This is a genomic window from Rheinheimera sp. 4Y26 (assembly GCF_025245835.1).
Lineage (GTDB): Bacteria > Pseudomonadota > Gammaproteobacteria > Enterobacterales > Alteromonadaceae > Pararheinheimera.
The window spans coordinates 115343-173013 of sequence record NZ_JAOBWS010000010.1; the positions used below are offsets into that span (position 1 = coordinate 115343).

Below are 57671 nucleotides of genomic sequence, written 5' to 3' on the forward strand. Positions count from 1 at the left end.
GTCTTTGTTATTTTATCCGCCCCTGTTGTAACTGAATCCCCCCTGTCGCAACTGAAGTACCGCTATCGTAAAACCGTTGCGTTATTTTGTTCCTTTATCAGCCGCAACAGCCCGAATACTGCGGGATCTGCGCTGTTATTGCCCCCTGCAATGCTGTTACTTTACCCCCAGGTTTGATAAGCTGCGTGCTATTTACGGCTAAGCTACGGGATCTGCTTATGTTAAAGGTACTCAGTGTGTTTGGAACCCGGCCGGAAGCTATTAAAATGGCGCCGCTGGTTAACTTATTAAAACAGGATCCGGCCATCGACAGCCGTGTTTGTGTCACAGGTCAACACCGTGAAATGTTAGATCAGGTGCTGAAATTGTTTCATATCGTACCTGAGTATGATTTGGCCATTATGAAGGCCGGCCAGGATTTGTATGACGTATCCACCAGTATTCTGTTAAATATCAAACCTGTACTGCGTGATTTTAAGCCTGATATTGTTCTGGTTCATGGCGATACCAGCACGACTTTTGCTGCAGCACTGGCCTGTTATTATGAAAAAACCGCTGTGGGACATGTTGAGGCCGGGCTTCGAACCGGCAATATTTACAGCCCATGGCCGGAAGAAGCTAACCGACGTTTAACCGGTGCTATTACCACTTTGCACTTTGCGCCAACTGCTACCTCAGAGCAAAATTTGTTGGCGGAAAATGTTGATCCGGCCAAAGTGTTTGTCACAGGTAATACAGTGATAGACGCGCTGCATCAGGTGGTTGCCAAGATTGACGCCGACCAGCAATTATCCGCCGATTTTGCCAGCAAATTCCCTTACGGTCAGGACGGTCGCAGACTGATTTTAGTCACAGGCCATCGCCGTGAAAGTTTTGGGGCTGGTTTTGAAAACATTTGTGCTGCACTTAAAGCCATTGCTGAACAGTTTCCGGATGCTGACATTGTGTATCCGGTGCATTTAAATCCGAATGTGCGTGAGCCTGTGTTCCGTCTGCTCAGCAATGCCTCTAACGTGCATTTAATTGAGCCGCAGGATTATTTGCCTTTTGTCTACCTGATGAGCCGCAGTTACCTGGTACTGACCGACTCAGGTGGTATTCAGGAAGAAGCGCCTTCTTTGGGCAAACCTGTGCTGGTGATGCGCGATACCACAGAGCGGCCTGAAGCTGTAGCTGCAGGTACTGTGAAGCTGGTGGGTACTGATAAAGATAAAATTGTCAGTGAAGTCAGTAAATTGATGACCGATAGTCACTATTATCAGACCATGAGTTTTGCCCACAACCCCTATGGTGACGGTCAGGCCTGCAGCCGTATTGTGGATGCGATAAAAGCTTATTTTGCAAAATAACAGATAAACGGAACAGGCCACAAAGGCAGCAGCACTTTGTGGCTTTTGACGTTGTGGCGCCAGCCTGAACTCAACAGCCTGAGCAGACAACAACAAGGACAGCACAGTATATGATGAATACATTCGAACAACGCCAGCAAGAATTACTGGCAGCACCCAAAACCTGGCTGGTGACAGGCTGCGCCGGTTTTATTGGCTCTAACTTATTAGAAACCTTATTAAAGCTGAACCAGAAAGTGGTGGGGCTGGATAATTTTGCCACTGGTCACAGGCACAATCTGCAACAGGTGCAGCAGTTAGTCACGCCAGAGCAGTGGCAGGCCTTTCGTTTTATTGAAGGGGATATCCGCGAGCTCAGTGATTGCCAGAAGGCGGTTGCCGGTGTCGATTATGTGTTACATCAGGCTGCTTTAGGCTCAGTGCCGCGCTCTATTAATGATCCTATTGCCACCAACAACACCAATATCAGCGGTTTTTTAAATATGCTGCAGGCGGCCAAAGAAGCCGGCGTGCAGGGTTTTGTCTATGCGGCTTCGAGCTCCACTTATGGTGATCATCCGGCTTTGCCCAAAGTGGAAGCCAATATTGGTAATCCGCTGTCACCTTATGCGGTTACTAAATATGTCAATGAGCTCTACGCCGACGTATTTTCCCGCTGTTACGGTTTTCACAGCATAGGGCTTCGTTATTTTAATGTGTTTGGCCCAAGACAAGACCCTAATGGTGCTTATGCTGCTGTGATCCCCAAATGGACAGCTGCAATGCTGGCGGGCGACGATGTAGTGATCAACGGTGATGGTGAAACCAGTCGTGATTTTTGCTTTGTCGCCAATGCGGTACAGGCCAATATTCTGGCTGCCACCACCGCACTTGGCAAAAGTGAAGTCTTTAATGTGGCTGTGGGTGACAGAACCACATTAAACGATTTATTTCACGCCATTCAGCAAAGGCTCAGCGCCAATGGTGCCCACTACCAGAAAGAACCACAGTACCGCGATTTTCGCGCTGGTGATGTGCGCCATTCACAGGCCGATGTCAGCAAAGCGGAGCGGTTATTGGGTTATGTACCAAGCCATACGCTCAGTGCAGGTCTGGCGGTTGCTATGCCCTGGTATATCCAGCACAACAGCAAATAAGGCGCAGCTTCGGTTCTGTGCAGCTTACAAAAAGGCATATTGAATGAAAGTCACAGTTTTTGGCATTGGTTATGTCGGGTTAGTGCAGGCAGCTGTGCTGGCCGAAGCCGGGCATAAAGTTTGTTGTGTGGATGTGAATCCTAAAAGGGTTGCAGATTTACAAGCCGGAATTATTCCTATTTTTGAACCTGGTTTATCTTCGCTGGTACAGCAGGGTGTGGCACAGGGCCTGCTGGAATTCACCACAGACGCTGCCACAGGTGTGCACTTTGGTGAATTACAGTTTATTGCGGTGGGAACACCGCCGGATGAAGACGGTTCGGCCGATTTAAAGTACGTGTTAAAAGTGGCGACCAGCATTGCCGAGCATATGACCAGCCCTAAAGTTGTGATTAATAAGTCCACGGTGCCGGTTGGCACCGGCGATAAAGTTAAAGCTGTGATTGCTCAAACTCTGGCGCAGCGTCAGGCTGATATTGATTTTGCCGTAGTCTCAAACCCGGAGTTTTTAAAAGAAGGCGCGGCGGTGGCAGATTGTCAGCGCCCGGATCGTATTATTCTGGGCACCGACAACCCTTGGGCAGAACAGCAATTACGCGAGTTGTATGCGCCTTTTAACCGCAATCATGACAAAATTATTGTGATGGATGTGCGAAGCGCCGAGCTCACCAAATACGCCGCCAACTGCATGCTGGCCACCAAAATCAGTTTTATGAATGAAATGGCCAATTTAGCTGAGCTGTTGGGGGCTGATATTGAGCAGGTGCGCCACGGCATCGGCTCTGATCCACGCATTGGTTACCACTTTATTTACCCCGGCTGTGGTTATGGCGGCTCTTGTTTCCCTAAAGATGTGCAGGCGCTTATCCGCACTGCGGAACAAACCGGTTATAACACCAGTCTGCTCAAGTCGGTCGAAGCGGTGAATAACGCGCAAAAACACAAGTTATTTGCCAAACTGGCACAGCATTTTGCTGGCGAACTGGCCGGTAAAACCATCGCTATCTGGGGTTTGAGTTTTAAACCCAATACCGACGATATGCGCGAAGCGCCAAGCCGGGCCCTGATGGAAGCCTTATGGGCGGCCGGTGCCAGGGTACAGGCCTTTGACCCCGAAGCCATGGAAGAAACCCAGCGGATTTATGGCATCAGAGCAGATTTACAGCTGGTGGGCACCAAAGAAGCCGCTTTGCATCAGGCTGATGTATTGGTGATTTGTACTGAGTGGAAAACCTTCAGATCACCCGATTTTGACCTCTTAAAACAAAGCCTGCGTCAGCCAGTGATTGTGGATGGCCGTAATCTGTTTGACCCGGCCAAAATGCAGCAACTTGGTTTTGCTTATTATGCAATAGGGCGGGGCGACAGTGTGCGTAAGTACTAACGCCGCAGCAGTTTATACAAGGGTTCCTGATATAAAAATGGTTTTCGTAAGCGAGGGTAAATGAAGGTTATTGTGACGGGAGGCGCGGGCTTTATTGGTTCTGCACTGGTCAAAGCTATTTTGCAGGATACGACCTGGCAGGTGCTGATCATTGATAAACTGACTTATGCCGCCACCCCGCCGGATCTATCTGAGCTGAATCCCGATGGGCGATGCAGCTTTGCCCGGCTAGATATATGTTGTGCAGAGGCTTTGTCTGAGCTTATCCACAATTATGCACCTGACGCTCTCTTTCATCTTGCTGCTGAGACTCACGTCGACAGGTCTATTTCAGGGCCGGCGGATTTTATTCAGTCCAATATTTATGGCACTTATCAGTTACTTGAAGTGGCAAAACAGTATTGGCTGGGTTTATCTGATGCCAAAAAACACACTTTCAGATTTTTGCATGTGTCGACAGATGAAGTGTATGGCGACATTGCCGCGGATGCGCCGGCGGCAACCGAGCTGCATCCTTATGCGCCGAGCAGTCCCTATTCCGCTTCAAAAGCCGCAGCGGATCACCTTGTGATGTCCTGGCACCGCACTTATGGCTTGCCGGTCATTATTACTCACAGCTCTAATAATTTTGGTCCGGGTCAATATCCGGAAAAGCTGATCCCAAGGATGATTTCCAATGCACTCATGCTCGAGCCTTTACCGCTGTATGGCAATGGTCAGCAAATCAGGGATTGGCTTTATGTTGAGGACCATGTGCAGGCGCTGATCCTGGTGATCCAGCAAGGGCAGGTTGGTAGCAGGTACAATATTGCCGGAGATAACCAATTAAAAAATTTAGATTTAGTTCTGATGCTGACAGAACTGCTTGATGAGTTGGCGTTTGAAAAAAGAGGTACAGTGCAGAGTTACCGTCATTTGATTCAGTTTGTTCAGGACAGGCCCGGTCACGATATCCGTTATGCGCTGGACGCGTCAAAGATCAGGCATGAACTGGGCTGGCGCCCCGCGGCGGATTTTAAACAGCGCCTGCGTGAAACTGTTTTATCGCATCTTGCTGGCGCAGAAGAGAGCCAGGATGGTTAAAACGGGAAATGCAAAGTTTGAATTGTGTTTAGTAACAGTTGATTACATGGAAAAACCTCGCTGTTGAGCAATCAGACATAGTAGAATATCCGGCTCGCGTTTTAGTGCCTATATGAGCCTTGATGTGTAACCTTATGTTTTGTATTGGTTTTGCGCGAATTTTATAAGAAAGATGGAGTAACATAGTGACAAATTTTTTTAGAAAGCTTACCGCCTTTTTAGCTGTTGGATGTCTTTCATTTGCCCTGCAAGCGGCTACCCCGTCTCCTGCAATGATGGCTCAGTTTAATAAGTTGCCAAAATCGGAGCAGGCCCGGATTGCAAAACAATACGGCCTTAAAGTCAGCGATCTGAAAAAATCAAAATCAGAAAACTCGTCAGATACTGAAGAGAAAAAAGAGTCGGAGACCTTTTCAGAAAAAAACAAAAACTCAGCAAAAGAAGAATTTCCGGCTGAAATGAAAAGCAAGGAGCCGGTGCGGTTTGGCTTAAGCTTTTTTGAAAATATTGATACAGAGCTCGACACAAAATCAGGTACTCCGGTGCCGAGTAACTATCGTATTGGCCCGGATGACGAGCTCAGAGTGCAGGTTTTTGGCGCTAAACCAATGGATGAAGAGCTTCAGGTTGCCAGAGACGGTACTGTATCTATCAGTGAGATTGGTGTGGTTTCGGTTGCCGGCCTGACTTTTGCCGAAGCAAAACAATCAATTACCCAACGTATTCAGGCCGCCAACGTCGGCGCTGAAGTGAACGTCAGTATGGGACAGTTGCGCACCATCAGCGTTATTGTGGCCGGCGAAGCTAAAAGGCCCGGCTCATACACTGTTCCGGCCTTATCTTCAGTGGTTGATGTATTAGTGCAGGCTGGTGGTATCAGCGACATTGGTGCGCTGCGTGGCATTCAGTTACAGCGCAAAGATGGCACAAAAATAGCCGTAGATTTATACCGCTTATTGCTTGGCGGTGATTCAAATGTTGATCAAGCTTTACAAAATGGCGATGTGGTCTTTATTGCGCCTTATGCCGCTTTAGCGGAAGCTGCCGGCGAAGTATTACGCCCGGCTCTGTATGAAATTGGCACCAACGAAACTGTTGGTGATCTGGTCAGAATGGCAGGCGGTGGTAAAGCGCAGGCATTTTTAAATGGCGTCACGCTTGAGCGCATTGAAAAAAATGCGGTGCGCACCATGATCAATCTCGACCTTTCATCGGCCAGTGATTTACAACAACCAATCCGTAATGGCGATGTGGTTCGTTTTGGTAAAGTGTCGTCAAATATTCAGAACAAAATCGAAATTATTGGTGCTGTGGCAAGGCCTGGTGTTTACGCCCACCGCGAATCTATGCATGTCAGCGATATCTTGTCATCAATCTGGGCTGATTTAACTATTGATACCGATTTAGACTACGCCCTGGTGGTGAGTCGTTCCGGTAGCAACAATAAAATATCAATTCAGCAATTTAACCTTGGTAAAGCCATAGAGTTTCCAAAAAGTACTGATGATCTGCTGTTACAGGGTCAGGACTCTATTTACGTATTTAGTTATAACGCGCCGAGACTTCGGGATGAAGTGGATACCTTATTGTTTGAGCGTTATCAGGAAGCATTAACCTTATCCGGTGAGATGACGACGTTAAATAAAGAATTAACGCCTGAACTGAGCGAGCAGTCTGAGGAGCAGGTCCGCTCTTTGATTTCCAAAGCCGGTTTTACCAGCCTGGCTTTTAGCCTGGTGTTGAATGAAGAAGAAACAGCACTCGCTGAAAAGCGTCAGCTGGTTGAAACCGAAGACTCTAAGCGTCAGCGTGAATTAATGCAGCGTTTGCCCGAAAGTCACCACAAGCTTGTGGCGAGGCTGATGCGCGAGTTTCTTGACGACGTACATAAAAAGCCTGAGATACGGCAACTCTCTGCAGGTCTGACACGCGAAGAGTTGTTATTTAACCTGCTGAATGAATTAAAAACCCGCAGTTCTGGGGTATCAAATCATGCCGTTGTGTATGTGTCTGGTGAAGTGAAATATCCGGGTCAATATCCGAAACCAGAGCAGGGCTCAGTTGAAGACTTAATTGCTGCAGCAGGTGGTTTGTTGCCTGGCGCCTTCCTTGAACGGGCCGAGTTAACCAGAGCCACTATTAACGAAAGTGGTGCTGTTCAGGTTGAACACATGGATATCAAGCTGTTTGACGAATTGTCGCAAAAGACGCAAACGCTGTTACAAAGCCGCGACAGGTTAAATGTGTTCCGTCTGACTGACTGGGATCAGGAACAGCGGGTCACTATTGCTGGCCAGGTCCGGTTCCCGGGCGAATATTCAGTGCGCAGCGGCGAAACTCTGGCTGATGTGTTAAAACGCGCCGGTGGCCTGACACAAAACGCTTTTCCTCAGGGCGCTGTGATGATCAGGGAACAGGTGAAAGCTCAGGAAGTTGAGCAAATTACCAAACTGACACAACAATTACGCCGCGACATTGCAGCCCGCACTTTATCAGCGGAGTCAGCGACCCTGAGTACTCAGGATGCCTTGTCGATGCTGAGTGAAATTGAAAAAGTGAAACCGGTTGGGCGACTGGTTGTTGATGTAAAAGCTGTGGCTGAAGGCAGTCAGGATGATGATTTTGTTCTGGAAAACGGCGATTACCTGATGATCCCAACCCGCAAAACCACAGTGTCCATTGTGGGTGAAGTACAACATCCTTCCAGCCACAGATACAGAGCTGGCCTGACACTGGACGATTATATGCGTTTGGCGGGCGGTTCGAGAAAACGGGCTGATGAAGACCGTGTTTATATTATCCGTGCCGATGGTTCAGTACTGGTGCCGCAAAAACAAAGCTGGTTTGCTTTAAGCAGCGAGGAAATTCAGCCAGGCGATACCATTGTGGTGCCACTTGATACTGAATTTAAAGACAATATTAGTTTATGGGCTCAGCTCACCCAAATTTTCTATCAAAGTGCAGTTGCTTTAGCCGCAATTAATTCGTTTTAGTACATAGGATGATAATTTGGTTGCGTTTGATGTTTCATTTGTAACGCGACACAGCAATGGCTTTGCCCGGATCTTCCAGGCAAAGCTGTTTATTTAAGTTAGATATATGAATTCGCTAACAAAGTTTATGTTTCAAAGGTATTTGAAATTCTGTTGATCTAGGAGTTATTCGTGATTCAAACCGAAAGTAGACAAAAGACTGAAATGCAGATTGGTTTTCTCGACATTGTTGCTGAGCTTACTCGCTATAAAGTCCTGGTACTGCTCTTTATGGTCATGGTCTCGATACTCTCAGTCTGGATTTCTCTAAAAATGCCGAATGTGTATCAGACGGTTGGGATTTTCGCCCCTGCGACAGACAAAAAATCCGGTTTGGGTGGATTGGGTAGCCAAATCGGTGGTTTAGCGTCGTTAGCTGGTATTAGTTTATCTGCTGGTGGAGCCGTTGATAAAACAGACCTGGCAATTGAGTTGCTGCGTTCAAAAGATTTTATCTCCCGTTTTATTCAAAAGCATGATTTAAAAATATTGGTCATGGCGGGAGATGGTTGGGACATAAACACCAACGAGATTCGGATTGATCAAAAAAAATACGATACAGAAAATAAGATATGGCTTAGAACTCCAAAAGCGCCCAGATTGCCAGAGCCTAGCTTGCTTGAGGCTGCAGAAGAATTTAGCAAACTAATGGACGTGTCTAAAGATAAAACCACCTCTATGGTTAAAATCACCCTTGAATATTATTCGCCCGTTTTAGCCAAAAAGTGGCTGGATTTGCTGGTTGAAGAGGTTAACGAAGAAATCAGGCAACGCGATGTTTTAGAAGCAAAAGCAAGTATTGATTATCTGAATAATCAGCTTGCCACAATTAACATCGCAGACATAAGAGAGTCAGTGATTCAAATTATACAAGATCAAACAAAAACTTTGATGTTAACTAATATCCGAAAAGAGTATGCGTTAAAAACCGTAGACCCGGCATTTATTCCGGAAGAAAAGTCCAAACCCCGCAGAGCAATTATCGTGATTATGTCCGTATTTTCTGCATTTTTACTGTTGATGTTTGTTGCTTACTTAAAGATCTCTTTGTCATTTGTGAGTAGAAACAATAGAGATGAATAATCGCGTTGTGCAAAGCATAAATTACTCGTTAATGTATCAGGATGAAAAAGGAGCCCGATTTCTCCCGCTTTTTATTTCAATACTTGTTGCAACATGCTTTGTACTGATTGATTGGCCAAGTGTATTTGGTGGAGACTTTGAAGATAGGCAAGTATTTTTTTACATTTTCTTAGGCAAGACTGACTACGATATTCCTCTGAGCTTTGAGACGTTTTTCTTTTATTTGTTTAATGAACAGTTATGGGATAAAGGTGTTCGCTATCTGAATGTCGAAGTTGGATTAACAGTGCAGGAGATATTTCATGTTGTATCGTTCTTTACTGTTTTTTCATATGCTTATTTTATTGCTATTCGTGTTGGGTTGTTTGGTGTTCTTTTCCTTATAAATCCGTTGGTCGTTGATTTAGCATATTCACAACTCAGACTTGCTGCCGCGATGTCTTTTATATTGGCGGCATATAACATTAGGAATACTCTGGTAAGAGTATTCCTTTTGTCCAGTGCGTTTTTTATACACACTGCAACTTTTCTCTTTGTATTTATTGCACTTGCTTGCGCACATCTGCTTAAAAAATCTTATAAGGACAACTACAGTAGATATCTCACGCTCTTTTTACTCACACTGGTAGGTTTTTCAGTGGCGACAGTTGTCGGCCCCTTGCGTGCAGTGATACTCGAATTCATCGGTGACAGGAGGGTTGACTACGACATTGCAGCGTCAACGATGCTCTATGCATCGATGTGGATATTATTGTTATGTATTAGTATTTTCCAAAATAAAGAATTTATTAATAATCTGACAAATGCCATCGCCATCGTATTTTTATCTGTTTTTGTGTTCTGTACGGTATTTTCTGTGTATGGAGTCAGGTTTTTAGCTGCCGGCTTTCCGTTTATTATTGTCATGTTACTGAGATTATCGCCTGTGGAGCGTCCTTTCGTTATCATGATGTTTTCCGGTTACGCCATGGTTCAGTGGTTTCTTTGGTTCAGGTAACTCGTGGTGCCGAATTTAACAATTAATTTAATGTAAGGGATGATATGAATACGAGTTTTTCAGTTGATAAAATTGCCATTATTGGCCTTGGGTATGTTGGTTTACCTCTTGCTGTAGAGTTTGGTAAAGTTTTACCAACGGTTGGCTTTGATATTAATGCCCATCGTATTGCCGAATTGCGTTCAGGTAACGATCATACGCTGGAAGTCTCGCCAGAAGAGTTATCTCAGGCTTCACTGCTTACTTTTGAGTCTGATATTGAACAAATCAAAAGCGCAAATTTTTATATTGTGACAGTGCCGACACCTATTGATGAACACCGGCAACCTGATCTTACCCCTTTGATCAAAGCCTCTGAAACATTGGGTCGGGTGGTTAAAAAGAATGACATCGTCGTTTTTGAATCCACTGTGTACCCTGGTGCGACTGAAGAAGTGTGTGTTCCGGTGATTGAGCGTATTTCAGGTCTGAAATTTAATCAGGACTTTTTTGCCGGATATAGTCCTGAGCGCATCAACCCAGGTGATAAAGAGCACAGAGTTACCACCATTAAAAAAGTAACCTCTGGCTCCACACCCGAAGTTGCTCAGTTTGTGAATCAGGTGTATGGCCGCATTATTACTGCAGGCACTTATCTGGCCAGTAGTATCAAAGTGGCAGAAGCTGCCAAGGTTATCGAAAATACCCAACGTGACTTAAATATTGCGTTAATTAACGAACTGGCGGTTATTTTTAACCGCCTTGGTATTGATACTGAAGAAGTGTTGTTGGCCGCTGGTACCAAATGGAACTTCCTGCCATTTCGCCCGGGTTTAGTGGGCGGGCACTGTATCGGTGTTGATCCCTATTATCTGACGCATAAAGCGCAGGCTGTTGGTTACCATCCGGAAGTGATTCTGGCTGGCAGACGCATTAACGATGGCATGGCTAAATACGTGGTGTCTCAGCTGGTCAAAGCGATGATCCGCCGTAATATTCAGGTGTCAGCGTCCCGCGTGCTGGTGCTGGGTCTGACCTTTAAAGAGAATTGCCCGGACATCCGCAATACTAAAGTTGTCGACATTATTGCTGAACTGAAAGAGTACGGCATGGTGCCCGACGTGTTTGACCCATGGGTAGATGCACAAGAAGCAAAAGCTGAATACGGATTAGAGCTGGTAAAACAACCGGCACAGCATAGTTATGATGCTGTGATTGTTGCCGTGGCACATGGGCAGTTTAAGCAATTGGGTTCTGAAGGCATCAGGAGTTTTGGCAAAGCTGAGCATCTTGTTTATGACCTGAAGTATTTGCTGCCCAAAGAAGGCAGTGATTTAAGGTTATAGTTTTATCCCGTTTTGCCTTTACCACACATTTTGTGCAGCCCTGAATTCAGGGCTGCTCTTTTATTTGTAGCGCTCATGATTGGTAACTAACTTGTCTGTCAGATCCAACATTATTTTAAATACGGTCAGTCAAATTTATATGGCGCTGTTATCAGTTGCCACTTTGCCGTTTTATATCGATATGTTGGGCAGTCAGGCCTATGGTTTGGTTGCATTTTTTATGCAGCTACAAACGATGATTGGCTTGCTCGACATTGGCATCTCAGCCACAGTTTCACGCAACACTGCGTTATTTGGTGCAGGTAAATTAGCCAGAAACGACTATTTTGCCATGCTGCGCAGTATTGAATTTTCTTTTGTGGTTGTTGCGCTTTGTATCCTTGGCGGTGTTTTTTCTGCACCTGTACTGGCGCAGTCCTGGCTGAATCTCGGTGATTTTTCTGTTGTGGTTGCCCGGGATACGATACAGCTGATTTTTGTGGTAATTGCGCTGCGCTGGATGCAAACCTATTACCGGGCCATAGTGCTTGGTGCCGAGCAGCTGGTGTGGCTCGGCTGGTTTAATATTCTGGTCTCTTCGGTGCGGATCTTTGGGGTATTACCTTATTTGTATCTGGTCTCGGGTGATGTGCTGGACTTTTTCCTTTATCAAATCGTCGTCAACTTCATCGAACTGATGTTGCTGTTTTTCCGCACAAACAAAATAGCGGGATTCCGGCAAGGCGAACGTTTTGGAAAAATCAATAAAACTGCCTTGTCTGATGCAATAGCCAGTTCATTGGTTGTTGGCCTCACCTCATTATTGTGGGCGGTTATCACACAGGCCGATAAATTTCTCGCATCGGGCATACTCACCATAGCCGACTACACGGCTTATAGTCTGGTGATTAGCATCTCTTCGATTTTGTTGTTACTTTCCGGTACCTGTATTTATGCAATCGGACCTGCCATGGCGCGGTTGCTGGCTCAGGATAAAAAGTCAGAAGCTGTGGCTGTTTTCCGCAATATTTCGCTGGTGGTGTCCCTGATGCTCGGCGCTGCATCAGTTGTGGTGATTGGCTGGAGTGAGGCGTTATTATTTGCCTGGACGGGCAATGTGCCGTTATCGCAAAAGGCCGCCGAATTTTTGCCTTTATATATGCTGGCAACGTTATTTTTCGCCTTAGGGAATTTGTCCTATGCCATTAATTACGCAATTGGCAATTTTCAACTCAGATTAAAGTACTCAATCATCAGTCTGTTGTTGTACCTGCCAGCACTTGCCCTGTTGTTATGGCTGTTTGGTGAACAAGGTTTGGTTTATGGCTGGTTGATGGTAAACCTGTTATTTTTTGTTGTTCCTCAGTTCTTTCTCTACCGCCAGCTGGATGACAGTTTGTATATAACTTCGATGCTCCAGGATGTCTGTATACCTGTGATGGCGGCAATGTCGGTGTTGTTGCTGATGTTTATTGTTGATCTTCGTCCGTTAAACCGACTGGAAATCTTCGCAGTTTTAACGCTGATTGGCTTATTGTCTCTGGTTGTGGCTGTGCTGCTGTCCAGAGCAAGATTGTTATTGTTGCCACAGCTGCGACAGTTGCTCAGAAAATGACATTTTTAGTCAGACTACATCATGTTTAACATGGATACCGCATCAAAACCACATCGCGCCATTGCCGTTATTGCATCATTTTTGTTTGCTGTGTTTTTTTCTATGGTGGACTGGGAATGGGTTCATGGCAGCTTTTTTGTTGACAGGGAAGTGTATTTTTCTATTTTCAGAAATGCGCCTGACTTTGAGATTTCGTTTAGTTTTTTCCAACTTGTCGCATTTATCGTCAATGAGCAACTATGGAGTCAGTTAATTCGTGGTTTACATGAAAATGTTGGGTTGTCGCTGACAACAGTGTTTGGTGTGATCAGTTTTTTATTAGTGTTTAGTTATGCCTATTTTGTATCGTCGCGGGTTGGACCATTAGCCATATTATTGCTGATCAACCCTCTGTTAGTTGATTTAGCGTTTTCGCAATTAAGAATGTCGCTGGCGATGGTATTTCTGTTAATTGCATTTAATTGTAACCGCTGGTTATACAGATTACCTTTTCTGCTGATTGGTTGTTTTATTCATACCGCATCATTTTTATTTGTCATCATGGCACTTTGTGTATTTGTCTCAGTCTCATTGGCAGAAAAATACCGGTTAAACCGGTTTAATTGTTATTTTTTGTTGGTGTTCACAGGTTTTTGTATTGCGCTGGTGGTAGGTCCATTACGCACCTTCATACTCGAACAGTTGGGTGACAGAAGAATTGTATATGATGCGCCGGCTACAACCTGGACTTATGCTTCGGTGTGGGTGGCTATTCTGGCTGCAGCAGCTTTGCAGTTGAGCACTTTTTTCCGCAACCATGTGAATGCTATCGCATTGGTATTTTTGTCGGTGTACACATTTTGTACATTATTTTCAGTGTATGGATTACGATTTTTAGCAGCTTCATTACCATTTTTTGTAGTAGCATTGTGCCGTTTTGGTTCTTTTGAACGTGCTTTTGTTGTTTTAATCTTCGCTGCCTACACAATAGTGCAGTGGGTTTATTGGATCCGATAGATGAATATTATGTTTTTAGTAAGCTCACTACAGTTTGGTGGGGCTGAAAGAGTGGCCACCGTATTATGTAATGAGTTTTCAAAACAGCATCAGGTGTCGCTGGTGGCCACTTATGGTGGGTTGGAACCCTGTGTATTTGAGTTGGATTCATCTATTAAATTACATTACCTGGCCCGCGAATATCCTTGTTTTAAAGGAAAAAGTTCAGGCTCTTTTGCCCGACTGCTGAAGTTACATCATCTTTTTAAAACAGAAAAACCTGATGTAGTGATCAGTTTTCTGCCCAATGTGAATGTGATGGCGGTGATTGCTAATACCGGTATCGGGCTGCCGTTGATCATCTGCGAGCGAAGTGATCCGGAGCATTTTCCAATGTCAGGTTTTTGGAAAATGATGTGTAAATACACATATCGTTATGCCGATATGCTAACGGTGCAAACCCAATCCGTTGCCGATAAAGTGGGCCTGTTATTCCACCTGCCTGATTTGGTCCGTGTAGTGCCAAACCCAATTCCTGCTTCTTTGGCAGCGCAGCCCCCCGGCGTATCTTCTGAACCTAAACACATTTTATGTGTGGGCCGGCTGATGCCGGGTAAACAGTTTGAACACATTATTGAGGCTTTTGCTTCATTGCAACCAGAGCTGCCCGACTGGGAGCTGCATATTGTCGGTGATGGTCCGCAGATGCCTTTACTGCGTCAGTTGGTGAGTCGTTTGGCGCTGAATCAAAAAGTCAGATTTTTTGGCAGTGTGGAAAATCCTTATCCGCAAATTGCCCAATGTGATGTTTTTGCCATGGCGTCGGCTTTTGAGGGGTTTCCAAATGCCTTGCTCGAAGCGCTGGCGCTGGGTCGTCCTACTGTGGTTTACGATTGCCCGAGTGGACCTGCCGATATGACAGAGCAGGGCGCTGTTGCAAAGCTGGTACCGCTGAATCAGAAAGCGCAGTTCACAGCGGCGCTCAGAGCGCTTGCGCTCGATGAAGAAATGCGTGTGCAACTTGGCAAGCAAGCCCGTGCCTCTGTGATGGCGCGTTATGACTTGCCTGTTGTGACAGAACTTTGGTTTGAGCTGATTAAACAAGCGCAGCAGCACAGAAATAAATTACCCCAGGCCGGGCTGTCGTTTTAAAAAAGGATTGATTGTTATGTGTGGTTTTGCCGGATTTTTTGCCCGGGTTCAAGGTGATTTTAATAGCGCTGAGGTGCTCACAGCGATGGGCAATGCCATCCGGCACCGCGGCCCTGATGATGCAGGAATATGGCAGCATCCGCATTTGCATCTGGGGTTCAGCCACAGACGGCTGTCAATTCTGGATTTATCGGCGGCAGGCCATCAGCCCATGCGTTCGGCAACAGGGCGTTATACCATTATTTTTAATGGCGAGATTTATAACCACCTGAGTTTAAGGCAGGAGGTAGAAACACAGGGCGCCAGATTGTGGGTTGGCCATTCAGACACTGAAACTCTGCTGGCCTGTATGGACAGATATGGTTTTACGGCCACTATTGCCAAACTCAAAGGCATGTTTGCGCTAGCCGTTTGGGATGAGCAGGAACAGCAATTATTGTTTGCCCGCGACCGGTTGGGTGAAAAACCCTTGTATCTGGGCTGGTGCGGTGACTATCTGCTATTTGGCTCAGAACTCAAAGCGTTACGTGCACATCCGGCTTTTGACAGTACCATCGACCGCCATGCCCTGGCGCAGTACATGCGCTACAGCTACGTGCCAACACCACGCTCCATTTACGCCGCTATTGAAAAATTACCGCCAGGTTATATTGCCTCGGTGTCATTAAACCGACCCGGTTCTATTGATAAAACCCAATATTGGTCGTTGCCGGCTGCTGTTGCGGCTGAGCCACAAGCAGAAACCAGTGTTGAGGGTTTACATCAAAAATTGCGCGAAGCGGTGCAATCACAAATGATTTCGGATGTGCCGCTCGGGGCATTTTTGTCCGGTGGCGTTGATTCCTCCCTTATTGTCGGACTGATGCAATCTATGAGCAGCCAGCCGGTGAAAACCTTTACTATTGGTTTTGACGTGCAGGAATTTAATGAAGCCGGATATGCAGCAGATGTTGCGCGTCATTTAGGCACTGAACATCATGAACTGATGGTGAGTGGTGCTGACAGTCTGGCGGTGGTGCCAAGGCTCAGTCAGATGTACGACGAACCCTTTGCCGATTCGTCACAAATACCGACCTACCTGGTGTCGGCACTGGCCCGCCAGCATGTAACAGTGACGCTGTCCGGTGATGGTGGTGACGAACTCTTTGCCGGCTACAGCCGGTATCCTCATGTGGCGGCCAAATGGCAACAACAGCAAAAATTGCCTGCTGCGCTTTGTTATAGTCTGGCTGCTTTGGGCCAAACACTGTTGCCGCAGCAGCTGAACCTGCTGTCATCCCGCCTTGGCTGGCAGAGCGCAGGTAACAATGCGCTGATGAAAGTCTCCAAAGGCCTGGCGGGCCTGGCTGCTGAAAACTTCGCTGATTATTACCAGTTATTTTTAACTCATCTGACGCAGCAACAAAGCCAGCAACTGGTGCTTGCGGCAGAGCCCGGAGTGAACAGCGCAAACACAGGGTACTCGGCTGAGAACCCCATCACTCAGATGATGTATCTGGATACCGCAGGTTATATGACGGACGATATTCTGGTGAAGGTTGACCGTGCTTCGATGGCGGCGTCGCTGGAAAGCAGGGTGCCGATGCTGGATGTTGATGTGATTGAATATGCGTTTCGGATGCCGCTATCGCAAAAATATCAGCAGGGCACAGGTAAAATTTGTCTGCGACAGATTTTGGATCAGTACGTGCCACGCAGTTTGATCGAACGTCCGAAAAAAGGTTTTGGCGTGCCTCTGGCACGCTGGCTGCGGCATGAACTGCGCGACTGGGCAGATACATTACTGGATGCAAAAATGCTGCAACAGCAGGGTTACCTGAATGTGGCTATGGTCAGCCGGATGTGGCGTGAGCATCTGGATGGCACCGCTGACTGGCACTTTCAGTTATGGAACATCCTGATGTTTCAGGACTGGCTGGCATCACAAGATACCACTAATTCGTAAGAGCCGCGGGTGACTGGGCTTTGTGACTTGTGTACAATTGCCCGGTTTTTGAAATTTGTTCCTGAGATGACTGCAAAATAAATTGGCTATTGATCTGAAAAAGAAAATTGAGCTTTGTCACATTATCACCGACCTTGATGTGGGTGGTGCCGAGTTTATGCTCAAACGTTTGCTGGAGCAGGAACCTGAGTATAAAGAACGGGTTGTTGTGATTTCGCTGATGGATCATGGCAAGATCGGGCAGCAACTGATGCAGGCCGGTTTTACTGTGTATGCGCTGAATATGAAAGGCAAACTGGCTTTTCCGCTGGCCTTGTTGCGTTTGACCCGTTTGTTACGTCAATTACAACCGCTTTTGGTGCAAACCTGGATGTATCACGCCGATTTGCTCGGCGGCCTTGCGGCATATTTTGCCGGTATTAAAACCATCGTCTGGGGCATTCACTGCACAAAATTGCCGATAGGCCGGCCGCTGACCTGGGCTGTGATGAAAGCCTGTGCATTATTGTCGTATAAAATCCCATCCCATATTGTGTGTGTGGCTGATGCCGCCAGACAAATGCATATTAACTACGGTTATAAGCCTGCGCTGATGTCGGTGATCCCCAATGGTTTTGCCATTAACCCTTTGCTTGAGCGCCCTTTGGGCCATCAAGCTCTGCTGCAATTGGCACAATCAGCTGCACCTTTGGTGGTGGGCGCTGTGGGGCGTTTTCATCCGGATAAAGGTCAGGACATTTTATTAAATGCGGCGGCTTTGGTGGTCGAAAAAAGGCCGGATATTGTGTTTGTATTAGCCGGACGCCAATGTGATCACAATAACCCGGCGTTACAACAGCAGATTGCGGCCAAAGGATTGGAAAAACAGGTCATTCTGCTGGGAGAACGCGACGATGTACCGCAGTTATTGACTGAATTTGATATTTTTTGCCTGCCATCGCGCAGTGAAGCTTTTCCGGTCGCTCTGGGCGAAGCCATGCTGGCGGCACTTCCCTGTGTTGCCACTGATGTGGGCGATTGCCGCTGGCTGACCGGCGACATATTCCCGCTGATCCCGCAGGGCGATGCGGCTGTTCTGGCGCAAGCCATTCTTGAGATGGCAGATAAGCCTGCTGCAGAGCGTCATCAGCTTGGTTTAAAAGCCCGGCAGCGGGTGATTGAGCTGTTTTCAATTGACAGCGTGTCAAAGCGTTACCGCCAGTTGTACCGGCAGTTAAATCCGCAATTTTCAGAGCAGTCAGGGCTTGAATAAATTGTCCGGTGCCGAAAAGGGAGCTTATCACGGCACGTCTCCCGGAAAAAAATTAGTGATTGTCACCACAGTGCCGGACACACTGGAGCTGATTCTGGAGTCGCAACCACAATTTCTGAATGGTTTTTATCAGGTGGTTGTGGTGAGTTCAGCGCCGCAAAGGCTTGCGGCTTTTGCGCAAAAAGAAGGTGTCGATTTTGACGTGGTGCCCATGAACCGCGGTATTTCGCCGTTTGAGGACATCAATTCCATTGTTCAGATGTACAGGGTGCTCAGAAAACACCGGCCGGATCTGGTGCATTCTTATACACCCAAAGCAGGTATGGTGAGCGCCATCGCCGGCTTTTTTGCCCGGGTGCCGGTGCGTGTGCACACCTTTACCGGTTTGATTTTCCCATACTGCAGTGGCGTGAAAAAGTTCATTCTTAAGCAGATTGACCGGGTGATCTGCTGTTTGAATACACATATAGTGCCCGAAGGCGAAGGTGTAAAACAAACCCTGGCGCCTTTGTGTCATAAGCCGCTGAAAGTGATTGGTTATGGCAATATTGCCGGTGTTAATTTAATGCACTTTAACCCGTCAGAGCCTGAGGTTGTGGCCAGGGCGGCCGCGTTAAAATCAGAACTTGGGCTCTGCGGAAAAACCGTGTTTTGTTTTGTCGGCCGGCTTAATAACGACAAAGGTATTAAAGAACTTTGTGATGCCTTTCTGACTTTAGATCCGCAGAAAAATGCGTTGTTAATTGTCGGTGGACTGGATGACGAAAATCCGGTGGATGTACAAACCCTGCAAAAACTGCAATTGTCGCCGGCAATTTGCCTGCTGGGGTTTCAGCCGGATGTGCGGGTGGCCTTATTGGCGGCCGATGTATTTGTACTGCCAAGCTACCGTGAAGGTTTTCCCAATGTGGTGTTACAGGCCGGTGCTATGGCTAAACCGGCTTTGGTCACCGATGTGCATGGTTCCAATGAAATTGTGCAGCAAGGCGTGAATGGCTGGATAGTTCCTGTACGCGACAGTCAGGCGTTGTCGGCACAAATGCAGATGATCGGCGGCATGACACAAAGCGAGCTTGCTGAAGTCGGGCGTCAGGCCCTTGCTTTGGTTCATGACCGTTTTGAGCGGAGTTTTTATCAGCGTCAGTTATTGGCGTTTTATCAGGACATTCTCAGTTGAAAAGGCTATTTGATATTGTTGTGGCGCTGACGGCTTTGCTGCTGTTATCGCCGTTGTTTTTACTGTTGTTTGTGCTGGTGCGGCTGAAATTAGGCGCGCCGGTGTTATTTCGTCAGGCCAGACCCGGCTTAAATGGCAACATTTTTCACATGGTGAAGTTTCGCACTATGACCAACGCTGTGGATAGTCAGGGTGTGGCTTTAAGTGATGCCGAACGTTTAACGCCTTTTGGCGCTTTGCTGCGTTCAACCAGCCTGGACGAATTACCTGAATTATGGAACGTGCTCAAAGGGGATATGAGTCTGGTTGGGCCAAGGCCTTTGTTACCTGAATATCTGAGCCTGTATACACCAGAGCAGGCGAAACGTCATCTGGTGCGCCCCGGCATTACCGGTTGGGCGCAAATTAATGGCCGTAATGCCATTAGCTGGGAGCAAAAATTTGAGTTGGATGTTTGGTATGTGCAACATCAAAGTTTTTGGCTCGACTGCAAAATACTGCTGCTGACTGTACTGAAAGTGTTTAAACGTGACGGCATCAGCAGCGAAGGTGTCGTCACCACTGAGAAATTTACCGGAAGTGCCAAACAATGAAGACGCTGGCAATTTTAGGGGCCAGTGGTCACGGCCGTGTTGTTGCTGATGCTGCGCTGCAAAGTGGGCAATGGCAGCAAGTGTGTTTTTATGATGACGCTTACCCAGGGTTGCAAACAAATGGTCGTTTTGCCGTCGTTGGCAATTCCGCTGATTTATTAACATCGGGTTATGCTGCTGTCGTGGCCATTGGGGATAACAAACGCAGGTTAGAAAAGCACCTGTGGCTGAAACAGCAAGGGGTTTTGCTGGCAACCGTTTGTCATCCCGCTGCTGTGGTGGCGTCAGATGTCAGTATTGCCGACGGCAGCGTGGTGCTGGCCGGTGCTGTGATTAATCCGGGCGCTGTGCTGGGTGAGGCTTGTATTGTCAACAGCAGGGCTGTGGTGGAGCATGATTGCCAGTTAGCGGACGCCGTGCATTTAAGTCCTGGTGCTTGTCTGGGTGGTGGATGTAAAATTGAAACAGGCGTATGGGTTGGTATTGGCGCCGCAGTGCGTCATTTAATGACACTGGGCGAATTTTCTATTGTGGGTGCCGGCTCAGCTGTTGTGAAACCTGTGCTGGCACGTCAGGTTGTCGCCGGTGTACCGGCACAATTGCTCAAAATGAACGAATAATGGTGTGATATGTTAAATACAGCTTTTTCGGCTTGGCCGTCTTTTACTCAGGAAGAAGCAGATGCTGTGTCCAGAGTGATTTTGTCTAATAAAGTGAATTACTGGACAGGCCAGGAATGTCGTGAATTTGAGCGTGAGTTTGCCGATTGGTGTGGCACTGAATATGCCGTCAGTTTACATAATGGCACTGTGGCACTGGATGTTGCCCTCAAAGCGCTGGGGGTAGGCCAGGGCGATGAAGTTATCGTCACACCCAGAACTTTTTTAGCCTCTGTGTCTTGTGTGGTGAATGCCGGTGCTGTGCCGGTGTTTGCCGATGTTGATTTAAACAGTCAGAACATCACAGCAGAAAGTATTAAAGCGGTGCTAACCCCCAAAACCAAAGCGGTGATTGTGGTGCATCTGGCAGGCATGCCAGCCGATATGGACCCCATTATGGCGCTTGCGGCTGAGCGTGGTTTTTTTGTTATTGAAGATTGTGCCCAGGCCCATGGCGCCCGATATAAAGGCCGCTCTGTCGGTTCTATTGGTCATATCGGTGCCTGGTCTTTCTGTCAGGACAAAATCATGACCACAGGCGGTGAAGGTGGCATGGTGACTACCCATGACAAAAACCTCTGGGCAAGCATGTGGTCTTTTAAAGACCACGGTAAAAGTTTCAGCTCTGTGTATGAAAAACAACATCCGCCGGGATTTCGTTGGGTGCACGACTCCTTTGGTACCAACTGGCGCATGCTGGAAGTACAGGCCGTGATTGGCCGTATTCAGCTAAAAAGAATGGCGGACTGGACGGCAAAACGCCGTGCCAATGCTGCTTTATTAGATGAGGCGGTGGCCGATATTCAATTGTTACGCCGTGTTCAGGTGCCGGCAGATTGCGAACATGCTGAATATAAACATTATTTTTTTGTCAGACCTGAATTTTTAGCACCAGGCTGGAGCAGAGATCGTATTATCGAAGAAATTACCCGGCGTGGTGTGCCCTGTTATCAGGGCAGTTGTAGTGAAGTGTATCTGGAGAAGGCTTTTGACAATACCGGCTGGCGTCCGGCCGAACCTTTGCCAAATGCGCGGCAGCTGGGTGAAACCAGCCTGATGATGTTGGTGCATCCAACTTTAACCAGCGCCGAAATGGAAAAAAGCTGCAAAGTATTACGTGAAGTTGCGTTGCTTGCTACCGTGTAACATTGATTGAGAATCTAAATTGGCCTTTTTGATATCCGTCGTGATACCACTTTACAATAAGCAAAACTCGGCAGCTCGGGCTATCAGCTCTGTGTTAAGGCAGACTGATCAGAATTTTGAGTTGATTGTGGTTGACGACGGTTCGACTGATGACAGTTTGCGGGTGGCTCGTGGTTTTTCCGATCCCCGGCTGGTGTTGCTGACCCAACAGAACGAAGGTGTGGCTTCGGCGCGTAACAGAGGTGTGAAGGCTGCAACCGGCGATTATGTGTGTTTTCTCGACGCAGACGATGAATATGCAGCAGATTTTCTGCTGCAAATCCGCAAACTGATTTTGTTGAACCCGGCAGCGGCATTATTTGCCTGTCGTTATAAAGAGGTTGATGAATGTGGTCAGCCATTTTTGGGCCGTTGTGATCTGCCGGACGATTTCTGCGGCCAGGTGGACGACTTTTTTTCGCATTACCAGCGTAGCCGCTCGTTAATCTGTTCTTCCAACATCTGTGCCCGTCGTGAGCTCATAAATCAGGTTGGTGGTTTTCCTGATGGCGAGCGGATAGGGGAAGACATCTATTTATGGTTAAGGCTGGCGTTGCTGGGTCCTGTGATGTTCAGTGGCAAGATCCTGTCCACTGTGTACCGCAATGCCGAAAACCGCACCATCAGTTCCGGCCTTCGGATGATCCCATTCCATACCCGCTATTTTCTGATGCACGACAGCTGGCAACAGGGTCAGGATAAAGCTGTGGTTGAACAGGTGCTTAATTTTATTTATCACAATGGCCTGATCAACGTTTGTGGTGCCTTAATGGTGAATAATAAAAACGTGGCCGAGGAATTTGTCCGGTTAATTTATCCAAAGCGAAAGTGGCTGGCGCTCCTGATCACCTGCCTTCGGCTGTTGCCGGCGACAGTGTTTTTGTTTGGCAAAAAAATACGTAATTTCGTCACAATAAGATCGATTGATGTCCGATAAATCCACGCCTTTTATCAGCATTTATATCCCGACCAAAAATCGTTTTACCTTGTTACAACGTGCAGTGCAGAGTTGTCTTGCCCAGAGTTATCAGTCCTTTGAAATCATTGTGGTGGATGATGGTTCTGCACCTGAGGTGCAGTTGCAGTTGCAGCAGTTTGCACAGCAAACGCCAAAAATGAAGTTGTTGTGCAATGCTGTGTCTGTGGGGGCTGGTGCAGCACGTAATCAGGCGATTGCCATTGCTAAAGGTGAGTTTATTACCGGCCTTGATGATGATGACGAGTTTACCGCTGAACGGCTGCAGGAATTTGTGCAGAACTGGACAGACGCCGACAGTTTTTTAAGCACGGGTTATCAGTTTTATACCGGGCCGGGCCAGATGCTGCGTAGTGCCAGAAAAGCCATGACTATCACAGCGGACGACTTACTGATGGTGAATCTGGTTGGTAACCAAGTCTTTACTAAAACCCGCTATTTACGGGATATCGGTGGTTTTGATCCACAGCTGGTCGCCTGTCAGGATTACGATGTCTGGATCCGGCTGACACAAAGTTTTGGCGCAGGCCGGCGTCTGGCCAATTTCAGTTATATAGTGCATCAGGAGCACGAGCTGGAGCGAATTTCCAATCCAGAGCGCAGATTAACCGGCCATCAGCAACTGATTGATAAACATCGTTTGTTATGGACAGCATCCCAGCTGCGCAGTCAGCAGTTTTATCGTCAGTTACAAAGCGGGCAGCCGCTGAGTTTTGCCTTAGTGCCGCTGGCGCTTTGGCGCAACCTGAAGGTGCTGCTTAAAGTTGCTTTAGTGCAGTGGTATCAGAAAAAACGTTTTTTCAGCCGGTAGCGGGTCGGCTGCGGCCTATTTCAGCCCTGGTAAGCTCTGCCCTGTATAGCTCTGCCCTGTAAAGCTCAGCCCTGGAAAGTCCGGCGCAACACCCGCAGTTGTTTTTTCAGCTGTTGTTGCAGCCTGTGCAAACTGCGGCTGAAAAAACCAAGAGGTTCGTTGTAGGGCAGCTGATCCAGCTCAGGCCAGGCATGACAAATCACAGCGCGGTGCAGCTTGTTTTGTTGTTGTTCGGGCAGCGGCAGAGTCAGCATGGCGTCAACTGCATGGCGGTGATTCAGCGGATACATAAAAATAATGCCATTTTGATTGCCGTATTTATGCACTGAAGCATAAGCACCCACCCGGTTTTCCAGATAAAACAGCCCCAGTTGTTGCCACAGCGGTAAGTCCGGTAACTGCTGAAGATAGTCCCGGGCAGCCTTCGCAAAAGCGGGATGTTCTGGTACACCGGACAGGCGGTGTAACAATGCCGCTGTGAGGGGCTCTGTTAATCCTTGTTCCGGCCAATAAAAAGCCCGGCATAATTCACCGCCAATACCGGTCAGGGCAAAATGACGGCCTTGTTCAATATCTATCAAAGCGCGGTAACGCAAGGCGCTGCCACCAATACAATAGCCGGTTCTGGCAAGCCACTCATCTTCGTTTTGGCCGCTGTTTGCTGCAACTGGTGGCAGCACAAACTGATGTTGTAAGCCCAAAGTGCCGGCCAAATGGCTGGCAACCTGTTGATCCAGGCCGGCGCGGGTTTTGTGTTCTTTGCGTGTCCAGAATCGTAATTCGCTGAGCCATGGTTTGGCACAGGCCAGCATCAACCGGGTTTCGTAGCCGGCACTCAGGCCAATTTTAGTGGGGGCATTGCCGACACAGGCTCTGATATGTGCTTGCACTACCGCACAGATTGTTTTGGCTTTTTGCTGAAGAGCGTCCTGCTCTGCTGAGCCTGAGGTAAAGGGTTGTGGCCAATGGCGTTTTACTGAAAAATCAGACAACAGCAGTTTATGGTTAGCTAACAGCCGCAAACATTTTTTTTGCGGTAACAGGGCAAAAAGATAAAAGTGTTCACTGTGCCTCACATCCATGGCAGCCATCAGACTCGTATCAAGCTGCTCCTGCCATGGCGAGGGCAATAAAGCGGCGGATGACATAATCAGCTGTGCTTGCGGGCAATAAATACAAGGCTGGGACGCCATGGCATCGGTGTAAAACTGGCCACCTTCGAGCAAACTCAGGCACAGCCAGCGGCCACCGAGCTGGAATAACCAGGCCTCAAAGGCGGCTGTGGTGTCGATGCTCAGCTGCTGTGGTTGTGAGGGGCTTAGCATTTCGCCCTGTAATGTCACAGGCCAGCCGAGTAAAAAGCCAAGTGATTCGCCCTGAGGCGATAATAGCGGGATCACCGGCAAATCATCGGCGCTCGCCAGATAATAGTCAGCAAATACCGACACCTGATAACCTGCAGGCAGGTAAGCCGGATTTTTCGCCAACATAAACTGGTGTGACAGCACTTGCATTACCAAAGCCCCATGTTAAAAAAGAACCGCAGGATTGAGCATGATACCTGCGCCGGATGCCGCCAGAGTCAGCAGCACATAGGGTGCTGCCTGGCGCCACAGATTGCCGCCCTTCGGCGCTGCGCCACGCTGTCTAAAATAATGCTGGGCATAACAAGACAGCACAAACTGCACCGCAGACAACACCAGCGCCACCCAATAAAGGTTGGCCAGTGCGGCGGTCAGGCTCACCAGACTGACCATCACCAGCGACGCCCACAGATTCCAGTAAAACTCCACGTCTGAGCGGCCCATGCTCTGGCAATAGGTGCTGAGCACCATGCCGCTGGGTTTGATCATGCCATAGAGGGCAAAAATACAAAGTAATACAGCAGCTTGTTGGTAGGTTTCGCCAAACAACCACAGCACCAGCGGTGAACTTAAAAGGGCAAGGCCGGCATAGACCACAGTGTTGAGCTGAAGGTTCAGGCGCAGCGACTGTTGAAATAATTCAGTGGCGTCCGTTCTACGGGCAAATCTTGGCAACAGCACACGCTGGATCACCGGATTGAGCAGTCTTGGCGGCTGCTGAATAATATCTTTGGCCAGTGAATATAAACCAAGAGCTTCAAGGCCAAGTAGCTTGCCGATAATCAGTTGATCCACTCTGTTACGCAGGAATCCGATAACCTGAGCGCCGGACTGAAACAAGCCAAAACGCAGTGCCGCACGCCAGAGCGGGAAATCCAGCGTGCATCGCCAGTCAATTGGAGTTTTGGTGGCCATCCACAGCAATAACAGCCTGAATAAGGCGCCTGTCAGCTGACCATAAACCAGTGCATCCAACGCAGGAGGAAAGCTCAGCAACAAATACAGCGTGAGCGCAAAGGCCGCAGTTTTGCTCAGGATGTCGATTTGTGCCAGTTTTGCCAGTTGGCCTTCCCGCAGCATCTCTGCGTGGTACTGCGTGGATGCGCCGAGTAATAACAGCTGTGGCGCCAGTAATGTCAGCAGTGACGTAAGCACTGAACTTTGATAAAGCCAGCCTGCGAGCGGGGCGCTGAGTAAACAGAGTGTTGTGGCAACAGCGCCCAGCGTGATGCTGAGCAAATGCAGGTTGGTCCGGTCATTGGGTTGCAGGTTCTGGTATTGCACCGCAAAGGTGGAAAGCCCAAGATCCTGCAAATAACCAAGCAATAACAACATGATACTTAATAGCGCAAAAATGCCGAGACTGGCCTGATCCAATTGTCTGGCCAACAGCACCATCAACAAAATCTGACTTAAGGTGCCAACCAGGCTGGCGGCAAAACTCCAGAGGGCATCCTGCTTAATTGACGCCATGTTGAGCATCCGTGAAATAAGCGGCCAGACCATCGTAAATCTGCTGCTGGTCAAATTCCTGTTCTATGCTTGCTCTGGCATTTTTTCGAAGCTCCCCCAGCGCATAATGGCCCTGAATAAGCCGTTGCAGCTCTGTGGCTATGGCCGCTGCATCGCGCTCCGCTACCAATAAACCGGACTTGCCATGGCAAATCAGTTCCGGAATGCCGCTGTGATAAGTGGATAAACAAATCACGCCACTGGCCATTGCTTCCATCAGGGACACCGGAATACCTTCCATATCACCATTGCCGGCCGTGACGCTTGGTAATAAAAACACGTCGCTCTGAGCCAGGGCCTCAGCAACTCTGGCAGGTGGCTGAACACCACAGAGCTGAATGTCCTGCTCAAGCCCAAGGTTGTGAATTTGTGCTGTCAGAGCCGGACGCAGCGGGCCATCACCGATAATTCGGTATTGCACAGCCACACCTGCACTCTTTAATAAAGCAATAGCGGAGATGGCAAATTCCAGTCCTTTTTTTTCGGTAAAGCGGGCAACCGATAACAGCTGTAAAGGCTGTTGTAATGCTCTTTCCGGCGATGGAAACAAAAATTTTTGTGTGTCAACGCCGGTGCGTAGCAGTTTTATTTTGTCTTTAGGACAGCCGAGTTCTGCTAAACGCTGACACCAGAGCTTGCTGATAGCAAACACCGCAGGGCAAACTAAAAACAGCTCCTGATAACAAGACTGATATTTGCTGAGCACTTTTTGTTCTGACAAATCAAAACCATGGAAAACCGGCACAATCTTGCCCGCCAGCAGACCCGCCTGCTGCAGCTGCTGCGCCAGGCTGGCTGTGGTGCCAAAATGGCAAATCAGATAGTCCGCTGCATAGATTTGCTGGTGCGCTGCGATGATGGCGGCCAGATAACTGCGTGGTGTTGCGCTGCCGGATGGCGTACATAACACACGCCACACTGACTTTTTACCAAGTCCGGTTGCAATAAGCCTTGCTCTTTGCAGCACTCTGCCGGTTTTGGTCGCCGGGGTTTGTGGCAGCAGGTAAGTACATCTTTGACTGAGCTGATAGCGTTTTTCTGTTTCTGCGCTCAGCGGGCGGGGATCCTGGCTGAGCGCAATAATTTTCACATCAAAACCACGGTCGATAAGACCAGTGAGCTGATCAAGGACAAAGGTTTCTGAATAACATGGAAATTTATCTAAAAAGTAAATCAGCGAGGGTTTCACTGTGCCGTCTCCGCGCTGTTCACAAGATCGGCTCTATCCACACTGTTGGCACTGGCTGTACCACAGGCAAGCCGGATCGCCGTGGCGGCACGTTGTTTTTCCTGTTGCACTGCGGCATCCGAGCGGACTTTTAACGCCGGCAGGTCATCAAGGGCGGCAAAAATGTGCTGCAAAGCTTCACCGCTGCACAGTTGCTGCAAACTAAGCGCCTGCTGCGGTAACTGCATTTGGGCAAAAATACCCGCTGATTTGTGTTCATAGTTAATGGCAAATGCCGGCGTGCCAAAGTTCATCGAGATAATAGCGCTATGTAAGCGGGTGCCTATGGTGAGCTGGCACTGCGAAAATAACCAACCCAGTTCAATGTCATTTAACTCGCGCATTTCCACTTCAGCAGCTTCTGGCCTGCTCAGTTGCTGTTTGAGTTTTAACGCCAGCATCCGATCATCGTTTTTGTAACCATCAATACCGGTGCAGGTCGACAATAACAACAGCTGATAACCGGCGTCGATAAGCGTCTCCATCAGTTGGAGCATGGCTTGTTCAAACTGCGCCTGGCTGCAGTTGAGTTTTTTATCAAAAGGATAAAGGGTACGGATAGTCAGCGCTATACGCCGCCCGCCGGCGGGCAATTGCCAGTTGGCCGGCACAGGCCATGCCGAAGGTTCAACCAGCCAGGCGGTATCAGCGCCCATCAACAGCTGTTTCACCGGTATTGTGGCATGAGTTAATAAATCCGCGCTGATGGGTTCTCGCAGCATCAGCGCTTCTGCTCTTGCAAAAACAACAGCGGCAATATGGCAAAAGGTGGCGTTGTTAAAAGGGCCCACGCTGTGGCCTAACAAATATAAAGGCCGTCTGGCGAGCAAAGTGCAAAGTGCATAATCAAACTGGCTGGCGCCGTACAGGTCAACAAAGTTTGAGCCGCCGACCTGAATCACCAGATCAAATTGCCGGACAAAAGCAATTTCCTGACGCATCAGTTCTGGCAACGGCAGTCTTAACCAGAGCGCCAGTGCAGGGTGTTCAACATGAAATGCCAGATAGCGGCTCAGGTATCGTGCTTTGATAAAAGCTTTCAGGCGCCCGCTCAGACCTGCTTTTGGCTGCTGATATAAGCCGGTTAACCTGTCCTGCTGGTAGGGTTGCCCTGATAAATAAGAAGAACTGACGGGAAAACGGCTTATCCAGCTAAAGTGTGCTGAAGGGAAAAGCTGTTGCAGGCTTTGATATAGTCCTCTGGAAATGGCACAGTCGCCCCGGTTGGCACAGGCATGGTTACCCATCAACAGTATTTTCACGCGAAAAAAACCACCATGATTTAAAACAGTTTGCGAGTGTAGAGCTTATGGCGCAAGGGAACAAGAGCAAGCGGCAGCTTAGTTGCTTTTGACAAATCTTTTAGTGGATAATGCAAGTCCTCGTTTTGGAAAAGGAAGATGTTGTGCGTTGCTATTCGACACGTCGCTCAGGTTTTACGCTGATTGAATTATTAATTGTGATGGTTATTCTGGGGTTGCTGGCTTCCTTGGTGGCACCAACCATGTTTTCCAAAGTTGAATCATCAAAACGAAATACCGCAACGGCGCAAATGGAAATGTTAGCGACTTCGCTCGACGCATTTCGCCTTGATGTAGGTAAATACCCGGACAATCTGAATGAGTTATTAAATTCTGACCGCAAAGGTTGGGATGGTCCTTATCTGCCAAAAGATGTGCCGATGGACCCATGGGGCAATCCTTACGTTTACCGGTTTCCGGGCCAAAGCCATGCTTATGACTTATTAAGCTTAGGTGCTGACGGTGTAGATGGCGGTGAAGAAGATAACGCCGATGTCTCTTACCGATAACCCTGTGGGCGCCGGTTTTCAGGGCATAGCCGGTTATATTTTTCAGCTGGGTCTGGTTAATCAGGGCCAGCTTGAGCGTGCACTTGACTACAAACGCCAGTTAGGTGGCCGTATTGAGCAAATACTGGTCAACCTTGGTGTTATTCAACACGATGATTTAGTTGAGGTTTACGCCGGTTATCTGCAGTTACCCAAGTTTGAAGCCATCACCGAAGAAAATTCCCTGCCGTTGTCTGTGCTGGAGCAGCTTGATATCAATCAGGCTGTTACTGCCGGTGCTTTGCCTTTCAGGCTGGAGCAACAACAGTTGCATCTGGCGGTGCTGGATCCTTTTAAGCTGGATCTTTACGACCTGTGGAAAGCCGAAGGTTACGAAGTGGTACTGCACGTTTGCAAACAAAGCCACTTTGATGCACTTCGTGTGCAGTTAACCGTTGCCCAAACCTCTGAAAAACATCAATCGCACGATGGTGGCTCTGAGCTGGAGCGCCTGCGTGAACTGGCCTTTGGTGCGCCTACTGTTAACCTGGTGAACAACCTGATCGTCCGTGGTATTAAACTGCGTGCATCGGATATGCACATTGAGCCATTAAATGGCCGTTACCGCGTGCGTTACCGGGTGGATGGCATTTTGCATCAGGCGGAAACTATTCCGCTTGATTTGCAGTTGGGTGTTATTTCGCGCATTAAAATTCTTGCCGGCATGGACATTGCTGAACGTCGCAAGCCGCAGGATGGCAAAATAGAAACCTCAGTCGCCGGCAAAGAGCTGGATATCCGGGTGTCGTCCTTGCCGCTGGGTGAGGGTGAAAGTATGGTGATGCGTTTCCTGCTGAAAGAATCAGTGAATTTTGGCCTGGAAACCATCGGCTACGAGCAGGACCTGATTGATCTGATTGAAAAGGATCTGCAAAGAACAACTGGGGTTGTGCTGATGACAGGCCCGACTGGCTCGGGTAAAACCACCAGTCTGTATTCTTTTTTAGCCAGGCTGAATGAACCTTCGGTCAAAATTATTACGCTGGAAGATCCGATAGAATACCGGTTAGACGGTGTTAACCAGGTGCAGATCCATACCGAAATTGGTCTGGACTTTGCCCGTGGCCTGCGCAGTATAGTGCGTCAGGATCCGGACATTATCATGGTGGGTGAAATCCGTGACCATGAAACCGCCCGTATTGCCATGCAATCATCACTGACCGGTCACCTTGTGTTCAGTACTGTGCACACCAACGATGCGCCAACCACCTTTACCCGTCTGATTGATTTAGGGGTAGAAGAGTTTTTATTAAATGCCTCGCTGATATCGGTGATGGCACAGCGCTTAGTCAGAACCATCTGTCCATATTGCAAAACCTGTGATGAAAATTCGGCTTTATTACATCAGCATAAAGAGATGATGGCATTGGCAGAACGTCTGAACGTCACCCCGGCCTTTTCTGTAGGTGCAGGTTGTGATCGCTGTGGTGGTACCGGTTTTCTCGGTCGGGTGGCGATTTTGGAATATCTGCCAAACGATCATGAAATTCAGTCTTTTGCCAAAGATCAGGATTTCCTGGCAAAGGTTCGGGATTACCGCAACAGAAGGGGATTCAGAACTTTGCAGCAGGATGGTCTGTTAAAAGTGCTGAAGGGTGTCACCACACTGGATGAAGTCATGCGGGTTGCAGGTTAATGAACAACTGGGAGTTCGAAGCTGTTGACCCTGCAGGTGCCAAAGTTAAAGGCAGGGTAAGAGCTGATTCTGAACAAGCGGCATTGTTGCAGGTACAACAACGTAACCTGTCTCCGTTAAAAGTCCGGGTTGTCAAACTGGAATCTGATTTATTCAGCCGCATCTCTGCCGGTGAAATAGAGCAGATGACCACCGAACTTGCACTATTGCTTCGTAATGGGGTGCAGCTGGACCGTGCTCTGGAAATGATGTCCGCAGTGAACCCTAATCAGGCGCTGGCGGCATTATTAACCAATATGACCGAGGAAGTGCGTGGCGGCGGTAGTCTTTATGGTGCTTTTGCCCGTTTCCCGCGTTATTTTGACTCGCTGTTTTGTGAAATGGTGCGCATTGGTGAAGAAACCGGCAAACTGGCGGAAACGCTGGAGCGGGTCGCCGCCAGTCAAAAATTCCAGAATGAACTCAAAGGCAAGGTAAATCAGGCGATGATTTACCCGGCTTTTATTCTGGTGGTTTGTATTGTGGCGCTTTTTGCCATCTTTAACTTTATCGTGCCGAGCATGTCGGGTTTGTTCAGTAATATGAAAGACATACCCGCCTATACAGCTTTTTTGATCGACACCAGCAACTGGATGCAAAAATATCAGGGTTTGCTGGTTGGCTTTTTTGTGTTGCTGTTGTTGCTGGTGGTATTCAGCTGGCGCAAACCTGCTTTTAAAGCCATGGTGTTTTCTATATTGCGTAAGCTGCCGGTGATGAAAACCGGTTTGTTGCTGAGCGAGCGCATCCGTTATGTCTCTGCCATGCACCTGATGTTGCAAAGTGGTTTACCTTTGGCGCAGGCCCTTGGTTTTGCCGTTGGCGTGCTGACCGATAGCAGGTTGCAGGGGCAAATCCGCCGGGTCAGGGATGAAGTGACTCAGGGCCGGATGTTGTCTGAATCATTGGCGTTAACCGATATTCTGGAGCCTGTGATGCTGTCTTTGATCAAAGTGGGTGAAGAAAGCGGACGCCTTGACAGTATTTTTGCTGAAATTACCACCCGGACACGCTGGCGCTTTGAGCAATGGGCGCTGCGGTTAACCAGCATGCTGGAACCTTTACTCATTATTATCATGGGTGGTTTGGTTGGTTCTGTTGTGGTGACTATGCTGCTCAGTATTGTTGCGACTACTGATGTCCCGCTCTGATCCTGCACGTGGTTTTACTTTAATTGAACTGCTGATTGTCATGTTTATCATGTCAATCAGTTTGTCTTTGGTTCTGCCTTTAACTGTTGACCAGGTTGATAAAGCGAAACAACGCAGCGAGCGGCAACTGGTGGTGCTGTTTTATAAAAATGCGGTGCAACAGGCTTTTTTTGGCAGTCAGACCGTCAAACTGAAATTTCTGGGTAAAGTGCTGAGTTATGGTGAAGCAGAAAGGCGGCGCGAAGTCCGGTTTGAGCAGCTCAGTTTTCGCGAGGCCGAAATCACAGTCACAGTACCAGGTGTGATACCTGCAAAGCGTGTTGAAGTGGCCATCGACGGTCGGATATGGGTTCTCGAGCTTGATAAAGATGAAGCAAACTGGTTTAACCCTGATTGAAGTTTTAATCGCTTCAGTGATTTTATTTATGACACTGGGGCTGGTTGCAACTGTATTTCAGCAAAGTATGGGCATGCAGCAAAGGGCGATTAAACACCTTGCTGCGGCCGAGCAATTCCCATCCCTGGTCAGTCAAATCCGTTTTGAACTGGAACAGCAGAAAACCGAAGGTTCAATTGAACTCAATGCACAACGTTATCAATGGCAGGCCACTGAACTAAAACGGGCAAAAGAGCTCAGTTCAGTGGATGAAAACGGGCAGGATTATCTTGGCAATATTGGCATGCTGGTGTTGTTTAATGTCACAGTCACTTCACAAAACGGCGGGACTGGTTTTGAATTCAGACAGGCAATATGGTTAAGCAGCGAGGTTTAACATTACTGGAAATGCTGGTTGCGCTCAGTATCATGTCTGCCGTGATGATGCTGGCAAGCTCCGCTTACCGCTATTATGTGCTGGGCCTTAATCAGCAGCAAAAGCAGTTGCAAACCCAATTAACCCAGCTCAAAGCGCATACCGCCTGGCAACAGCAGTTGTCGGCCGCTGCCCTGTATTTTGTCAAAACGCCGGAGTTCAATCAGCTGCTGTTTGTCGGGCAACTGCATGAAGTCACCTGGATGAGTCATCGTAGTGTGCAACAGGCTGATTTACCCGCTATCGCCTGGATGGGGGTAGAAAATGGCGTTTGGCTTTATTGTGAAGCAACACTGCGCCAGCTTTTTGTCACAACACAAATCCCGACTTCAACCCAGATTTGTGAGCTGTTCCGCCAGGAAATTGCGCCTGTCAGTCAATTGCGGTTCAGCTATTTTGGCTGGAAGAGTACCGCCGAAAAATACGCCGGTATGGGCGAAGGTGCACAGGTGATCAACCCGTTTAAGCCTGAATGGCATGATGAATACGATGCCGCAGTAAAAGAATTATTACCCACCTATATCAAGCTGGACGTGACCACCGACAGTGGCAGTAATAGCTATTGGGTGCAGGTTGTTGAGAGCGACCCGGATAAAATCAGGATTTTTATGGGTGCAAAGGATCTATGATATGATTTCCCGCTCACAACGAGGTATTGCGTTAATTCTGGTGCTGATGCTGACTGCAGTCATTTCTGTGGTGGTGATTGTGATGCAATATAAAAGCAGATCAGCGCTTAATCTGGCGTTGCAGGCGCAGCAGTTTAGCCAGGCCAGAGCAAAAGTTGAATCGGCCCGCGAAGAGCTGATTTATGTGCTGACCACCACGCCGGTTTGGTTAACAGGTGCAGCGCCTTTGGAGCTTGAAACGCACGAACTGCCGCCTGAGTTTAATATCTCAGGGACTGCTTTTGTCTGGAATGATGTTGATTTCCGGCTGACAGATACCGCAGGTAAAGTTGCGTTAATTCCATTTAACGAAGCAACCTGGCGTAAATTACTGGAAGGTCATGGCCTGAAATCTGCCGATCCGGTGATTGATGCGATCAAAGACTGGATTGATGAAGACGATTTAACCCATTTGTATGGCGCCGAGTCTGGTGATTATGAATTGCCGGAATTTCCGAGGAATCAGCAGCCACAGTTTGAAGACGAGTTTCGTTTTGTGCTTGGAATGTCAGACGAACTCTGGCAAAGCCTGAGGCCTTCCCTCACAATGGTGGGCTATGAGTTGCCCAATCCGTATTTTATGCCTGACAATATGTTGCCATTGATGATTGGGCCTTTAACGGCAGAAATGTTGATTAAAGAGCGGACTGAACGCTTGTTCAGCAACGAGCTGGCCAGTGTGCTTCGCACCGAAGAAGAAACTTTTTTCCCCAGTAAAAGACTCGAAGTGCAGTTAAGAGCCAGAGTCGGGGAAGCTGAGTATTCAGAGAGTTTTGTATTAATCAGAGAAGCTGGTGCTGACCGTATCAGCCATATAACAAAAAAACAGCCCGGGCTTGAATGGCCTGTTGTGGAGTCAGGGGCAAATCACGAGTGAAAATAATACAAAAATTGTTCCGCAACCTGAATTGGCTGAGCCAGCCCGTCGAGAAGGCATTTAAACGCCGCCAACTGGCCACTTTGGTGATATCGCGCAGTCAGTATCAGGAACACAAGCGCAGTTATAAAGTGTCTTTACCCGATCTGTACCGTGTGGTGCAGAACGAGTGCAAAATGCTGTCCCGCCCTGGTCATGTGGTGGTCTGGATGGTGTTACCAAAAAACAGCGACAGCTATGAAGTGTTATTTGCGGTTATTGCACGCACTTTGTTAGCCGGTGTGCCGTCACAGCTGCAGTTGGTGGTTCCTGAAACCTGGTTGTTTTACCGTAATCTCAGTGCCAATGTGCTGTATCAGGTGCATTCTGCACAAAACTATTGGGCTTTTTTGTCAGCTTCGGGCACCTTGCACGTTACTGCGCAGCAAGGCCTGATGCAACATGCCAGTTATTTCCTCGAAGCCTTGGGCCTTTCAGAAACATCGGTTGAACGGCGTAGCCTTGAGCTGCCTGATTTTTTTGAGAAAAATGAATTAACGCTGCATTGGTGGCAATTGGCAGGGCTTTTTTGTTTACCGGAACGTTCGGTTGAGCCTTTTCAGGCAGAAAAATATAAAAATGTGGCAAAGGTGCTTGGAGTTGTCGCACTCAGTTATGGCCTGTTATTGTCGGCCGCTTTAGTGCTGCGCCAATCATGGCTGGAACAGGATGTCGCTGAGCTTAAAAAATCGGCTTCATCTTTGGTGGAGCAGCAGAGCAGGTTAGATGAACAGCTGCTGCTGATTAGCCATTACGACAAATTGCTGAACAACAGAACGACTTACAGCCTGATGCTGGCGGAGCTGGCAACACAGATTAAAGATGTTGCTGTGATTGAAAATGTCACTGTGACAGATAATCTGCTCACCATCCGCGGCAGCAGTCAGTCGGCAACAGACGTACTGGCAAAACTTGCTGAATCAGGCATTTGGCAGGAAAGCCGTTTTACCCAGCCGGTGCAACGCGGTACCGATGGAGACATGTTTACCATCACCGCAATTTATCAACCGCAAAATAACATCGCGCAAAAAGCGGACACTGTGGCATCAGAGGTGAAACCATGAGTGTGATGCAGCGTAATCAATTGGGAATAGCCTTTATTCTGGTGCTGGTGTTGCTGAAGTTTATTGTGGTGCCCTGGTTTGACTGGGTATCGGAAAAAACAGAAACCGTTGCCCAGCTTGCCACCAGTAAGCAGCGCTTTGAAAATGTCAGTGAGCGTCATGCCGCTTTAGTCACCAAGCAGCAGCAAATTGAACAAAGTTTTGCCCGCTTGCAAAAAATCTGGGCCAGCGGTAATGCAGCACAAAACTCTGTGGCAGTGCTTCGTTACATTGAAGCTGCCGCCAAAGAACAAGGTGTTGAGTTAAGTAATCGCAGTGCCCGTGAGGCTGTGGTTGCCGAGACAACCACAATTCCGGCCCGGATGTTTGTCCAGGGTTCACCGGAAGCCCTGTTAAAGTTTGTGCACAAACTCGAAACCGGCAGCCCTGCGATGATAGTGCACCGGCTGACCCTCAACAAAAACAACAAATTAGACAACACATTGGTGATGAACCTCGAAGTGATGGTATTAGCAGAGCCGGGAGTACCAGATGAAACTGGAAAATAGCCGGGAAAAAGGCATGGTTGCTGCGCTTTTGTTGTTACTGCTGATACATTTGGCAGTGACTTTTTTTGCGCAGTCAGGCAATTATCAAAAAAAGCAGCAACAGGCAGCTGAAAACATTGCGTCTTTTGATCTCAGCACCACAGAGCTTGCCGTAGAGCAATTAAGCGCCCTGAGTGAACTATTCGGTATTAAACCCAGTCTTGCAGTTGCGGGTTCTGCCAATAATGAAGCTGAACAAGATTTGCTGCAGGCAAAACCAACGCTGTTGGCTGTGAGTGAAAGCGCCGGGCAATTTATCGCGAAAATAGCCATCAGCGAACAAAACAGCAATCGTATTGTAACGATGCGGCCTGGTGATGAGTTGCTTGGTTATAAGTTAACCAAACTTACCTTAAATGACGCCGAATTTTCCAAGGGTGCATCGTCTTTTACCATGCATATGTTTAAGCGTGACGACAGCACCAAAACCAAATAAGTAACAGAGACAGAGTTAATGAATACGCAAAAACGAAAATGCCCACAATTGCTCGTAACAACAACCACGATGTTGCTGTTGTTTGGTTGCACCTCCACACCTGAAACAAAAGAAGATAACTTTTCAGTGCCATCTTCTTTTTTACAAACAGATAGCACCAACAAAAATCAATCCGAAAAACCATCTGAAGTAAAAAAGGTGCAGCCCACTTATAGCGAAACCCAGATTTCAACGCTGGGTTCAATCAGGCCTGGCTCTTCTTTATTGATTCAGTTACCTGAATTTGCAAGTGATGAACCTATCAGCCTGTCGCTGAATGAAATGGCGTTGCCACAACTGGCGCATTATGTTTTTGGTGAGTTACTGAATTTAAGTTATGTGGTGTCACCTGAAGTTGAGTCCATGACAAAAAAGGTGGCATTAAATTTATCTAAAGATATCGCCCCCAAAGAGCTGTTTGAAATTACCCGTCAGGTGCTGGCGCAGCAAAATGTCAGCGTATACACCAAAGATAATATTGTGTATCTGACCCAAAGTACCAATACCGCAGGCAATCGTTCTGTTGGCATCGGTGCCAATTTAAGTGATTTGCCTGAAGGGGGCGACCAGATAGTGCAGTTAGTGCCATACACCTTTAACTCTGTGCGTGGCATCAGCAATATCACTTCTAAATTAACCGGTGCCGAGGTGTACCCGGACACCACCAACCGTTTATTAGTGGTCGAAGGCAGCAGAGCGGACGTTGAGCGTACTTTGCAAATTGTCAAAATGCTGGATGTGCCTCATGCCCGTGGCCGTGATGTGCGGCTGTTGTCTTTGGTGTATTTATCACCGGAAGAAATGATCAAACAAGTCGGCGAGTTATTGCAGGCTGAAGGTTTGCAATTAGGCGAAGATTTGCAGCTGGTGGCGCTGAACCGGCTGAACTCTGTGGTGGTGTATGCCGCGAGTACAGTGCTGGCAGAGCGGGTATCGATGTGGGCACAAAAGCTTGATGTGGCCTCAGGGGGGGAGGTGATGCGTTTTTATGTATATCGCCCGCAATATGCCAAAGCAGACGCAATGGTGCAGGCGGTACAGGGTTTGTTGCTCGGTGCGCCAGCCCCGGGAAATCGTGCGCCAGACGCACAAAACAACAGTGGCGCCAACTCAGCACAGCGTCAAACGTCCGGTTCTGCGGGTTCTGCTTCAGGCGCTCCGACATCTGCCAATTTAGGGGCAGGTTTAAGACTGACCGTTGATAAAGCGCAAAATGCAATTTTGGTTAATGCAACGCCCAGCCGTTATCAGGAAGTTTATGCTTTATTACAGCAGATGGACCGCTTGCCGGGTCAGGTGGCGATGCAGGTGATGATTGTGGAAAAAGACATTACCGATCAGCAAGAGGCCGGTTTTAGTGGTTTTTCTTACAATAGTGCCGATGATAAAGCGAACAGTTCGAATGTCAGTTTTGATGGGGTGAATGGCAAATTTAGTTTTGGTATTTTTAATGGTGACTGGAATACCACTTTTAATCTGATTAATAAACAATCCGATACCAAAGTATTATCCCGTCCTTACCTTATTGTAAGAGATGGAGAAAGCGCCAGTATTAATGCCGGTGACCAGGTGCCTATTATTACCGGACAAAGCAACAATGATGAAACGCCGGGTATTATTCGTAACCAGGTGCAATATCGTTCAACCGGTATTTCATTTGCAGTGACGCCCACTATTAATGCCGATGGATTAGTCAGCCTCGAAGTCACGTCCGATACTTCGGCTGCTGTTCCGCTTAGTAAAGATGCTGCCGTGCCTACGCCAACCATTCGTAACCGCAGCCTGAGCACCAGTGTGATGGTGGGGTCAGGGCAAACCGTGGTGCTGGGGGGCCTGATTAAAGAAGACTTAAAAGACAGTGACTCTAAAGTACCGTTTTTTGGTGATTTGCCCTTGTTAGGTAAGCTTTTTCAATATAAAGGCAATGACATATCCCGTACCGAATTGCTTATTATTATTACGCCAAGAATAGTGCGCAGCACCTCGGAAATGGATGAATTTGGCCAAAAACTAGGCGAATTGTACAGTTTTCCGGTAGAACAGAAGTAATTGTCGATCTTTGGTAAAAAATTCAGCAATTTCAGCAATATTATAAAAAAGGTAGTTGACGTTAGGTGGGAAGGGTATATATGATTCCCTTCGTTAAATGCTCTACGGTGACTTTTGCAGGTGGTGAACGCATGCAAGCGCCGGCTGCTGTACTAAAGTCGCAGTGGTGTTTAGCACCTTCGGTTAACGGCCAGGGTCCTAGACTCATGTTAACCCAGGGACACGTGTTCCAATGAGCAGCTAAAGTTGCTTATAAATATATTACGGAGAAAAACGGAATGAAAAATTTAAAGAAAGCGCTTCTTTCTACTGCTATTTTAGCGGGCTTATCAGCAGGTAACGCGTTTGCTGGTACTGAAGCATGTTTTGAAGTGTACTCTGTAGCTGATAACGCCGGCGTAACTGCTTTCGGCGACGTATACGGCTCTGCTGCTTGTGTGGCTGAAGACGACCGTCTGGCTGCAGGTACAGCGGATCTGGCTCCAACAGATTCAATCAAAGTTGCTTACGAGCTGACTAAATCTTTAACTCTGGATTTTGACGCTGCAACTTCTGGCGGTACTGACGATCTGCACATCGTTTATATCCCAACTACCGACATCCCAGGCGGTACAAAAATCACCATGAAACTGGCTGGTGCCACTTTCGCTGGTAACTCTAACCAAATCCATTTAGTAAAAGAAGATGGTCTGAACATCGCTGCTGTAGCTTCATCTGACGGCGCTGTTGATGGTCAAAGCACTATCACTTTCATCACTAAAGCTGGTATCACTATCGGTGCTGGTACTCGTTTAGCGTTCTCTCGCATTTCTACAGGCGTAGTTGCAGACGTTGATCCAGTAGGCGTTAAATTAGAAAACGCTACTTGTACTGACGGTTCTTCTACTTCTAAAGTAACTATCCAGGCTACTGAAGCTAAGACAGACGGCGGTACTGGTTATGTAATCGCTGGTGGTCAATCAGCTGCTCAAGAAGTTATCGACTCTTCAGCTCAGTTCGTAACTTTCATCGGTTCTGCAACTGTAAACGGTCAAGTGAACGCTGAAAGCAAAAACTTCGACGACGCTTCTATCACTGCTCGTACTGAGTTCGTATACGACACAGCTTCTGACGCTGGTGTAACTCTGAAGAAAGCTTCTCTGGTTCACAAAGCTGGTTTTGCTGACCGTTTCTCTGAGTTAGACTATGCAATCACTCGTGATGCTGATGACGAATTAGAGCTGTCTTTTGTTGAATCAGCTGACGCTGGTGCTTCTGTAAAAGCAGACGTTTACAACGAGCGTGAAATCGTTGCTAACGGCGGTACTCTGTCAGCTGCATTCGACCTGAACGGTGCTACTGCTGGTACAGCGATTGACTTCGTGTCTGCTAAGCCTGCATCTGCTCAAGTTGTACTGACTGCAGACGACATTTTCACTCCAGTAGCAACTGGTGCTGAAACAGCTCCTGCTGCTTACGCTGGTGTTGATTACAACGAAGTGTTCTTCACAGTGTCACAAACTGACCTGACTAAGATCATGAACTTCAACTATGAAGTGACTGCACACGCGAAACTGAACCTGGATGCAGCTTCTGAGCTGGATCACTGTGATGTTTCTAAAGTGACTCACAAAGTTGGCGTAAACGGCGCAGTTCTGAAAGTTCCTTACACTGTAGCTGGTACTGGCAACTTCGTACGTATCACTAACGAGCACACTGTAGCTGCTGAAGTTACTGTTGACCTGTTCAGCGAAACTGCTGACGGTACAACTGGCAACCGCGCTGTAACAGCTGTTAAACTGGACAACGTTCCAGCTAAATCTTCAGTTGTTTACTATGTTCCAGACGTAGTACAAGCTGCAATGGACCAGAAATCTTACGCTGGTTCAGATGGCAACACTGTAAACGGTGCTAACGTACGTCACACTATGACTTTCACTGTTACTTCTCCGAAGAACACAGTGCACGGCGTTTCTGTACAGAAACTGTCTACTGGTCAAGACCGCGTAATGCCAGTTCTGGATCAGAACGATTGGGCACAATAATCTGATTTTTCAGGTTAATTAAGAAAACCCCGCTTAGGCGGGGTTTTTTATTGGGTGAAAGCTACTTATGTTTGGTCTGTAGCGCGATAACAGGAATTTTTTGATGAAAAGAATAACCTTGGTTGCATTGGCAGCTTTGTTTTTAACCGCTTGCCAAAGTGGCAATAATGCCGATTTGGCAGCAAAAGTAGCGGCACTGGAAGAAAAAGTAGAAAAACTCAGCACACTGCAAACTGAAATTGCCCAACGTGCCGGCATGGGCGCACTGGTGCGGCCAGAGCAGCTGGCTTTTGCTGATGGTCATCAGATAGGTCAAAACACGGCCAAAGTCGCCATGCTTGAATTCACCGATTTACAGTGCCCGTTCTGCGCCAAATTTAACCAGGAAATTTGGCCTGAGCTGAAAAAAAATTACGTAGACACAGGTAAGGTGTTGTTTGTTGCCCGGGAGTTCCCGTTGTTCAAAGCCCACCCACAAGCACCTTTTGCTGCTTTAACCTTGCGCTGTGCGGCTACTCAGAATCTTTATGCAGAGATGAAAGACTACTTGTTTGCCAATCAGGGCACGCTGAAACAAACAGAGATTGATGCGGAATTAACCAGACTGAAAGCGGATGTGGCTAAACACACTGAATGTATGACAAACACTAAGTTACAGGAAGGTGTTCGTGACTCTACACTCTATGCCGGTAAACTGGGTTTAACCTCTACACCGACGTTTTTTATCGGCCTTAACGCTGGTAATGGTGTCACAGATTATCAGGAATTGGTTGGTGCCAAGTCTTATGCTGAATTTGCCGCAGTATTGGATGCGTTACTGGCACAACAATAACACAGCCTTATACCGGTTCATTGGCCGTTAATCGGGCCATGGCAAGCTGAAACACTTCGTTAATCAGCAAGCCATGGCTTTTTTCGTTCTACAGACCATGGTAATGGATTATACTATGGCGCCTTTGATGGATTTAGTGTCGATTGTTGGAGTAAATTGGATGCTTGAATGGCTTTTATCGCTGCCCCGCTATGCAAAACGGGCAATTTCAGTGTTGGCAGATATTGTATTTTTAACCTGTTCAATGCTGGTGGCGATTTTTGTTACTCAGGAAAATGCCTACACAGCGTTATTACAAACTTTCCCAATCTTTTTATTGTCAGTGCCTATCACTATTCTGGCTTTCACTAAGCTGGGTTTATACCGTGCTGTAGTGCGTTATATTGGTCAGCATGCGCTCGGTGCTGTGCTCGCCGGCATTTTAAGTAATGCCATGATTCTGGTGATGTTGTTCCAACTGGTTGGTATTAGCGACAAAGGCAATCTGGTTTTTGTGTATGCCATTTTAGCGCTGGTAACCAGCGGTGGTTTGCGTCTGGTGGCGCGGATGTTTTTATTCCAGCGTCATAATGGCCATAAACAGCGGGTGCTGATTTATGGTGCCGGCTCTTCCGGCCGCCAATTGGCGCAAGCTTTATTTAATGGCGAACAGTTTCATCCGGTAGCTTTTGTCGACGACGACGCGACTTTGCAGCGTTCCACCATTCTGGGTATTCATGTGGGTAGCCCGGCCCAGATTGCCGCTATTGTAAAATCCAAGAACGTCAGCCGCATTTTGCTGGCGATGCCATCGGCCAGCCGCGCCCGCAGAAGGGAAGTGCTGGAGTCGTTGGATAATCTGCCTATTCCGGTGCAAACAGTGCCTGGTATGAGTGACATTGTGGACGGCTCGATGCGCATTGACGAGCTGCAGGATGTGAAAATTGAAGACTTATTAGGCCGTGACCCTGTGGCACCTAAGCTCAAACTGATGCACGCCAATATCAAAGATAAAGTGGTGATGGTGACAGGGGCGGGCGGTTCTATCGGCTCTGAGCTGTGCCGGCAGATTGTGCAGTACGAACCCACAGTGCTGGTGCTGTTTGAAGCTTCCGAATATGCCTTGTATGCCATCGAGCAGGAGCTCAGCGCTTATGTGCATGAGCTTGGGGTTGATGTAAAAATCAAACCTATTTTGGGCAACGTGCAAAAACAAAGCCGTATTCAGTCGGTGATGCAAAGTTTTAAAGTGCAGACGGTTTATCATGCGGCAGCTTATAAACATGTGCCACTGGTTGAATTTAATGTGGTGGAAGGCGTTAGCAACAATGTGTTTGGCACCTGGCATGCGGCTGAAGCGGCTATTGCTTCAGGCGTAGAAACTTTTGTACTGATTTCGACCGACAAAGCGGTGCGGCCGACCAACGTGATGGGCGCGTCCAAGCGCCTGGCAGAACTGGTGTTGCAGGCACTTTCTACCCGTCAGCAAAAAACCCGCTTTTGTATGGTGCGTTTTGGCAATGTACTGGGTTCATCCGGCTCTGTGGTGCCTTTGTTTCGTGAACAAATCCGTAATGGCGGCCCGTTAACCGTCACTCACCCGGAAATTATCCGTTATTTTATGACCATCCCTGAAGCGGCGCAGCTGGTGATCCAGGCTGGCGCTATGGGCAAGGGCGGTGATGTCTTTGTGCTGGATATGGGCGAGCCGGTACGGATTGCTGATTTAGCCCGTCGTATGGTGCATCTGATGGGGCTGGAAGTAAAAGATCAGGCGCATCCGGATGGCGATATTGAAATTTGTTTCTCCGGTTTGCGTCCGGGCGAAAAACTGTATGAAGAGCTGCTGATTGGTGAAAACGTGCGGCAAACCGCGCATCCACGCATTATGGCGGCTGATGAAGTGTCATTAAGCTGGCAGGAAATGGCCGAGTTACTGCGCCGGTTAGAGCAACATTGTGACAACTTTGCCGTGCATCAGATTGTGGATTTAGTGACAGCGGCACCTACCGGCTTTAACCACAGCAGTCCGGTCAGCGATTTAGTGGAACTGGCGGCCCGTGCTCAACCCCAGAGCCAGGCACCGAACCAAACAGAAATGCCGCTCGGTGCAAAAGCGCCGGCAGATAAAACCGGCAAACCTCTGCTGCAGCCGGTTAGCGATATCAGTGCTGCAGTGCGCGCCAGCTAAGCGCCATTCTGCTCTGCAAGGCCTTTTGGCAACAAGTCTGGCCGTAAAAACCGGCTTTGTTGCCAAAGGGCTGTGACCTCAAAACCTGGTATCCGGGTTTTATTGAACCCTGTATTGTTATTGATCACACCCAATCCCACTTTACTGACCAGCTGTGCGCATAAAGCTGCCGCCACATCGGGATACAACACTTGTTGTAATGCCCTGGAGCCTGCCAGCCAGTTGGCAATCAGCTCAGTGCTTAAGGTTTTGCATTGATGCGCCAGCTGTAATTGCTCCAGCGCTAAGGCGTTGGACTCTTGCTCCATCTGGCCTTGTAGCGGTTTTACCAGAATTTTTTTCTTCAGTTGCAGTGCTTCACTGATAAGTTCAAAACCGGCATTACTCAGCACTGCATCGGCACTGGCCAGTTGTTGTTTAAAACCCTGATGGCAAGGTGGGTAAAAGTGTAAATGCCCTTCGTCCCTGCGATTTAAGCCCGGCGCAAAAATCACAAACTGATAGCCGGACAGCGGCTTAAGCAGTTGATACACCAGCTTTTGATCTTCAAACGGCAGATAAACCAGCACTTTATTTGCTATCACTTCAGCATCATTAGCTGTAGCTGGCAAATCCAGAATAGGCGGTGCTATTGTGTTTTGCGCGCCAAAATGATGCCAGTGCAGACCCAGTTGCAGCTCTGCCGGTGCAAACAACCGGAAGATTTGCCGGCTGAGCAGGCTGTCATGCTGTTTTGGTATTGAATGCAAAAAAGCATATTGATGGCCAAGCGCAATACAAGGGGTGCCCTGACGGCGTGCGGCCCAGGCGGTGACAGGCTCAAAGTCGGTGAGCACCAGATCATAGGGCGTGGTGTTGAGCTGTTGTTGGTCTTGCCAGAGCTGGCGCAAACTGTTGCTGCGGGCACTTTGCCAATAATTGATTTTTCCGGCATGGGAAACAAAAGTTAAACCGCGGCGCCAGGCAAAGTTGCCAAAACAGTCCATATCAAACAGCGCCTGACGACAACGGCCACTGAATAAAAAATCTACTTTGACACCATGGCGCCGGAGCTGCGCGGCCATAGCTCTGGCTCTGCTGATGTGACCGTTACCCGTTGCCTGCACGCCGTATAACAGTCTCATCCTTGCTCCTTATGGTTTTATTTCCAGACCAGCTCCTTAAAATGAGCCCGGCACATTGAGACATAACGATCATTACCGCCTATTTGTACCTGCGAGCCAGCTGTTGCGGCCCGGCCTTGTTCGTCAAGGCGCACCACAAAGTTTGCTTTGCGGCCGCAGTGGCAGATTGTTTTGAGTTCAATCAGCTTGTCGGCCCAGGCCAGCAGTGCCTGACTACCGGCAAAGGTTTCACCGAGAAAATCAGTGCGAAGACCAAAAGCCAGTACCGGCACATCCAGCTTATCCACCACCTCGGTCAGCTGCTTCACCTGGGTTTTGGTTAAAAACTGCGCTTCGTCAATCAGTACACAATCCAGCGGTCCTTGCTGTTTCAACGCGCTGCAACTGTCAAAAAAATCCAATTGACTGTCAAATACCAACGCATCCATCGACAAGCCAATCCGTGAGCTGACTTTGCCAACACCATATCTGTCGTCCAGCGCGGCGGTATAAATGGCCGCTGTCATGCCTCTTTCCTGGTAGTTGTAGGCACTTTGTAACAAAGAGGTGGATTTGCCGGCGTTCATTGCCGAATAATAAAAATAAAGCTGAGCCATCAGTAATTCCTGCGCAAAATGACGGCGCAGTATAACAAGCTGCAGCAGATAACCAAATGCTGCCTGGCAAAGATGGCAAAAGCATGTGAGCGACGTGACAAATCCATGACGATTGCCGATAAATTTTGCCGCTTGCGTTAAATGGCGATGGAGTAAGGCCTTTGAATGTTTTACTCTGCAGTTTCGGTTTGATTGCAGCAAGGAGCTGAATATGGACAAATTTTTGGTGTTAACAGTGGCGGCGCAGGTGCTGCTGATAAGCATCGTGATGGTGATTATGGGGCGGCGTCGTTTTGCAGCTGCACGCAATAAAGAAATTCATCATTCCGCCTTTCGCACTATGGATTTAGCCGGCGCTAACGAAAGTGTGATCACCGCCAGCCGCAACTTTGATAATCAGTTCCAGATGCCGATGTTATTTATTTTTGCCGTGTTATTTACCCTGCATTTTGGCCTGGCAGATTTGGTGTTTGTGTTACTGGCGGCGCTTTTTGTGGCGCTGCGGTTATTGCACACTGTGGTGCATATCACCTCCAATCATGTACGGATGCGGTTTAATCTGTTTTTGCTTAGTTGTGTGGTGCTCTGGTGTTTCTGGCTGCGTTTGGTCGTGAAACTGTGGTAACTGATTCTCTGGTAACTGAATACCAGGCAGGTTTTTCCCGATGAATACCGCGGTCTGGCCCTGGTTAGGGCTGCTATTCAGTGCCTTTAGCTCGGCCACTGTGTTGCCGGGCAGCTCGGAAATAGTGCTGGGAGCCTTATGGTGGCAGGGGTATAACCCTCTGATGCTTTGGGCTATTGCTACTTTTGGCAATGTCAGCGGCTCCTGTCTGAACTGGTGGCTGGGCTCACAGTTGCTGCGATTTTCGCATAAACGCTGGTTTCCGGTGGATGCAGAGCAGCTGGCAAAAGCACAGCGCTGGTATCAGCGTTGGGGCTCAGCGTCATTATTATTAAGCTGGGTGCCAGTGGTGGGCGATCCCCTTACCATAGTGGCCGGTGTGATGCGGATGAAATTATGGTTGTTTGTGCCGCTGGTACTGCTGGCCAAAGGTAGCCGTTATGCGCTGTTATTGCTGCTGGCGGATCAGCTGCTGCCAAAAGGTTAAACAGGCTGAAAAACAAGCTGCAAAAGTCCAGTCTGGAGTGCTCATGTCATAGCTTCACAAGAACAGCGACACAAGAACAGTAACAACAAAAACAGACACAACAGGGAAATACAGGTGATGTTAAACAACAGATTGGGTTTTAAGCTGTTATCAGCAGCGGTTTTATCGGGGGGGATCTCGACGCCGGTTTTAGCAACTGAGCCGTTAAAGGATGGCTGGCTGGATATTCCGCAGCAGGAGCTGGTGTATTTGCAGCTGGAGCAGGGCAGCCTTGCTCAGGCGACTCCAGGGCAAAGTTCTGTGGCACAGGCCACTGTGGTACTCAAGCTTGCCACTGAATTTACCCCCAAAAATACTGCTGCTTTTAAACAGTTGGTGCAGTCCGGTTTTTATAATGGCCTGGAGTTTTACCGGGTCATTGATCAGTTTGTGCTGCAAGCCGGCTTGATGGAAGGGGAAAAACACCCATCAGCTGTGAAAACCGACTGGCCCAAACTTCAGGCAGAATTTAGCTGGCCGGTGCGCCCAAGCGATGCTTTTACCCTGGTACAACAACCGGATTTGCTGGCCAGTCAAACCGGTTTTCGCCATGGTTTTGCCCTCGGCCGGGGCGAAGGGCAAGAGTGGCTGATCCATTGTCCGAACGTGATAAATATGGCGCGCAGTGAAGATGCCAATAGTGCCACCACAGATTTTGCACTGATGCAGGGCCAGGCACCCCGGCATCTGGATCGGAATATGTCGATAGTGGCCAAAGTGATTTGGGGCGGGCCATGGCTCAATCTGATCAAAAGAGGTGAAGCAAGCGCAGGCGGCATTATTGCCAAACAGCAAGGCCGAAGCCGTATTGTCAGTATGACTCTGGGCTCTGATCTGAAACCTGAAGCACAACTGCAGTTGCAGTGGCTGGACACCAGCAGCCCAGAGTTTCAACAGCGGCTTCAACAAAGCAGGGAGCGAGCTGCCAGCTTTTTCCACCATAAAGGCAATGGTGCGCTGGATATTTGTTATCAGCAGGTGCCTGTCAGGCTGAAGCCTTAGCTGTTAAGGCTGCAAACGGCGCTTGAATAAAAGCGCTAGGCGAAAAGCCGACTTTGGTTCATCATATCGGTCATGATGTTTAATTTGCGATAAAAAGGTAATTTTATGGAATACACCCTGACAGCTGACGAAATCAAAAAAGTCACGCAACTTGATGCCGAACAGCGCTACGAATATTTTATTAACGCAGTGGCCGATCTGGAAAAAATCTGGATCCTGACCGACGACGAAGGCTTTGTGCTGGTGACTGCTGAAGACGAACGTTGTATTCCGGTATGGCCACACGCTGAAATTGCCCAGTTATGGATTGAAGGTGATTGGGCCAACTGTCAGGCGCAGGCGGTGGATATCAGCACCTGGCTGGACAAATGGACTGCAGGTTTAGAAGGTGACGAGCTGTCGGTTGCCATTTTCCCGCATGCCGATGAGCCAGGCATTGTAGTGCCGCCATCTGAATTGCAGGAAACCCTGCTGGAAGTGATGCAGGAAGATAACAGCCACTAAGCTGTGTTTGCAAAATACCAAAGCCGGCCTGATGCCGGCTTTTTGTTTTCCGGATCAGGCTGAAGCCTGCGGTGGCTATGCTGGCCAGCTGTTGATTGTTGTTTTTTAACTTGTTGTGCTGCGCTTGTGGTTATGTTCGCAAATATTGTCGCAAAATCTACCGCCATAACCTTTTAGATGATGCTCCCGCTAACTGGAATAGCTTTATCGCTGCTGTGGTATTGTTGAAATTTTCAGCGTTATTGATGATTCCGCTATTGATAATTGTTCTTAATTAGATTACCATGGCCGCGTTTTTCTGAGCTTGGGTAAGAGCGGAGCTGTTATGTACGTTTGTGTCTGTAAAGCAGTGACTGATAAAACCATCAAACAAAAAGTTGCCGAAGGTTTGTGCTCGATGCGCGAGCTGAAACAATGTTTGGGTGTGGGCAGTCAATGTGGCAAATGCACCAGTTCTGCCCAGGATCTGTTAAACCGTACTTTATCTGTACAAATGATCCCATGCCGTGTGATTGAACAACAACGGCCTGCTGCTTAAATCATTGCTGCCTTTTCACCTCCAATCCGATATTTTTTGCGCGCTTAGGCCGCCTGTATCAGGTTCTGAGCTACAGTTTTGTCTTGATGTAACACTGCGAGCAATAATTCTGCGTTAGCTTTGACAGGGCTCTGGCTGAGCAGCCTGATATCACACATCATAGCTTGCCATCATTCTGCCCCGGATGGGTTGTTCGCTAATGAATATCTATATATTCTGCATGAATATCTGTTTTTTATTCAAAGTGCCAGCCGGCTCGGGCATAATAACGGCCTCTTCGCCGCTTCAGAGCTGCATTGGTTATTTTATCTTGATGAGGTCTGTATGAGCACAGCTCCAAACCCGGTTATCCGCACTGTCGCTATTGTTGGCGGTACCCATGGTAATGAATTTTCAGGTATTTATTTGCAGCGCCGTTATAACGCCGAGCCTGCATTGATGCAAAGACCAAGCTTTTCCTGCCGTACCTTGTTTGCCAATCCAATGGCACATCAGGCTAATAAAAGATATCTGGACAGCGATTTAAACCGCCAGTTTAAAACTGCCGATTTAGCTGACCCAAGTCGTTGTAATTACGAACAAAGCCGGGCCAAAGTGATCAACGCTGAGCTTGGCCCCAAAGGGTCGGCAAAAACCGACTTTATTATCGATTTACACAATACCACCAGCAATATGGGGCCTTGCCTTATTCTGACTCAGCCAGGCCGTATTTATAATTTGCTGGCCGGTTACATCAAACTGAAAATGCCAGAAGCCATTATTTCCAGAGATGAAGACCACTTTGCCGCAGAAGATCATGCGCTGTTATGCACAGTCGGCACTTATGGCGTTATTGTGGAAGTCGGGCCACAGCCACAGTCTGTGTTGCGTCAGGATGTGCTGGAACAAATGCATGAAATGACACAGCATATTCTTGATTTTATTGAGCATTACAACAATAACTCTTTGCCGGCTCTGCCGGAGCGGGTCGAAGCTTTCCGGTATTTACATAGCATCAAGCTGCCGCTCAATGCCGCTGGCGAGCGTCTTGGTATGGTGCATAAAAATATTCAGGACCGCGATTACCAGCCGATAGTGCCCGGGCAGCCGCTTTTTACCTTATTTGATGGCAGCGAGCTCTGTTACGACGGCCAAGATGTGGTCTATCCGACTTTTATTAATGAAGCTGCTTATTACGACAATAATCTGGCAATGTCTCTGAACGAAAAAGTCTGGATTGAGGTGAAATAAACCGGATCGGCGTGTAATTTGTTTATCTGCAGCCTTTTGCTGGTTAAATACAAAAGGCTGAGGTTTTATCATCCTGTTGCCAGTTTATTTACCCTGTTTTTACCTTGAGATTGTTATCCTGTTGCTGTGTTGGCGGTTTTGCTGTGGGAGCCGGATATTTTTATTGGCTGCAGCAGACAAAACTGCCGCTTTTATTGAATATTAGCTAGAATATCAAGCAATTGCGCTTTGTCTTGTATCAGGCGCGCCGCCAGTCAGCACCTGAATATTTCGCGCAGAGGAACTATTACTGATGAAAGATATGGTACTGGTATCCTTTGTGGTTGACCTGCTGTTTGGTTTCCTGCTGTTGTTTTTATTTATGCTGCAGCGCCGCGACCGCCACGCCCTGTTCTGGGGGCTGGGACACCTCAGTTTATCGCTGCTGATTTTATTCTGGTATCTGCCTGCCGCAGCTTTGCCGTTTCCCTGGTTAAAACACGAATTAATGACCTTACTGGCTTTTGGCGGCTGGTGTGGTTATTGGTTTGGCAGCCGTTGGGTGGTGGCTTATCAGCTAACCTCCTGGCGCCGTGAGCTGGGACTTTTTCTGGTGCTGGCTTTGTTGCTGCGCCTGAGTGTGGAAGTGGCTGATCCTTTTGCCTCTGCCGTGTCGGTCACGGCCTTGTTGCATTATTTTGTGATGACAGTGATTTTTGCTGCCGGTGGTTATTGGCTATGGCAAAGGTTACCTGAGTATCGGGGGTTGGCGGTGATTTTCTGGATACGCAGCCTGATGACGGTGGTGATGCCTTTTGCGGTGGCATTTGAGCTGCAGGTGAATCTGGTGATGGCACTGGCCTCTGTTGCCAAAATTGCTTGTTTGCTTGGATTTGTCTATTTGCTGTTGGTGCAGTCTAAAAGGCGTTACAGCGCCATTATCGACAGTTTAAGCCACGGTTTTTTTGTGCGGGATAAAGCCGGCACTATAGTGCGGGCCAATGATAAAGGCGCAATGTTACTTGGTTTTTCCAGCCGTGCTGACATTGAAGGCCAGAGTGTCACCCGGGTGTTACCAAGATTAAGCCAGCTGATGGCGGATGCGTTTTTCGCCAGGCTGACTGAGCCTGGGAGCAAAGCGCCTTATATTGATGAAGCTGTAGTGACTTTGTGTAACGGCAATCTGCTGGAAGCTGAATTTATCAGTTCGCCTTATTCTGAATATGGCCAGCTGTATTGCCTGGTGCAGCTTCTGGATATTTCCGAACGCAAAGCCCAGCAGCGTGAGCTGCTTAAAGCGGCAGCGACCGATCGCATCACAGGGCTGATGAACCGCAATGCACTGGCCGATGAGCTGGATAAACTATTACAGCAGCAGCGGCCGCACGCCTTGTTGTTGCTCGACATCGACCATTTTAAACGCATCAACGACAACTTTGGCCCTCAGCTTGGGGACAGCTTGCTGCAGAAGGTGGCAGAGCGGCTGCAAGCCCGTTTTGCCCCTTTAATGCTGGCGCGTTTTAGTGGTGATGAATTTGCCATGTTATGGCCGCTACAGCCCGATGTTGCTGCTTCCGAGCAGTTACAACAACCGCTGGCGGCGCTGCGGGCCATGTTTGAACCTGTGTTTGTGCTCAATGATTTGCAGGTGCTGCTTAGCTGCAGCATCGGCATCAGTCTGGCGCCGCAGGATGGCGACAGCAGCGATACACTGATTAAAAAAGCCGATATTGCCATGTACAGCGCCAAACAGCAGGGCAGGCATAGTTTTGCCTTTTTCAGCGAGCCGATGCTGGAGCGCTCCAGGCAATTGTTGCAGCTGGATAATGAATTAAAACAAGCCATTAGCCGCAACGAACTGCAGCTGTTTTATCAGCCGATAGTGCAAAGTGGCAAAGCCGGCTTTGTCAAAATGGAAGCCTTGTTGCGCTGGCATAGCAGCAAGCTGGGGCTGGTGAGCCCGGACCGTTTTATTCCGGTGGCGGAAGACAGTGGTTATATTGTTGAACTGGGTGACTGGGTATTGGCGCAGGGTTGTGCCCAGCTTGCCAAATGGCAGCAACAATGCAAAAAACAGCTGACGCTCAGCATCAATATTTCTGCGCTGCAACTGGACAATCAACAGTTTGTGCCAAGGCTCACCGGGTTACTGGCGTTTTATCAGCTGCAACCTTGCCAGCTGGAGCTGGAAATTACCGAAAGGGTGCTGCTGGATGATTCCGGCGAAAGCCGTGCTGTGATGAGACAGCTGGCGCAGCTTGGCGTGTTGATTTCGCTGGATGATTTTGGCACCGGTTACAGCTCTTTGAGTTATTTAAGCCGTTTTGCGCTGCATAGTCTGAAAATAGACCGCTCTTTTGTGCAGGCGATGTTTGACGGCGAGCGTCACGAACATCTGGTACGGGCCATAGTGGCGATGGGGCAGAGTTTGCAATTAAAACTGGTGGCAGAAGGGGTAGAGACCAAGGAGCAGGCGGCGTTTTTACAACAACTGGGTTGTCATTATCAGCAGGGGTTTTATTACGCCAAACCGCAAAGTGCTGATGACATCAGTCTGCGCCTGACGCAGACTGATGCAGGTAAAGCCGAAGGGCCGGATTATAATGTCTGGTAGTTTGCCTTTTTCTGGATCAGTTCAATGGCATAGTTGTCCGGATCGCGCACAAAAGCAATTTCAGTGCTGCCGCCTTTCACCGGGCCGGGTTCACGGCTGATCACACCACCACGCGCGCGAATATCGTCACAGGCTTTGTACACATCCTCCACTTCCAGTGCAATATGGCCAAAAGCAGTGCCAGCTTCATACTGAGTCACGCCATAGTTGTAGGTCAGCTCCAGCACTGCACCATCTTTTTCATCGCTGTAACCAACAAAAGCCAGGGTGTATTTATATTCCGGATTGTCGGACTGACGCAGCAGTTTCATACCCAGCACTTCGGTGTAAAAAGCGATAGAACGCTGTAAATCAGTGACCCGCAGCATGGTGTGTAAAATCCGCATTTGATGCTCCTATTCGGTTTTGTCTTTAAATTCGCATAAGTCTTCCACCAGGCAGCTACCACATTTGGGTTTACGTGCTGTGCAGGTGTAGCGGCCATGCAAAATCAGCCAGTGATGTACATCGAGCTTAAATTCACCCGGTACCACTTTCAGTAGTTTTTGTTCTACTTCATCGACATTTTTGCCGGGTGCAAAATTCATTCTGTTGCTGACCCGGAAAATATGGGTGTCCACCGCGATAGTGGGCCAGCCAAAAGCGGTGTTCAGCACCACGTTGGCGGTTTTGCGGCCAACACCTGGTAAGGCTTCCAAAGCTTCGCGGTTTTCCGGTACCTCACCGCCATGTTGCTCCAGCAAAATGCGGCAGGTTTTGATAATGTTTTCCGCTTTGGTATTAAAAAGGCCAATGGTTTTGACATAGTCTTTCACGCCGTCCAACCCAAGTTCGAGCATGGCTGCTGGTGTGTTGGCCACGGCGTACAGCTTGCGGGTGGCTTTATTCACGCCCACATCTGTGGCCTGCGCCGACAACAATACGGCGATTAACAGCTCAAAAGGGGAGCTGTATTCCAGCTCAGTGGTTGGTTTGGGATTGGCATCGCGCAATCGGGTTAAAATTGCAATACGTTTTTCTTTATTCATCAGAGGCTCTGCAAAGGCTGTACTGCGTGTTTTGCGCCACGCAGTCTGTGATCTGCCGGACGCTGAGGTTTTTAATGGCTTTAAACATCAGCGCAGTGTAACCGGTTTGTCAGTTGCCACCGGCCGCACTTTCAGCACCGGCGCTGTGGGTCACTCTGGCGCGGGTAATAGTTTTGACCTGTTGCTGCTTTTTCTTCTGCCGTAAATCAATGGCATTTTTGGCGGCAATTAAACAGCCGAGCACTAAAAAGGCTCCTGGTGGCAGTATGGCCAGTAAAAAGTGGCTGTCACTCTGGTACAGCTCTACTCTGAGCACAGTGGCCCAGCTGCCGAGCAGTGCATCTGCGCCGTCAAATAAGGTGCCCTGGCCCAGCACTTCGCGCACAGCGCCCAAGGATGCCAGTACAGCGGTAAAACCCAGTCCCATCATCAGGCCATCCACAGTGGCCGGTAAAATGGCATTTTTAGAGGCAAAAGCTTCAGCACGACCAATCACAATACAGTTGGTGACAATCAGCGGAATAAAAATGCCAAGCGATTGATAAAGTGCATAGGTATAAGCATGCATCAGCTGCTCTATAGCGGTCACCACAGCGGCTATCACCATGACAAATACCGGAATACGGATTTCGTTCGGCACCTGATGGCGAATCAGCGACACCACAAAGTTAGTGCTCATCAGCACCAGCACAGTGGCAAGCCCTAAACCTAAAGCATTGGTCAGCGTAGAGCTGGTGGCGAGCAATGGACACAAACCCAGCAACTGCACCAGCCCCGGGTTATTTTGCCAAAGACCCTGCCGGGCTATTTCCTGATATTGATTCATCAAAACCTCATTGCCCCTGGATGTGACAGTCAGATGGCTGCGACATCAGTTCAGGATGTTGTTTTAAATACAAAGCGGTGCGTTTAACGGCAGCTATCAGCGCTCTTGGGGTAATAGTGGCACCGGCAAACTGGTCAAACTGACCCCCATCTTTTTTAACGGCAAATCTTTTATCGTCTGCACCCTGTATTTGTTGCTGCGCCAGACTGTGGATCCAGTCACTTTTGCGGGTTTCTATTTTATCGCCAAGACCTGGTGTTTCTTTATGATTTAACACCCGAACGGCCAGCACTGTGCCCTGTAAGTCGATGGCCGCCAACAGCTGAATATTGCCGCTATAACCATCCGGCGCTGTGGTTTCCACCACAAATGCCGGCGTCTGGGCTGCAGAGCGCCAGCGATACATTTTGGCTTCCGCTTGAAAAAACACTTCTGGCAGGCGCTGCACCACACAGTCTTGCAGCAGCTCTGGGGCTGCCGCGCCAGGCGGCAACACTTCCTGAATTAACCTTAATTTTTCCAGTTCAGTCTGACGGGCAATTTCAGGTGCCGTCAGCTGGTTAATGCTGCTGACCAAAGCCACACAAATAGCTGCCGCAGTGCCAAGCAGCAGCGCATTCTTACTGACAAACCTCAGCATCAGTGCACTCCCTTATGTTTGTGGGAATTGGGTCTGTGACCATAGGTTCTGGGTCTGGTGTAATAATCAATTAAAGGTACAGCCAGATTGGCCAGCATCACGGCAAAAGCAACGGCGTCCGGGTAACCGCCAAAACGGCGGATCAGAAAAATCAGCAGGCCAATTAAGGCGCCGTAAATCAGCCGGCCGCGCTCAGTGGTCGAGGCCGACACCGGATCTGTGGCAATAAAAAAAGCCGCCAGCATAGTGCCGCCGGAAAACAAATGAAACAGCGGGCTGCCGTTGCGATCAGCATCTATCAGATAAGCCAGTAAACTACAAAGCGCGAGGCTGCCCAAAAGTGCAGCAGGAATACGCCACTGAATAATTTTTTGCTGCAATAACCAAAGCCCACCGGCTAAAAACGCCAGATTCACCCAGTTCCAGCCAATGCCGCCAATAGCTGCAAAAATTTTATGTTGCTGGCTTTCGGTTACGGTGCGACCTGCGGCTAAATCGGTTTTTAAAGTGTCCAGTGGTGTCGCCATCGTCATGCCGTCGGCATCGGTTTTTAGTTGCGTCATGCTGTAACCGGCACAGCTGAAGTTGGTAAAGACGGTGCATACCGGATCGAGCACATGTTGTTGCTGTGCCTGTAAACTTTGTGGCGGCAACCAACTGGTCATTTGCTGCGGAAAGGAAACCAGCAGCAACACATAAGCCGCCATGGCCGGATTAAATAAATTATGGCCCAAACCGCCATACAGCTGCTTCACCACAATAATGGCAAAGGCAGTGCCCAGCACTATGATCCACCAGGGCGCAAAAGGCGGGATGGCCACAGCCAGCAACACGGCTGTCAGTAAAGCGCTGTTGTCTTTGAGCCGCACCAGTACAGGTTTACCCCGCCAGTACAGGATCAGTGCTTCACTGGCCAGCGCAGTGCTGATGGCAAGCAATAACTGGAGCAATACGCCAAAACCAAAAAAATAACACTGGGCCGCAATACCCGGAATACAGGCCAGTACCACTTTGCGCATCAGCACATGGGTTTGCTGCTGGCTGTGGTTATGCGGCGAACTGGCTATTCTGAAACTCATGCCTCATCCTCGGAATTGTTCTGGTCTGTAGCGGCTTGTTGTCTGGCCTTTGCTCTGGCTATGGCGGCAGCAATAGCCGCTTTTTTGGCATCCAGCTGGCTGTTTTCTGGCGGTGAGACAAGAGCGGTTGCACTTTCTGTTGCCGCGATATTTTCCGACTGTTGCCTCGCTTTGGCACGGGCTATGGCCGCAGTTAATGCCGCTTTTTTGGCTTGTTCTTTATCACCCGGTACTGCACTGCTCTGGGTAGACGAATCTTCGGCCGAAGTTGTTGTGCTGCTCGCTGGCTCAGAATCTGTTTCTGTATCTTTTGGCTCCGGCTCTGGTAAAGCGTCAGGCTGAGGCAAAGTGCCTGGTGCTGCATTGTCGCCTGCCGCTTGTGCGGCTTTTTTCGCTTTGGCACGGGCGATAGCGGCGGCGACAGCTGCAGCTCTTGGATCTTCAGCTGTTGCGACAGCTTGTGCTGGCACCTCTTGTGTTGCAGGCGCTTGTTCGGCTGGCACAACAGCAGCACCTGCACTTGCATCGGCACCAGCAGCTGCGGCTTTTTTCGCTTTGGCGCGGGCAATAGCGGCAGCTACTGCCGCAGCTCTTGGATCTTCAGCTGGTGCAACTGGTTCAGCCGTCGTATCGGCAGCAGTCCGTTTTGTTGCGGGCTCAGTGTCAGCTGCTACTGCTGCGGTTGCGGCTTTTTTCGCTTTGGCACGGGCAATAGCGGCAGCCACAGCAGCGGCGCGCTCATCACCGGCTTCGGCCCTTGCATCCGGCCTTGGATCTGTGTTTGTCAAAGGCACTGCGCCAGGCTGTTCTGCAGCTTCAGTTGTGGCCTTTTTGGCTTTGGCACGGGCAATAGCTGCGGCAACAGCAGCTGCTCTGGCATCGCCAACTGGCGTATCGCTCAGTTCGGCAGTGGCGTGAGTTTGAGCTGTGGCTTGAGCCACCTGTTGCTCTTTAGCGGCCTGGTAAGCGCGAGCTTCGGCTTTTTTACGTTCGCGCTCGGCGATAATCTGTTCTTTGGACAGTGGCTGCTGCGCAGGATGGCTGCTGGCTACCCGCTCTGCCGCAGCGGCAATTTCCTGTTGTTTTTGCTGGGCATCCAGCATTTGCTGACGCTGCGCCGCTAATGCCTGATTGCGCGCTGCGCGCTCTTGTTTTTCTTTTTCCAGCCGCTCGTTGCGCGCTTCAAACCTGGCTTTAGCCTGTTCGGCTTTGAGCTCATCACGGCTTTGTTCACGAATTTCGGCTTTGGCAATACGGTAATAATGCACCAGCGGAA

Annotated in this window: 52 protein-coding genes (1 of these 52 cut by a window edge); 40 read left to right on the top strand and 12 right to left on the bottom strand. The window is 48.6% G+C overall.

What is annotated here, in order from left to right:
• The first annotated feature begins 218 nt into the window (after positions 1–218).
• The 19 genes from wecB to N3Z11_RS13575 all read left to right on the top strand — a co-directional run bounded on the left by wecB (position 219) and on the right by N3Z11_RS13575 (position 23708).
• Positions 219–1349, top strand: a complete 1131-nt coding sequence (gene wecB, locus N3Z11_RS13485) for a non-hydrolyzing UDP-N-acetylglucosamine 2-epimerase (protein WP_260657714.1) — start codon at positions 219–221, stop codon at positions 1347–1349.
• 110 nt (positions 1350–1459) lie between these two features.
• A complete protein-coding gene (locus tag N3Z11_RS13490) occupies positions 1460–2485 on the top strand; it encodes an SDR family oxidoreductase (RefSeq protein WP_313771360.1) in 1026 nt (341 codons plus the stop codon).
• A gap of 43 nt (positions 2486–2528) precedes the next feature.
• Complete coding sequence (locus tag N3Z11_RS13495) at positions 2529–3869, top strand: UDP-glucose dehydrogenase family protein (RefSeq protein WP_260657715.1); 1341 nt, start codon at positions 2529–2531, stop codon at positions 3867–3869.
• A gap of 72 nt (positions 3870–3941) precedes the next feature.
• Positions 3942–4952 carry a dTDP-glucose 4,6-dehydratase gene (rfbB, locus tag N3Z11_RS13500; RefSeq protein ID WP_260657716.1) on the top strand — a complete coding sequence of 337 codons (1011 nt, stop codon included), beginning with the start codon at positions 3942–3944 and terminating at the stop codon, positions 4950–4952.
• A 185-nt stretch (positions 4953–5137) separates the two neighbouring features.
• Positions 5138–7945 carry an SLBB domain-containing protein gene (locus N3Z11_RS13505; RefSeq protein ID WP_260657717.1) on the top strand — a complete coding sequence of 936 codons (2808 nt, stop codon included), beginning with the start codon at positions 5138–5140 and terminating at the stop codon, positions 7943–7945.
• Between the two features lie 171 nt (positions 7946–8116).
• Entirely contained in the window at positions 8117–9067 is a 951-nt protein-coding gene (locus N3Z11_RS13510) for an LPS O-antigen length regulator (RefSeq protein ID WP_260657718.1), read from the top strand.
• Entirely contained in the window at positions 9060–10064 is a 1005-nt protein-coding gene (locus N3Z11_RS13515; protein ID WP_260657719.1) for a hypothetical protein, read from the top strand. Before N3Z11_RS13510 ends, N3Z11_RS13515 begins: the two co-directional genes overlap by 8 nt.
• Positions 10065–10108: 44 nt before the next feature.
• Complete coding sequence (gene tviB, locus N3Z11_RS13520; RefSeq protein ID WP_260657720.1) at positions 10109–11389, top strand: Vi polysaccharide biosynthesis UDP-N-acetylglucosamine C-6 dehydrogenase TviB; 1281 nt, start codon at positions 10109–10111, stop codon at positions 11387–11389.
• A 91-nt stretch (positions 11390–11480) separates the two neighbouring features.
• A complete protein-coding gene (locus tag N3Z11_RS13525) occupies positions 11481–12983 on the top strand; it encodes a lipopolysaccharide biosynthesis protein (RefSeq protein WP_260657722.1) in 1503 nt (500 codons plus the stop codon).
• A gap of 30 nt (positions 12984–13013) precedes the next feature.
• On the top strand, positions 13014–13979 hold the full coding sequence (locus N3Z11_RS13530; protein WP_260657723.1) for a hypothetical protein: 966 nt from the start codon (positions 13014–13016) through the stop codon (positions 13977–13979).
• Positions 13980–15110, top strand: a complete 1131-nt coding sequence (locus N3Z11_RS13535) for a glycosyltransferase family 4 protein (protein WP_260657724.1) — start codon at positions 13980–13982, stop codon at positions 15108–15110. It begins immediately after the preceding gene.
• 16 nt (positions 15111–15126) lie between these two features.
• The gene (asnB, locus tag N3Z11_RS13540) at positions 15127–17055 is read left to right on the top strand and encodes an asparagine synthase (glutamine-hydrolyzing) (RefSeq protein WP_260657725.1); all 1929 of its coding nucleotides are present in this window, start codon (positions 15127–15129) and stop codon (positions 17053–17055) included.
• 82 nt (positions 17056–17137) lie between these two features.
• Positions 17138–18307 carry a glycosyltransferase gene (locus N3Z11_RS13545; protein ID WP_260657726.1) on the top strand — a complete coding sequence of 390 codons (1170 nt, stop codon included), beginning with the start codon at positions 17138–17140 and terminating at the stop codon, positions 18305–18307.
• The gene (locus N3Z11_RS13550; RefSeq protein WP_260657727.1) at positions 18300–19484 is read left to right on the top strand and encodes a glycosyltransferase family 4 protein; all 1185 of its coding nucleotides are present in this window, start codon (positions 18300–18302) and stop codon (positions 19482–19484) included. Before N3Z11_RS13545 ends, N3Z11_RS13550 begins: the two co-directional genes overlap by 8 nt.
• Positions 19481–20077 (top strand): sugar transferase, encoded by a 597-nt coding sequence (locus N3Z11_RS13555; protein ID WP_260657728.1) that lies wholly within the window; start codon positions 19481–19483, stop codon positions 20075–20077. Before N3Z11_RS13550 ends, N3Z11_RS13555 begins: the two co-directional genes overlap by 4 nt.
• Positions 20074–20697, top strand: a complete 624-nt coding sequence (locus tag N3Z11_RS13560) for an acetyltransferase (RefSeq protein ID WP_260657729.1) — start codon at positions 20074–20076, stop codon at positions 20695–20697. The genes N3Z11_RS13555 and N3Z11_RS13560 overlap by 4 nt, the downstream gene beginning before the upstream one ends.
• A gap of 9 nt (positions 20698–20706) precedes the next feature.
• Entirely contained in the window at positions 20707–21882 is a 1176-nt protein-coding gene (locus tag N3Z11_RS13565; protein ID WP_260657730.1) for a DegT/DnrJ/EryC1/StrS family aminotransferase, read from the top strand.
• A 40-nt stretch (positions 21883–21922) separates the two neighbouring features.
• Positions 21923–22858, top strand: coding sequence for a glycosyltransferase family 2 protein (locus tag N3Z11_RS13570; protein ID WP_260657771.1), 936 nt, complete (start codon positions 21923–21925; stop codon positions 22856–22858).
• Positions 22848–23708, top strand: coding sequence for a glycosyltransferase (locus N3Z11_RS13575; RefSeq protein ID WP_260657731.1), 861 nt, complete (start codon positions 22848–22850; stop codon positions 23706–23708). Before N3Z11_RS13570 ends, N3Z11_RS13575 begins: the two co-directional genes overlap by 11 nt.
• A gap of 65 nt (positions 23709–23773) precedes the next feature.
• On the opposite strand, the gene N3Z11_RS13580 is transcribed toward N3Z11_RS13575, so the two are convergent.
• From N3Z11_RS13580 to wcaK, 4 genes are read right to left on the bottom strand one after another with little or no spacing between them, the layout of a single operon-like run.
• Complete coding sequence (locus N3Z11_RS13580; RefSeq protein ID WP_260657732.1) at positions 23774–25222, bottom strand: hypothetical protein; 1449 nt, start codon at positions 25220–25222, stop codon at positions 23774–23776.
• Between the two features lie 15 nt (positions 25223–25237).
• Positions 25238–26545, bottom strand: coding sequence for an oligosaccharide flippase family protein (locus N3Z11_RS13585; RefSeq protein WP_260657733.1), 1308 nt, complete (start codon positions 26543–26545; stop codon positions 25238–25240).
• On the bottom strand, positions 26532–27773 hold the full coding sequence (locus tag N3Z11_RS13590; protein ID WP_260657734.1) for a glycosyltransferase: 1242 nt from the start codon (positions 27771–27773) through the stop codon (positions 26532–26534). The genes N3Z11_RS13585 and N3Z11_RS13590 overlap by 14 nt, the downstream gene beginning before the upstream one ends.
• Complete coding sequence (gene wcaK, locus N3Z11_RS13595) at positions 27770–29074, bottom strand: colanic acid biosynthesis pyruvyl transferase WcaK (RefSeq protein ID WP_260657735.1); 1305 nt, start codon at positions 29072–29074, stop codon at positions 27770–27772. The genes N3Z11_RS13590 and wcaK overlap by 4 nt, the downstream gene beginning before the upstream one ends.
• A 143-nt stretch (positions 29075–29217) precedes the next feature.
• Between wcaK and gspG the strand changes: the two genes are divergently transcribed.
• The 14 genes from gspG (at position 29218) to N3Z11_RS13665 (ending at position 44084) form a co-directional block, all read left to right on the top strand.
• The gene (gspG, locus tag N3Z11_RS13600; protein ID WP_260657736.1) at positions 29218–29622 is read left to right on the top strand and encodes a type II secretion system major pseudopilin GspG; all 405 of its coding nucleotides are present in this window, start codon (positions 29218–29220) and stop codon (positions 29620–29622) included.
• Entirely contained in the window at positions 29606–31297 is a 1692-nt protein-coding gene (locus tag N3Z11_RS13605) for a GspE/PulE family protein (protein WP_260657737.1), read from the top strand. Before gspG ends, N3Z11_RS13605 begins: the two co-directional genes overlap by 17 nt.
• Positions 31297–32487, top strand: coding sequence for a type II secretion system F family protein (locus tag N3Z11_RS13610; RefSeq protein ID WP_260657738.1), 1191 nt, complete (start codon positions 31297–31299; stop codon positions 32485–32487). The genes N3Z11_RS13605 and N3Z11_RS13610 overlap by 1 nt, the downstream gene beginning before the upstream one ends.
• Complete coding sequence (locus N3Z11_RS13615) at positions 32474–32884, top strand: prepilin-type N-terminal cleavage/methylation domain-containing protein (RefSeq protein ID WP_260657739.1); 411 nt, start codon at positions 32474–32476, stop codon at positions 32882–32884. Before N3Z11_RS13610 ends, N3Z11_RS13615 begins: the two co-directional genes overlap by 14 nt.
• On the top strand, positions 32856–33260 hold the full coding sequence (locus N3Z11_RS13620; protein ID WP_260657740.1) for a type II secretion system protein J: 405 nt from the start codon (positions 32856–32858) through the stop codon (positions 33258–33260). Before N3Z11_RS13615 ends, N3Z11_RS13620 begins: the two co-directional genes overlap by 29 nt.
• Positions 33239–33928 (top strand): type II secretion system protein J, encoded by a 690-nt coding sequence (locus N3Z11_RS13625; RefSeq protein WP_260657741.1) that lies wholly within the window; start codon positions 33239–33241, stop codon positions 33926–33928. The genes N3Z11_RS13620 and N3Z11_RS13625 overlap by 22 nt, the downstream gene beginning before the upstream one ends.
• Positions 33912–34844 carry a general secretion pathway protein GspK gene (locus N3Z11_RS13630; protein ID WP_260657742.1) on the top strand — a complete coding sequence of 311 codons (933 nt, stop codon included), beginning with the start codon at positions 33912–33914 and terminating at the stop codon, positions 34842–34844. Before N3Z11_RS13625 ends, N3Z11_RS13630 begins: the two co-directional genes overlap by 17 nt.
• The gene (locus N3Z11_RS13635; protein WP_260657743.1) at positions 34841–35947 is read left to right on the top strand and encodes a PilN domain-containing protein; all 1107 of its coding nucleotides are present in this window, start codon (positions 34841–34843) and stop codon (positions 35945–35947) included. The genes N3Z11_RS13630 and N3Z11_RS13635 overlap by 4 nt, the downstream gene beginning before the upstream one ends.
• Complete coding sequence (gene gspM, locus N3Z11_RS13640; protein WP_260657744.1) at positions 35944–36495, top strand: type II secretion system protein GspM; 552 nt, start codon at positions 35944–35946, stop codon at positions 36493–36495. The genes N3Z11_RS13635 and gspM overlap by 4 nt, the downstream gene beginning before the upstream one ends.
• The gene (locus tag N3Z11_RS13645) at positions 36479–36970 is read left to right on the top strand and encodes a hypothetical protein (RefSeq protein ID WP_260657745.1); all 492 of its coding nucleotides are present in this window, start codon (positions 36479–36481) and stop codon (positions 36968–36970) included. Before gspM ends, N3Z11_RS13645 begins: the two co-directional genes overlap by 17 nt.
• Before the next feature lie 198 nt (positions 36971–37168).
• The gene (locus N3Z11_RS13650; protein ID WP_260657746.1) at positions 37169–39058 is read left to right on the top strand and encodes a secretin N-terminal domain-containing protein; all 1890 of its coding nucleotides are present in this window, start codon (positions 37169–37171) and stop codon (positions 39056–39058) included.
• A gap of 278 nt (positions 39059–39336) precedes the next feature.
• Positions 39337–41082, top strand: a complete 1746-nt coding sequence (locus N3Z11_RS13655; RefSeq protein WP_260657747.1) for a hypothetical protein — start codon at positions 39337–39339, stop codon at positions 41080–41082.
• Between the two features lie 103 nt (positions 41083–41185).
• A complete protein-coding gene (locus N3Z11_RS13660; RefSeq protein ID WP_260657748.1) occupies positions 41186–41914 on the top strand; it encodes a DsbA family protein in 729 nt (242 codons plus the stop codon).
• 160 nt (positions 41915–42074) lie between these two features.
• Entirely contained in the window at positions 42075–44084 is a 2010-nt protein-coding gene (locus N3Z11_RS13665) for a polysaccharide biosynthesis protein (RefSeq protein WP_260657749.1), read from the top strand.
• Here the strand turns inward: N3Z11_RS13665 and N3Z11_RS13670 are convergent.
• Positions 44081–45208: an MJ1255/VC2487 family glycosyltransferase gene (locus N3Z11_RS13670; RefSeq protein WP_260657750.1), complete on the bottom strand. Its 1128-nt coding sequence runs from the start codon at positions 45206–45208 to the stop codon at positions 44081–44083. The genes N3Z11_RS13665 and N3Z11_RS13670 overlap by 4 nt on opposite strands.
• Before the next feature lie 17 nt (positions 45209–45225).
• Positions 45226–45804 (bottom strand): thymidine kinase, encoded by a 579-nt coding sequence (locus N3Z11_RS13675; RefSeq protein ID WP_260657751.1) that lies wholly within the window; start codon positions 45802–45804, stop codon positions 45226–45228.
• Between the two features lie 211 nt (positions 45805–46015).
• Here N3Z11_RS13675 and N3Z11_RS13680 point away from each other — a divergent pair, with 211 nt between their 5' ends.
• From N3Z11_RS13680 to N3Z11_RS13710, 7 genes are all read left to right on the top strand, one after another.
• Positions 46016–46429, top strand: a complete 414-nt coding sequence (locus N3Z11_RS13680; RefSeq protein ID WP_260657752.1) for an MAPEG family protein — start codon at positions 46016–46018, stop codon at positions 46427–46429.
• 40 nt (positions 46430–46469) lie between these two features.
• A complete protein-coding gene (locus N3Z11_RS13685; RefSeq protein WP_260657753.1) occupies positions 46470–46916 on the top strand; it encodes a YqaA family protein in 447 nt (148 codons plus the stop codon).
• A gap of 117 nt (positions 46917–47033) precedes the next feature.
• Entirely contained in the window at positions 47034–47957 is a 924-nt protein-coding gene (locus N3Z11_RS13690) for a peptidylprolyl isomerase (protein WP_260657772.1), read from the top strand.
• Positions 47958–48062: 105 nt separating this feature from the next.
• Positions 48063–48461, top strand: coding sequence for a DUF2750 domain-containing protein (locus N3Z11_RS13695; protein ID WP_260657754.1), 399 nt, complete (start codon positions 48063–48065; stop codon positions 48459–48461).
• Positions 48462–48786: 325 nt separating this feature from the next.
• Entirely contained in the window at positions 48787–48999 is a 213-nt protein-coding gene (locus N3Z11_RS13700) for a (2Fe-2S)-binding protein (protein ID WP_260657755.1), read from the top strand.
• A 324-nt stretch (positions 49000–49323) separates the two neighbouring features.
• The gene (locus N3Z11_RS13705) at positions 49324–50229 is read left to right on the top strand and encodes an aspartoacylase (RefSeq protein ID WP_260657756.1); all 906 of its coding nucleotides are present in this window, start codon (positions 49324–49326) and stop codon (positions 50227–50229) included.
• Positions 50230–50521: 292 nt separating this feature from the next.
• On the top strand, positions 50522–52822 hold the full coding sequence (locus N3Z11_RS13710; protein ID WP_260657757.1) for a putative bifunctional diguanylate cyclase/phosphodiesterase: 2301 nt from the start codon (positions 50522–50524) through the stop codon (positions 52820–52822).
• Here the strand turns inward: N3Z11_RS13710 and gloA are convergent.
• From gloA to rsxC, 6 genes are all read right to left on the bottom strand, one after another.
• The gene (gene gloA / locus N3Z11_RS13715) at positions 52807–53208 is read right to left on the bottom strand and encodes a lactoylglutathione lyase (RefSeq protein ID WP_260657758.1); all 402 of its coding nucleotides are present in this window, start codon (positions 53206–53208) and stop codon (positions 52807–52809) included. The two genes, N3Z11_RS13710 and gloA, sit on opposite strands and share 16 nt — an antisense overlap.
• A 9-nt stretch (positions 53209–53217) precedes the next feature.
• Positions 53218–53850: an endonuclease III gene (gene nth, locus N3Z11_RS13720; protein ID WP_260657759.1), complete on the bottom strand. Its 633-nt coding sequence runs from the start codon at positions 53848–53850 to the stop codon at positions 53218–53220.
• Positions 53851–53959: 109 nt separating this feature from the next.
• Positions 53960–54676 (bottom strand): electron transport complex subunit E, encoded by a 717-nt coding sequence (locus N3Z11_RS13725; protein WP_260657760.1) that lies wholly within the window; start codon positions 54674–54676, stop codon positions 53960–53962.
• A 7-nt stretch (positions 54677–54683) separates the two neighbouring features.
• On the bottom strand, positions 54684–55316 hold the full coding sequence (rsxG, locus tag N3Z11_RS13730) for an electron transport complex subunit RsxG (RefSeq protein ID WP_260657761.1): 633 nt from the start codon (positions 55314–55316) through the stop codon (positions 54684–54686).
• Positions 55316–56395, bottom strand: coding sequence for an electron transport complex subunit RsxD (rsxD, locus tag N3Z11_RS13735; protein ID WP_260657762.1), 1080 nt, complete (start codon positions 56393–56395; stop codon positions 55316–55318). The genes rsxG and rsxD overlap by 1 nt, the downstream gene beginning before the upstream one ends.
• Positions 56392–57671: the final stretch of an electron transport complex subunit RsxC gene (rsxC, locus tag N3Z11_RS13740; protein WP_260657763.1), read on the bottom strand. The gene runs 1285 nt beyond the window's last position; 1280 of the gene's 2565 nt are visible here — the last part of the coding sequence; the start codon falls outside the window, past its right edge; the stop codon is at positions 56392–56394. Before rsxC ends, rsxD begins: the two co-directional genes overlap by 4 nt.

Excerpts from the sequence above, each read along its gene's own strand:
- gspM (WP_260657744.1), top strand. The coding sequence starts at position 35,944 with ATGAGTGTGATGCAGCGTAATCAATTGGGAATAGCCTTTATTCTGGTG.
- N3Z11_RS13670 (WP_260657750.1), bottom strand. The coding sequence starts at position 45,208 with ATGAGACTGTTATACGGCGTGCAGGCAACGGGTAACGGTCACATCAGC.
- N3Z11_RS13710 (WP_260657757.1), top strand. The coding sequence starts at position 50,522 with ATGAAAGATATGGTACTGGTATCCTTTGTGGTTGACCTGCTGTTTGGT.
- N3Z11_RS13700 (WP_260657755.1), top strand. The coding sequence starts at position 48,787 with ATGTACGTTTGTGTCTGTAAAGCAGTGACTGATAAAACCATCAAACAA.
- gloA (WP_260657758.1), bottom strand. The coding sequence starts at position 53,208 with ATGCGGATTTTACACACCATGCTGCGGGTCACTGATTTACAGCGTTCT.
- N3Z11_RS13680 (WP_260657752.1), top strand. The coding sequence starts at position 46,016 with ATGGACAAATTTTTGGTGTTAACAGTGGCGGCGCAGGTGCTGCTGATA.
- N3Z11_RS13515 (WP_260657719.1), top strand. The coding sequence starts at position 9,060 with ATGAATAATCGCGTTGTGCAAAGCATAAATTACTCGTTAATGTATCAG.
- N3Z11_RS13615 (WP_260657739.1), top strand. The coding sequence starts at position 32,474 with ATGTCCCGCTCTGATCCTGCACGTGGTTTTACTTTAATTGAACTGCTG.
- N3Z11_RS13660 (WP_260657748.1), top strand. The coding sequence starts at position 41,186 with ATGAAAAGAATAACCTTGGTTGCATTGGCAGCTTTGTTTTTAACCGCT.
- N3Z11_RS13645 (WP_260657745.1), top strand. The coding sequence starts at position 36,479 with ATGAAACTGGAAAATAGCCGGGAAAAAGGCATGGTTGCTGCGCTTTTG.
- N3Z11_RS13530 (WP_260657723.1), top strand. The coding sequence starts at position 13,014 with ATGGATACCGCATCAAAACCACATCGCGCCATTGCCGTTATTGCATCA.
- rsxD (WP_260657762.1), bottom strand. The coding sequence starts at position 56,395 with ATGAGTTTCAGAATAGCCAGTTCGCCGCATAACCACAGCCAGCAGCAA.
- N3Z11_RS13535 (WP_260657724.1), top strand. The coding sequence starts at position 13,980 with ATGAATATTATGTTTTTAGTAAGCTCACTACAGTTTGGTGGGGCTGAA.
- N3Z11_RS13610 (WP_260657738.1), top strand. The coding sequence starts at position 31,297 with ATGAACAACTGGGAGTTCGAAGCTGTTGACCCTGCAGGTGCCAAAGTT.
- N3Z11_RS13655 (WP_260657747.1), top strand. The coding sequence starts at position 39,337 with ATGAAAAATTTAAAGAAAGCGCTTCTTTCTACTGCTATTTTAGCGGGC.
- wecB (WP_260657714.1), top strand. The coding sequence starts at position 219 with ATGTTAAAGGTACTCAGTGTGTTTGGAACCCGGCCGGAAGCTATTAAA.
- N3Z11_RS13560 (WP_260657729.1), top strand. The coding sequence starts at position 20,074 with ATGAAGACGCTGGCAATTTTAGGGGCCAGTGGTCACGGCCGTGTTGTT.
- N3Z11_RS13725 (WP_260657760.1), bottom strand. The coding sequence starts at position 54,676 with ATGAATCAATATCAGGAAATAGCCCGGCAGGGTCTTTGGCAAAATAAC.
- rsxG (WP_260657761.1), bottom strand. The coding sequence starts at position 55,316 with ATGCTGAGGTTTGTCAGTAAGAATGCGCTGCTGCTTGGCACTGCGGCA.
- N3Z11_RS13495 (WP_260657715.1), top strand. The coding sequence starts at position 2,529 with ATGAAAGTCACAGTTTTTGGCATTGGTTATGTCGGGTTAGTGCAGGCA.
- tviB (WP_260657720.1), top strand. The coding sequence starts at position 10,109 with ATGAATACGAGTTTTTCAGTTGATAAAATTGCCATTATTGGCCTTGGG.
- N3Z11_RS13665 (WP_260657749.1), top strand. The coding sequence starts at position 42,075 with ATGCTTGAATGGCTTTTATCGCTGCCCCGCTATGCAAAACGGGCAATT.
- N3Z11_RS13625 (WP_260657741.1), top strand. The coding sequence starts at position 33,239 with ATGGTTAAGCAGCGAGGTTTAACATTACTGGAAATGCTGGTTGCGCTC.
- N3Z11_RS13605 (WP_260657737.1), top strand. The coding sequence starts at position 29,606 with ATGTCTCTTACCGATAACCCTGTGGGCGCCGGTTTTCAGGGCATAGCC.
- asnB (WP_260657725.1), top strand. The coding sequence starts at position 15,127 with ATGTGTGGTTTTGCCGGATTTTTTGCCCGGGTTCAAGGTGATTTTAAT.
- N3Z11_RS13685 (WP_260657753.1), top strand. The coding sequence starts at position 46,470 with ATGAATACCGCGGTCTGGCCCTGGTTAGGGCTGCTATTCAGTGCCTTT.
- nth (WP_260657759.1), bottom strand. The coding sequence starts at position 53,850 with ATGAATAAAGAAAAACGTATTGCAATTTTAACCCGATTGCGCGATGCC.
- N3Z11_RS13690 (WP_260657772.1), top strand. The coding sequence starts at position 47,034 with ATGTTAAACAACAGATTGGGTTTTAAGCTGTTATCAGCAGCGGTTTTA.
- N3Z11_RS13575 (WP_260657731.1), top strand. The coding sequence starts at position 22,848 with ATGTCCGATAAATCCACGCCTTTTATCAGCATTTATATCCCGACCAAA.
- N3Z11_RS13490 (WP_313771360.1), top strand. The coding sequence starts at position 1,460 with ATGATGAATACATTCGAACAACGCCAGCAAGAATTACTGGCAGCACCC.
- N3Z11_RS13695 (WP_260657754.1), top strand. The coding sequence starts at position 48,063 with ATGGAATACACCCTGACAGCTGACGAAATCAAAAAAGTCACGCAACTT.
- N3Z11_RS13620 (WP_260657740.1), top strand. The coding sequence starts at position 32,856 with ATGAAGCAAACTGGTTTAACCCTGATTGAAGTTTTAATCGCTTCAGTG.
- N3Z11_RS13705 (WP_260657756.1), top strand. The coding sequence starts at position 49,324 with ATGAGCACAGCTCCAAACCCGGTTATCCGCACTGTCGCTATTGTTGGC.
- N3Z11_RS13565 (WP_260657730.1), top strand. The coding sequence starts at position 20,707 with ATGTTAAATACAGCTTTTTCGGCTTGGCCGTCTTTTACTCAGGAAGAA.
- N3Z11_RS13675 (WP_260657751.1), bottom strand. The coding sequence starts at position 45,804 with ATGGCTCAGCTTTATTTTTATTATTCGGCAATGAACGCCGGCAAATCC.
- N3Z11_RS13580 (WP_260657732.1), bottom strand. The coding sequence starts at position 25,222 with ATGCAAGTGCTGTCACACCAGTTTATGTTGGCGAAAAATCCGGCTTAC.
- N3Z11_RS13585 (WP_260657733.1), bottom strand. The coding sequence starts at position 26,545 with ATGGCGTCAATTAAGCAGGATGCCCTCTGGAGTTTTGCCGCCAGCCTG.